We start from the raw sequence: 57,671 nt of genomic DNA on the forward strand, positions 1-57,671 counted from the left end.
CCTGGACGTAGATATCCTGGTTGGCCAATACCGGCGCCAGGATGAACAACAGCACCAATAGACCGAACAGCGCTGAAGCGGTGCCACTGTAGCCATAGCTGCTGCATCTTTGCCTGCAACGGCGTCGCGGGCGAAGACGCGGCGATCCATTCGCGCCAGGTTGAACGCGGACGCGCCGACAGCGGCTTATTCAAGGAATCGGTCATTGAACCTCCCGGCGGGTGCGTGGGTCGAAGAGGTGATAAAGCAGGTTACACACCACATTCAACAGGACAAAAATCGCGCCGGTCAGTAAGGCGCAGCCCACCACGGCGTTCATGTCGCCGGCCAGCAGCGCATTGGTAAGATAACGGCCAAAGCCTGGCCAGGCGAACACGGTTTCGGTCAGCACCGCGCCCTCCAGCAGCCAGGCCCAAGAGAGCGCCACCACCGTCAGCGTCGGTACCGCCACATTGCGCAGGGCATGCACCCAGACGCAGCGCGCCCAGGAGAGTCCTTTAACCCGCGCGGTGATAATATATTCCTGCGCCAGTTGTTCGATCATAAAGCTACGGGTCATGCGGCTGATATAGGCCAACGAACTCAGGCCGAGAATCGAAGCAGGGAGAATGATATGGCTGAAAACATTGCGGAACACCGCCCAGTCGCCCGCCATTGCGCTGTCGATAAGCCAAAAGCCGGTGACCGGGTGCAGATCGAATTCATAAATAAAATCCACACGGCCTTGGACCGCCGATCCAGCCCAGAGAGGCGTAGAACAGCAGCAAACCCATCAATCCGAGCCAAAAATGCGGCGTTGAGTAGCTGATAAGACCCAAAAAACGAATCAGGTGGTCGAACCAGGAGTTACGGTACATCGCCGATAGGACGCCGGAGGGAATACCGAGGCCGGTACCGATAATCGCCGCCACCGTCGCCAGTTCCAGCGTCGCCGGGAAGACCCGGGCAATATCCTGCGCCACCGACACCAGATAGTCGGCAAACTGCTGCCACAGCGGCTGATCCAGGCCCAATTGGTGATACATCTGGTTATAGGCTTCCTGGCTGGCGTTATCGCCAATGACGGCCACCACCGGATCGATAGGCAGCAGCCGGCCAATGAAGAAGGTTAACGCCGCAAGCCCCAGCAGCGTACACAGGATGGACAGCACGCCTTTCAGCGCGGCGGACAGGTAGCGCCAGACGGGAGAGATGTCCCTCGGCTCGGCTGCGGTGGAGAAAGCCTGCGACATGACGCGCCTCCGTTATTTGCGTGCTTTGTTGTACCAAACGCGAAAACCGTTCCAGGTCCAGTTTTTCAAAACCGGATTGATTCCCGCCGTGCTGTACATCTGGAACATGATCGCCATCGGACCTTTTTGCATGACCTCTTGTTGCAAATCGGCATAGGCGCGACCCGTTTCGCGTCATCGGGTTCCATTACCGCCGTCTGGACTTTTTTATTCAGCTCGGAATCAAAATAGGCGGCGCGCCAACTGGGGTACTGGGTCGCGCGGGCGTTTTTGTCGTTATCCGGATTGAACACCAGCCGCGAGGCGTTGCCGTAAGCGTCCGGCACCGAGGTCTGCCAGGCCATCATGGCGCTCTGAAACTCGCGGCCGCGCACTTTGCTGAACAACTGTGCGTTGGCCATCCGCTCTAACGTGAGCTTTACGCCGATTTTGGCGGCGTTTTGCTGCACGCTCTGCGCGATGGGTGCCGAATGGGGTAGCGTGCCGAAGTAAACGGTGGCACTGAAACCCTGGGGGTAGCCCGCCTCCGTCAGCAGCTGCTTGGCTTTGTCCAGGTCCAGTTTGAACGGTTGGCCGGCCCGGTCGTCCAACGCCCCGAAGGCGCCGATTTGCACGAAGCTGGCGCGGGGTACCCCATGGTACAGCATAACGCTTTTCGCCAGGCCGTCATAGTCGATCAGATAGCGCATGGTGAGGCGGACTTTCTCATTTTTGAAGATCGGGTCTTCATTATTGAACGTCCAAAAGAATAACTGCGGTTTGAGCACTTTCGATACTTTGACCTTATTACCTTCATCAAGGGTTTTCAGGTCATCCGCAGACAGGTCGCGGGCGATATCCACATCCCCTTGGGTGACCAGCCGCCGCTGCGTGCCGGTTTCGGCAACATGGCGAATCAACACCCGCTTCAGCGGCGGTTGTCCGCCCCAGTAGCGATCGACGGCCTGCAACATGACGCCTTCCCCCGCGTTCCAGCGGGTTAGCTGGTAGGGGCCGACACAGGCGGTATGGGTTGTCAGATAGGTGTGTCCCATATCGCCGTTGACCGCTTCCTTTTCCACCTTTTTCCGTTCCAACAAGGAAGAGACATTATTGGCCGCAATCGCCTGTAAGATCAGCGTGGTGGGATAGGGCTTATCCAGTTTGAATACCAGCGTGCGATCGTCCGGTGCCGTGATCGTGTTATCGACGTTTTGCTTGTTAAAGCCGTAATCGGTGATTGTGGCGGCGTTGCCATAACCCAGTTTCACCACCCGCTGCAGCGACCAGGCCAGATCCCCCGCCGTGGCGGGAGTACCGTCCGCAAAGGTGAGGTTGTCGCGCAAATGGAACGTGATTTGCCGGCGATCGGGCGAGACATCCCAATTTGACGCCAGCGAAGGCACCACTTTTTTCTCATCACCGGGATCGAAGTCCACCAGCGTGTCGCACGTATTGGAGTAGATTTCGCTGGTTACCACCTCGCCTATCTGAGCGGGGTCCCAGGTACTGATGGCATCGATATTCCAGGCCATCACCAGCGAATCGGGCGGTGTGGCGGCCTCGGCCGTTGCGCTGCAAGCGCCCGCCGCTAACAGCAGGGCGGCAATTCGGGTCAATGTCATGGTGCTCTCCTAAAGCAATCAATCACAACGTCTCGGGGCGCGGCTGAACAGGGGGTTTTACCTCGGCCGGTATCGGGCACTGGTAGGGAGTGGCGCGGGTTTGTTCAAAATGGACTTTTTTGACCTGGGCAAGCAACATTTTGTCGGTGAGCACGTCAATGCCCGTGACGGCCATGATTTTCGCGACATGAGCCAGGCCCTTATGGGCGGCGGGCATTTTCCCCTGAGCGGTCAATTGCCAGGAATGGCCTGGCGTGCCGATGGCCATCGTCGGCACATGCGCTTGTACCATCGGGATAACCCAACTGACATCCGCCACATCGGTCGAACCGATCATTGGCTCACCGTGGGTGTCGAGGGGGATGATATAGTCGCTCAGGGATTTGGGATGAGCGGGTTTCATTCCGGTCCGACGATAATCGTTTTGAACATCTGCGGCGCTAAGCGTGCTTTGAATCTCATCGGCGAAGGCGTAATCGCTTTGATCGAACGCGACCGGACCCAGCAGCGCGAAATTCTGCTGCATGGCTTCTTCCAGCGGACGGTTACCCAGCAAATTGGCGACCGCGCTCATGATACTGACGGTTAATTGCGTATCGGTCATGATGGCGGCGCCTTCGGCCACCCGTTTCACGCGCGCGTTGAGTTCAAACATGCTTTCGACATCGCGGGCGCGGATGGCATAGCGCCCGGCGGCCTTGGCCTGCACCACGTTCGGCGCGATACCGCCGGAATCAAGCATGGCATAGTGGATACGCGAATCCTGCGGGACATGTTCACGCAAATACTGTACTCCCACGTTCATCAGTTCAACCGCATCCAGTGCGCTGCGGCCCAGGTGCGGTGCGGCGGCGGCATGGGAGGCGCGCCCCGTAAAGAAAAAATCCATACGGGTGTTGGCGAGCGACAGCGCTTTCGCCACCTCATGATGGGCGCTGGGATGCCAGGTAATGGCGACATCGACGCCATCAAACGCGCCGGCGCGCGCCATAAAGGATTTTGCGGCGCCCCCCCTTTCAGCGGGACAGCCGTAATAGCGCACCCGGCCGGGCTGACCTGTTTTGGCCAGCCATTCTTTCAACGCGCTCGCCGCCAGCATCGCCGCCGAACCCAGCAGGTTATGGCCGCAGCCGTGGCCCTGACCGTTGCCCGGCAGCGGCGAATAACGGGCGACACCCGCTTCCTGGCTGAGTCCAGGGAGGGCGTCATATTCGCCCAGAAAGGCGATAATCTGGCCCCCGTGGCCGGCTTCGCCCATCACGGCGGTGGGAATGTCGGCCACGTTTTCCGTCACCTGAAAACCCTGTTTTTTCAACATCGCGGTGTGTTCCGCCACCGAGCGATATTAGGTATAATATATTTCTGGCATACCCCAGATGCGATCGCTCAATGCGCAAAAATCCGTTTTGTGCTCGTCCACCAGATCCCTGACTAACGCTTTGTTCGACATGATTATCTCCGGCATTGCAAGCGGAAAATTGAGGCCGGCGCGGGCCCCGCTGGTTTTCAGCATGCGTCAAGGCCGCCGTTGCGCGCCAATGAACAATTCACAACGGCTAGTCCAAATTTGCATAGTTAAGCGGCGCCGGGGGGCCGCGAGGGTAGCGCGCCTCGCAATGAACGGTGGGTAATGCCGGGCGGGTGAGGAACCCGCTATGGCGCCGTTCTTCCGTGCAAGGCGAACGGCAACGTCAGCTTGCCGCGAGCGCCGGTTCGCAAAGACGGGATGCCTGCTGCCAGAAATGCTCCGCATGGGGATGGCGCAGCACCGGCTGGCGGTAGAGACGGATATCAAGCGTCATATCCCAACAGTTCTGGCCGGCGCGCGAGCGCATGGGCAAAGAAGGAATTTTGACCGTAGCTCAGCCAGGGGATTGGATCGGCGCTCTGGCCAATAGGATAAAGCGGTTTGCCTTCGCTGTCGGGGCGGCAGACGGCGATAGCGCGCTCCTGTCCCAGCGACAGCATAGGGTAGGGCGCCAATTGCTGAATGAGCGCGACCGAGTCGTGAGCGTAGGTCAGCAAAAAATCTGTCTCCCCCGAGTGCAACAACGATATGTGCTCGACAAAGGTCGATTTTTGATCGCACAGACGAATAAAACGGGTGTGGTTGGAACGATTGACCTGATTAATCCACTCCGGAAAAAACGTTAGGGAAAGCGTATTCAGCATGGTAAAGCGCAGCACTGACGTGCGTTTTTGGTAACGCTGGTGCAGGTCGTTACGCATATGGGTCAACGCGAATAGGGTTTCGCTGGCGGTGGAGAGAAAGGTCTGTCCTTCGGGCGTAAGCGTTATCGGGTAGGTATTACGGTTAAATAGCGGCACCCCCAGCCACTCCTCCAATTGTCGAATGCGGTGGCTCAAGGCGGATTGCGTGATGTGTCGTTCATCGGCAGCGCGGGTAAAGCTGTAGCAACGTGAGACACTCAGAAAATCTTCAAACCATTTCAGCTCTATAGCGGATCACCTGTCAGGTTGAGAAATGTGTGTTTTCGGTTGAACAACAAACCGTACGCAAGAAACGCGCCAGAGTGGTAAGGGTTGCCATCGTGCCGCGGGCGCGCGTTTAGACGGGGCAACGGGGCTAATGACGGCCGCGATGCCGCTCAAGGGCCCAGATGTGCACTGGCGTGGTGCGCCTGGCGCATGGGGGGGAAAGATAACATCACGCCATGCTAGTCGCGCTCTTTGCGCGCCTTGGCCCCTTTGCAGGGTTGCGATAAGAAAGTGGGGTGTCACATTTTCCCCTGCCTCAAAGGGCAAAATTGCATTCGCCTCCGTTTCGGCGCAAGGGTCAGATCATTATGATGAAGCAGTCACAATGAATAATGACCTCATCCTACTCAGCCAAATTAGATAATAAATTGGCGGCTATTGCCTAGGCGATAGCGACCCTGCGAGAAAGATTGCCAGCAGGACGAAACATCACGCATACTCTCTAGCGCGGGCGAAAGACAAATATCGCGTTGTCGAAAGATTTTACCTGGCGGTGCTATTTTCGTGGCAAAGCACCTCTTCACACCACCGCCGTGCTCAATGCGGGATAAGGGATACTAGCCACCCAAGACGCTTTTCTTAGCGCTTGTCGGAAAATGCCGTCTAGGATGGCAGCGCCGGCGGTTGTCGCTACTGCCCTTAAGCACGTTTCCCGCGACGCCGCAGGTCAGGTTCGGCCTCACCTATTGAATTGCTATGTCCGAGGTTATCCCGAGGTGGGGTATTAGCCAGGCGCTTGGGTCTGCCGGTTATCCCTCGACGCCAATGTATTCACCTCAGTGTATCAACCTCAGGAGCCGTATTCACCATGATGTCACTATCCAACTCCTCCCCGCGCCCAACGCCGCTGCCGGTGATGATTTCCTGTAGCTGGAAGTTCTTCGTGGCGACGCCGCGCTACGGTAGGTAGCGCAGGAAAATCAGCGCACCCTTGCGCGTTATGCGCAAGGGCAGCATTTTCCCAGGCTGGAACGGCAGGTACTGGATATCCTGAATAAGGACACCCGGATCCCCTGGGTCAGCAAGCTCGGGGATGACTATTATAATTTCTGGCAGGACCAGGCCAATCCGCGCGGGCTACTGCGGCGCACGACGCTCCAGGAGTACCGCAAAGCCGAACCGGTATGGAAAACGGTGTTGGATATCGATGCGTTGGGCAAAGAGGAAGGCAGGGAATGCGTGTATCGCGGTTCGCAGCCGTTGGCGCCGGCATACCGATATAGCCTTATCGCGCTGTCGCCGGACGGCGGTGACGCCGTCGAATTCCGCGAATTTAACCTGATCGCCAAGCGCTTCGTGAAAGAGGGTTTTAACGTGCCTTTGGCTAAAAGCGACGTGTCGTGGATCGATAAAGACACCGTGTTCATCGCCACGGATTGGGGGCCCGGCTCAATGACCCAGTCGAGTTATCCGCGCATCGCCAAACGCTGGCGGCGCAGCACGCCGCTGAGCGCGGCCGAAGGATCTGGGGGTCTTTGCCTACCACGATCGCACGCCGGGTTTTGAGCGCGATTATGTCGGCCGCAGCCTGGATTTTTATCGCCGCGACAATTACGTGCTGACTGCACACAACCAGCAAATCAACATTGCCATTCCGTCGGATGCCGAGTTCAGCACCCACCGCGAATGGTTGCTGATAAAGCTGAGCAGAGCGTGGGTGGTGAACGGGAAACGCTATCCCGCCGGCGCGTTATTGGCGGCGAACTTCGACGATTACCTGGCGGGAGACCGGCGATTGCAGGTGTTATTCACACCCCATGGGCAAAGGGCATTAAGCGATTACGAAAGGACACGCGACCATCTTATCCTCAGTATCATGGAAAACGTGGTAAGCCACCTTGAAGTGTTGGCGCCGCGGTGCGATAGCTGGCAGCGACAATCGCTGGGCAATCGGTCAATGCTCAGCACGCTTTCCGCCGAGGGCATTGATGAGGAAAGCAATGATTACTTTATGACCGTCTAAGGCTTCCTTCAGCCCACCTCGCTGTATATGGGCAATCTCGACGGTGACGGTGTGGAACGGTTAAAGCAGGGCCCCTATGACTTTGATCCTGACCGTTATCGGGTCAGCCAGCACTTTGTCCGTTCCAAGGACGGGACCTCAATACCCTACTTTCAAATAGCGGCCAAGGATCTCCAGCTGAACGGCAGCAATCCCACGCTGCTGTACGGTTATGGCGGCTTTGATGTATCGCTGTTGCCGCATTATTTGGGCAGCGACGCGCCCCTAGCTGGCTGGAGTGCTAGTTCCGGTCACATCCGATCACCGATTCCGATTTCACCCGATCACTAATTCTGATTTCATCCGATCACTGATTCCGGTCGCCCGATCAGCGATTCCGATTCTGTCCGATCGCTCATCTTCTGTTCCGCCATACTCTGGAGACTTTTAGCTTCCGGGGGCATGGCATGGCACGTAAAAAGAAGAAAGCGAGAACGGAAATGTGCATCTATATTAATGTCTTACGTATGAAATTCGAGCAGCGTCGCTCGAATCGCACTATCGCAGCAGCGCTCGGCATAGGCTGTACTACCGTGCACGATATCCTCGGCCGATTCACGGTAGCTAACCTGGTCTGGCCATTGCCGGCGGAACTGTCCCCCGTCGACCTCGACCACCTGCTCTATCCCGGCAAATCCGGAAAAGTTATCAATACCTTACCCAGCTGGCTTGATATCGATACCGAGTTAAGCCGCAAGGGCATGACCAAGCAGCTGCTCTGGATGGAATATCAGTCCGCCGTGGGCGGTGATGCCCTAGGTTACTCACAGTTTTGTGCACTGTTTCGTGACTGGAAAAAGAAGCAGCGGCGTTCCATGCGCATGGAGCACAAGGCTGGCGAAAAGCTCTTCATCGACTTCTGTGGCCCCACCGTACCTATCGTCAACCCTGCGACCGGTAGCGTACGCCAGGTCGCTATCTTCGTCGCTGCCATGGGCGTGTCAGGCTATGCGTATATCGAAGCCTGCGAAGGCCAGGACATGGCATCGTGGCTCAACGCCAATAGCCGCTGCCTGCACTTCATGGGTGGGGTTCCGGAGCTGATGATACCTGATAATCTGCGCAGCGCTGTCAGCACCCCTGACCGCTATGAGCCGGTCATAAACCAGAGCTACCAGGCGCTGGCAAATCACTATGAGACAGTGGTGCTACCGGCGCGCCCGAGAAAACCGAAAGACAAGGCGAAGGCAGAATCAACTGTGCAGCTGGTAGAACGCTGGGTTTTGGCCCGGTTGCGTAAACGTAGGTTCTACTCGCTGGCCGAACTCAACCAGGTGATACGAGAACTCAATCATGAGTTGAATTTGCGCCCGATGCGTCATTACGGCGGACAAAGTCGCCTTGAACGCTTCGAGCAGCTGGACAAACCGGCTCTTGGGCCTCTACCGCCCACACAATGGGAATACAGTGAGTATCTCGTTGCCCGAGTGGGACCTGATTACCACATAGACTACGGCAAAAACTGGTACTCGGTGCCGCATCCGCTGGTTGGCGAGCGCGTTGACGTCATCGCCACCCAACGGCTGGTGCAAATCCACCATAAGGGCGTCTGCGTGGCTACGCACCCTCGCAGCGATAACGCCTATAGGCACACGACTCAGGCGGCGCACATGCCGGCTAACCATAAGGGGCAGAGTCAGTGGACGCCGGAAAGGCTGTGCAGTTGGGCGCTGTCGGTGGGTGTGTGCACACTGAAAGTGGTCGAGTCCATCCAAAAGAGCAAAGCCCATCCGGAGCAGGCTTACCGCTCCGTGCTGGGGCTACTCAATCTGCAATCTGCAACGGCGCTATGAGACGACGCGACTGGAGAAGGCCTGCGCGCTGGCGTTGGAGAAAGGGTGCATTAACCGCTCTTTCATAGCTAACGTATTGAAACACGGTCGTGAAAGTGAGGTCACCCAGGACGGAGCCGGCGTATCAATGCTGGTTCACGAAAACCTCCGAGGTCCGGACAGTTATCACTAAGGAGAATAAATATGGATACACTGTTAATGGCTCTGCGAGAGCTGAAGTTGTCGGCAATGGTCCAGGCGTTGGAGACGCAACGCGAACTCCCGGGGAGTTATGGGGAGCTGGGGTTCGAGGAGCGGTTGTCGCTGATGGTAGAAGCGGAAAATTTGCATAGAAAAAACAACCATATATGCCGTCTGCGACGGCAATCGCAAATGCGCTTGCAGGCAAAACCGGAAGATATCCGCTATATCCCTAGCCGAGGAGTGACACCGGAACAGATGCGAGATCTGCTAGGGGGACAATATCTGAAATATCAGAAAAGCATACTCATCACGGGGCCAACAGGTACGGGCAAAACCTGGCTTAATTGTGCGCTTGGTGAGCAGGCATGCCGGCAGCAATATAGCGTGCGTTACTGGCGAGTGGGTCGGTTGCTGGCCCATCTTCACCAGTGTCAGGTAGACGGGACCTATCTAAAACAGCTTAAGCAGTTAGAAAAAATAGAGTTACTGATCTTGGACGACGTGGGCCTAGAATCAATAAGTCCGATGCAGGCAACGATGCTGTTGGAGGTGATGGAAGATCGCTACGACAAAAGCAGCAGCATCCTGATCAGTCAACTGCCGGTGAAAAAATGGTATGGACTGATAGAAAACCCCACGACAGCTGACGCGTTATTCGATCGGTTAGTACACCCCAGCTATAGACTGGAACTTAAAGGCGAATCACTACGCAAAGAGCAAGGAGTAGCCAGCACAGGAAAAATAGACTAAACCCGAGTCAGAAGATGAGCGAACACGTGAACGAATATCACTGGAATGGGTGATCGGAAAATATCGGAATAACTGATCGGATGTCGCCGGAACAGCTGATCGGATACATCGGAATCTGCATGGAGCGTGGCGGGATGTATGTGGTCGCCAATATTCGCGGCGGCGCCGAGTATGGTCCCGCCTGGCATCAAGCGTCGCTCAAGCAAGACCGAGCCTGTTTAGAAATTTGTGTATTTGCCTGATTTTGATATGTTCAATCCAACATCAAAAACAGGTTAATTTATGGACGAAAAACAGTTGCAGGCTCTGGCTAACGAACTGGCCAAAAATCTCAAAACCCCTGAAGATCTCAGTCATTTCGATCGGCTGCTGAAAAAAATCAGCGTCGAAGCAGCTCTCAATGCCGAAATGACCCATCACCTCGGCTACGATAAAAATCAGCCTAAACCGGGGACCAACGCCCGCAACGGCTATTCCACAAAAACCGTTACCACTGGCGATGGCCCGCTGGCGCTGCGTACTCCGCGCGATCGTGACGGTTCCTTTGAACCGCAACTGGTGAAGAAGAACCAGACCCGGATTACCGGGATGGATAACCAGATTTTATCGTTGTACGCCAAAGGGATGACCACCCGCGAGATCGCCGCCGCGTTCAAAGAGCTGTATGACGCCGATGTCTCGCCGGCGCTGGTCTCAAAGGTCACCGATGCGGTCATGGAGCAGGTTGTTGAATGGCAAAACCGGCCTCTGGATGCAGTCTATCCCATTGTTTATCTTGACTGTATCGTTCTAAAAGTCCGGCAGGACAGCCGCATCATTAACAAATCTGTGTTCCTGGCGCTGGGCATCAACATCGAAGGCCAGAAAGAGTTGCTAGGTATGTGGCTGGCCGAAAATGAAGGCGCAAAGTTCTGGCTGAACGTGCTGACAGAGCTGAAAAACCGCGGCCTGAACGATATCCTTATCGCCTGCGTAGACGGGCTGAAAGGTTTCCCTGACGCTATTAACGCGGTGTATCCGGAGGCGCGGCTCCAGCTGTGTATCGTGCATATGGTGCGCAACAGCCTGCGGTTCGTCTCCTGGAAGGACTACAAGGCCGTCACCCGCGACCTGAAAGCTATCTATCAGGCCCCTACGGAAGAAGCCGGCTTGCAGGCGCTGGAAGCGTTCTCCAGTGCCTGGGACATCCGCTACCCGCAAATAAGTCGAAGCTGGCAGGCAAACTGGGCCAATCTGGCCACGTTCTTTGCCTACCCAACGGACATCCGCAAGGTGATCTACACGACCAACGCCATCGAGTCGTTAAACAGCGTGATCCGGCATGCCATCAAAAAGCGCAAGGTGTTCCCGACCGACGACGCAGTGAAAAAGGTGGTGTGGCTGGCGATACAGGCGGCCTCACAGAAATGGACAATGCCTTTGAGGGACTGGCGCATGGCAATGAGCCGCTTTATTATCGAGTTCGGTGACCGCCTGGACGGTCACTTCTGAGAAAAGGCATTTACACAGAATCGTGTACAGGGTCGCAAGACCGCCACCGCTCCTTTGAGGATTTTGCCGCGGTTGTGAAAGATCTCATTGCACGCAAGGTCACGTCATCACCGCATCTCGGCGCGCGCGGCGGCCTGCTGGTGGGTAATATGCTGACGCAGTATCCGCAGCTGTTCGGCTGCATCGTCTGCGAGGTGCCGCTTTTGGATATGCAGCGCTATACGTCGCTTTCCGCTGGCGCATCATGGATTGCCGAATATGGCGATCCGGACGACCCAGCGTAATGGCACTATATCAAAACCTTTTCGCCGTACCATAATATCAAGGCGGAAACCGCTTATCCGCCGGTGCTGTTTTATACCGCTACCAGCGACGAATCGGGTCAACCCGGCGCACGCACGCAAAATGGCGGCGCGTATGCGGCAAATGGGCCACCAGCAGGCGTATTTCTATGAAAACACCGAAGGAGGGCACAGCGCCGCGGCGGACAAGAGACAAGCCGCGTTCCACAGTGCGCTTGTCAGCGAATTTCTCTGGTCCAGCCTAAACCGCGGCACGCCGGAAGCGTAGGCATTACCGGCCTGCTTCAGCCATATTTACTGGCAGCATGCCGGGGAGAAGGTTTGGTGACCGCGTCCTTCCCGGCATTTAAACGTCGTGGCTTGGGTGTCTATTACCCATACGTCATTTTTGCGATGTAACGTGAATACGGTCTTCTCTATGGCGATGGCGTCATCCGCCAAGTCTTTCTCAATTTCAATCGTCGCTGCGGTGGGATTTTCACCCTGCGCCGTCTGCGTGATGCGTAGATTCCCCGGTTCGGAAAAATAGCCTGCATCCATGGCATTGATGGCTAATTTAATGAGCGGTAATGCATGTTCCTCATTAGTTGCCCATGCCGCAAAGTGGCAGGATAATAATATATTAAGAGCAAAAAATGCTGGCTTCATTGCGCTGCCCCCTCCTGTATTCTTTACTCGAAAAGCCTGTGTCGTAACGCATTATTGATGTGCATTTAGCGTCAGCATAGCATTCATGGCCTGTTCGTCATCTTAGAAACTCTCTTTTATTCTCTCAAATCTAAAATTTTCTTATCAATCCACGGTTCGGTTTAGGCAGGTTTGACCTATTTTTTGGATCAAGGACAATCCGGGTTGACAAGGTCAGACGCCTAATCGCCGTTTGACAGGAAACGCTTAAAATAGGTCTGTCCGCCGGGGGGCAAAGAAGAATGTAGTCGCCTAAGCGATCAGCGGAGCCTGTCTCAGGGCATCCGCGGTTGACGGGGGGTTAATCATTATTCGTCGCGAGAGGCCCGGGAGCGAAACCCGACATTGGCTCAATAATACCGCACCGACAGGCTTCCTCCACAGGGATAGGCTATAACTATGGTTATATTAATAATGATCCAGAAAATTATGGCGCCAATCATTATCCTGATGTGATCCCGTGTGTGCTAACGCGCGGCGACAAAGGCGAGCCGCAGCTAGCGCCTGCCGACCTGCGCAGAATTGACGTCAAAGGAGCGTGATAATGCAACACACCGATTGTGATGTCGTGATCGTGGGGGCGGGCCCGACGGGGTTGATGGCCGCCTACCTGCTTCAGCGCTGTGGCGTCCCCTTCCGCATTATCGACAAAGCCCTGGCCCCCAGCCGAAAATCCCGCGCCGCCGTGATGTCGGCCCGTTCGCTGGAGCTTTTTGCTTTGCTCGGCCTCAGTGAGACGTTATTAACCAAAGGCATCATGACGCAACAAATCGATTTCCATCTCTCGGGCCGTCACAAGGGTGGACTGAATTACGATTTGTGCGAGATAAACGACACCCCTTTTCCCTTTATTTTGATGATCCCGCAGTCTGCAACGGAACAGACGTTGTTGGACCTCCTTGCCGTGGCCGTCAGCGGCATATAGCGCTCCTTTGCGGTGTTGCCAAGTAGAAGCGCCATACTGTTATGCCGGCGATATAACCTTAGCTAATCGGCGCAAGGAGAGTGAATCAATCACGCAATTAATTCATCTGTTCAGCTATATTTTCAGCAATCGTTGATTGGCTGTTTAATTTAAAATAAACCTTATGCATCCTAAAGCAATACACTTACGTAATGACCCTGCGGGAGTGTATTTTAAACGACATTCTCTTTTTGCTTAGCATGCCGTGTAACTAAATGAGGAGCGCATAAATGGACATTAAACAGAAAATCGGCGCAATGACCTTGGAGGAAAAAATCGGTCAGAAAATCATGCTAGATTTCCGTTATTGGGATTCCAACGGCAACGGTAAGCGGGACATGATTGCTCCCGACGAAGCCATTGCAAAGATAATTCGCGATAACGGTATCGGCGGGGTAATCCTCTTTGCCAACAATTTAAAAAATAAAGCACAAATACAGACGCTGACGGACTGGTATGCGGGAATTCATACCGATGGCGATATTCATTTATTTATCGGTACGGATAATGAAGGTGGAAACGTATTTCGTCTCCCCCGCAGTGAATACGTTGCCTTTCCCAATAATATGACCTTGGCGGCAGCCTGGCTGGGCGGCACCGATAAGGAACTTGCCCGCGAACAGGCACAACATATGGCAAGCGATCTGCGGGCGTTATCGATCAATGTCAATTTTGCGCCGATCGTTGATGTCAATACTAATCCGTTTAACCCTGTCATTAATGTCCGTAGTTTCAGCGATGACGTTGCAACCGTTATCACGCTGGCGGAAAGCATTCGCGCGGGCATGCACCAGCAGCAAATGATTACCGTTTATAAGCATTTTCCGGGCCATGGCGCTACGTCGACCGATTCGCATACCGCCCTGCCGCGGGTTGACCGTGACTGCCAGGAGGCGTTCGCAATCGATATTGCACCTTATCAGCACGCCATCGCCAGTGATACGCCGCCGGAGATGATCATGACGGCGCATATCCAATACCCTGAATTGGACGACACCCGGGTGCGTAACCGTAACGGCGTGGATATTACCGTACCCGTCACGATGTCACGTTGCATCCAGACCGACATTCTGCGTAACCAATTGGGTTTCACCGGCGTGACATTGTCGGATGCGCTGGATATGGGCGCCATAACCGATCATTTTAACCCGGATGACGCCCTTGAGCGGGTGTTTACCGCCGGTGTCGATATCGCCCTCATGCCGGTAAGCGTCGCTTCGCCTGCCGAGGCTCAGCGCCTGTCGCAACTGATCGCGCTGATGGCGCAAAAGGTAAAACAAGGGGTTATCAAAGAGGGAGACATTGATGCCTCCGTTGCGAGGATCTTAACGCTAAAGCGGCGCTATCACCTGCTGGAAAAGGGAAAGGAAAGGGCGCCGCAGCCTGCCGCCGATGGACAGGCGCTGGAAAAGCGCATCAGCGCTCGGGCGATTACCGTCGTCATCAATCAGCAATCGACGCTGCCTCTAAAGGACAAAACCCAACGCTATTTTGTGCTGACGCCGTGGGCTGAGCAGGCCCGGGGCATTGCGGCGGTAATGTCACAAGAAGGGTATCTTACGGTGGAGGCGGCAAAGGAGACAAACCTGACGGATGCGGAGATCAAAGCGCGCATCGCGCGCTGCGACGTTTTTATGCTCGGTACGCTCTCTACCGCCTTTTCGCCGGTGGAGAGGGCGGCGTCGCCGTATAAGCCCCAACCCGATGAGACCAGCGATCGCTACCTTGCCTGGCTGCGCTTCGCGGCGGCGCAGGGGAAAAAACGCCTCCATTTATCCCTGCGGGCGCCTTACGACATTGTGAACTTCGCCGCGGAGGTGGACGCAGCCGTTGCTTCTTACTCCTATTATGGCTATGACAACGGCGTTTGGGGCAGCCATGCCATGATCTCGCTGGCTGAAGTGCTTATCGGTCAGCGTTCGCCGCAAGGGAAACTGCCGGTCAATACTTGGCACCATTATGATGTAAAGACCAATAGCGGTACCCTGGCTTATCCCCGCGGGTTTGGGCTTAGCTGGTAACAATAACGGAATGGCTGCCGGCGCGTTTACCGCGGCCAATCTCATGATGAATGACATTCATACCTTGAATCAGGGAGACAATAGTGCGGAGTGACAAAGGAATGGTACGTTGGCTAATAATCCTCGTATGGCTGGGGTTACTGGTCGGCTGTAGCAATAAACGTGCGGCGGAGCGCCTGCCGCCGTTAACCAGCAAACCCCAGGCGTCCGAAATGCGCGGCGTCTGGTGGACGACCCTGTACGGACTTGATTGGCCCGGGCCCTCGACGCTTGATGCGCCCAATGACGCAGAGCGGATTCGACAGCAGCAAAACGCGCTGACGGCCAAGTTGGACAATCTGGTCAAGATCGGGGTTAACACGGTTTTTTTTCAGGTCAAGCCTGATGGTAACGCGCTTTATCGTTCCGAACTATTACCCTGGTCGGAAGTCCTCACGGGAACGGTTGGCCGGGATCCGGGCTATGATCCGCTGGCGTTTATGCTTGCACAAGCGCATAAAAGAGGTCTGAAAGTGCACGCCTGGCTCAATCCTTACCGGGTTACCCTGAATACCCGGCCAGAAACCGCCGCCGCGCTGAATGCCACGCTAAGAACATCACCCGCCAGCGTTTATGCGCTCCATCCTGACTGGATACGTATCGCCAGCGGCCGCTACGTTCTAGACCCCGGCCTGCCCGAGGTGCGCAATTGGGTCGTCAGCGTTGTCACCGAATTGGTCAAAAATCACCCGGTGGATGGGGTGCAGTTCGACGATTATTTTTACTACGAAACCCCCGATTCCCGGCTGGATGATGATGCCATTTACCGGCTGTATGGACAGGATTTTATCGATAAAGCCGATTGGCGGCGCCACAATACCTTGCTGATGATTCAGCAGGTCTCCCAGGCAGTAAAATCCCTTAACGCGCACGTTGCCTTTGGCATCAGCCCCGCCGGCGTCTGGCGCAATGCGGCGGATGATCCCCGCGGTTCGGCTACCCAAGCCGGGGGGCCTGCCTATGATACCGCTTACGCGGATACCCGGCAGTGGGTACGGCTGGGCCTGCTGGACTACATCGCTCCACAGTTGTATTGGCCGGGGGCGCGGCAGATAGTCCGGTATGATGTGTTGGCAAACTGGTGGTCGGAGGTCGTACGCCCTACCCACACCAAGCTCTATATAGGCGTCGCGCTTTACAAAATAGGCAGTCCCACGAAAGTCGAACCGGATTGGGGCGTGGAGGGCGGGGTTGCGGAGTTGAAAAAACAGCTGGATATTAACGACGCCTTACCTGAGGTCAACGGAACTATTCTGTTCAGCGAAGCCTATCTTAGCCGGCCGCAGACCGCCGCCGCGGTGGATTATCTGAAAAGCCGGTGGCAGCCCTGATAGGAAGCAACTGAAATCCACATCGCCCTGCCGTTACCAGCAGGGTCATTGCAACGCATATCGCCCCGCCGTTTTCGGCAAGGCCGTGTCCGGTAGGGGGTTAGGCCGCATAGCGGATACGGTAACTCTGAACCCCCTTGATAAGGAAGACCACGGCAAACATCAGGGTGAAGAACAATACGATGGTCGCCCCCGGCGAGCTATCCAGGAAGAAAGAAACGTACACTCCTAAAAAGCCGCCGGCGACGGCGATGGCCACGGAAGCCAGCATCATTGACCAGAATTTCTTGGTGATAAGGAAAGCTATGGCCCCTGGAGCAATCAATAACGAGACGGACAAAATGATCCCGACCGCTTTAAGCGCCGCTACGATCGTCAGGGCAAGGAAGCAGAGCAGGCCGTAGTGCAATAGGCGCACATTAAGGCTGGAGGCTTTGGCTTGCACCCCGTCAAAGGTTTGCAGCAGCAGATCTTTCCATTTTACGGCGATGAACAGCACCGTAGCGGCGGAAATGACCGCCGCCTCGATGAGATCATCCGCGCCAATTCCCAGCATGTCGCCAAACAAAATATGCTGCAAATGGAGCGTGGACTGCACTTTGACATACATCACCAGCCCGACGCCAAACATATCAGAAAACACGATCCCCATCAGCGTGTCGTGCTTAATGCGACTATTGTTTTTCAAAAAGCCGGTCGTCATGGCGCAAACCAGACCGGCCACGAAAACGCCAACCGCCAGTGGAAACCCGACCATATAGGCGATGATTACGCCCGGAAATACCGCATGGCTCATGGCGTCGCCCATCAGCGCCCACCCTTTTAATACCATCAGGCACGATAGCAGCGAGGCGGGAACGGCGATAAGAAGCACAATCAAGAACGCATTATTCATGAAAGCAAAATGAAAGGGCATCAGCAAAGTGTCTGTCAGGCTCATCCTTTTTTCCGCTTTGTTGAATAAATCCGAAATTTGTGACGACTTCCTCCCTATCAGGGCGATTGTTACATGATGCGGACGCTGTTTGGCATTCCTAACAACGTGATCCGGTTAAGCGCTTTGACCATTGCCATAGCCTCACCTACCTGCGCGTCATAGTCATGCAGACTCAGATGACCACCCAGAAGTATTTTAAACCGGAACATGGCCGTTTCAGCCAGTGAACGCCGGTGATAACCTACTTTCTTTTTCCAGGTATCGTTATTGCCGCTCAGATGCTGATTTGCCACCGCATGGTTACGCTCATGGTATCGAGCTGGCCAATATTGCGCACCACTTCGCGGTGGGATAAGCGGCTTTATTTTTTTCCTCAGCAGAGCATCATGACAGTAACGCGTATCGTAAGCACTGTCAGCCGACGCTTCCCTGATTTTCCGGTGGGTTTGGTTAATCAGCCCGGGCAGCGCCTGCGCATCTGTTGTACCGCTTAGCGATAAATCGGCACAGATAATTTCATGTGTCGCGCTATCTACTGCCAGATGAAGCTTGCGCCATACTCTGCGCCTCTCAGCCCCATGCTGCCTGACTTTCCATTCGCCTTCGCCGAAGATTTTCAGGCCGGTGCCATCGATGACCAGGTGTGAGATTTCGCCGCGGGTTGGCGTTTTTATGCTGATGTCGACGGTTTTTGCTCGCCGGCTGACCAGAGAGTAATCTGGGCAGCGCAGCGACAGCCCCATCAGTTTAAAAATCGAGTCAACGAAACCCTGTAACGCCCGGAGCGAAAGGTTAAACACGCGCTTTATCATCAGAACCGTGGTAATGGCCATATCGGTGTAGTGAAGCGGCCGGCCACGATGTTCAGGTGGTGTACTCTCAGTCCATGCAGCAATGGCTGACTCATCAAGCCATACTGTCAGGTCCCCCCGTTGCCTGAGCGCATTGTTATATGCGGGCCAGTTGGTGATTTTAAACTTTTGCTTTGCCATGGGGACCTGATGTTGAAACGAATGTAGTGATCAGAGCCGCCAGTCACCTAAAAGTTCGATTTATTCAACAAAGCCCCTTTTTTCCTTAACTCGGTGCGAGCGCGTTTACGGGAGGCCAATAAGCCGTGCCGCGGCGCCAAAACGAATGCCAGCAAAAAGAGGAGGGTTTGCAGCGAAACGATCAACCCGCCGGTGGCGCCGTCAAGAAAGTAACTGCTGTACGCGCCCACGAAACTGGTTAGCGCGCCCATAGGCACCGACACCATCTGCAAACGAGGGAAACGATCGGTCAGCAGCCAGACGGTGGCGCCGGGCGTCACTATCATGCAAATTACCAGGAGGGCGCCGACTGTCTGAAGCGCGGCGACCGTCGAGGCGGCCAGCAGAGTGAAGAACAAACACTTCAGCCCCACCGGATTAATCCCAACGGAACGCGCATGATTTTCATAAAGAATACCACCATCAGATCTTTCCACTTCACCAGCAAAATGGCCAGCGAGATACAGCCGATGAGCGCCAATTGCACAATATCGGACGGCGCAATCACCAACAAATTGCCCAGCATGATCGTCTTGATATTCATCGCGGCGAGCCGCTGCGACAGCATAAATAGCCCGAAGGCGAAGAAAGATGAGAACGTCAACCCGCGGCGAAATCTCACACCTGGTCATCGATGGCACCGGCCTGAAAGTCTTCGGCGAAGGCGAATGGAAAGTCAGGCAGCATGGGGCTGAGAGGCGCAGAGTATGGCGCAAGCTTCATCTGGCAGTAGATAGCGTGACACATGAAATTATCTGTGCCGATTTATCGCTAAGCGGTACGACAGATGCGCAGGCGCTGCCCGGGCTGATTAACCAAACCCACCGGAAAATCAGGGAAGCGTCGGCTGACAGTGCTTACGATACGCGTTACTGTCATGATGCTCTGCTGAGGAAAAAAATAAAGCCGCTTATCCCACCGCGAAGTGGTGCGCAATATTGGCCAGCTCGATACTATGAGCGTAACCATGCGGTGGCAAATCAGCATCTGAGCGGCAATAACGATACCTGGAAAAAGAAAGTAGGTTATCACCGGCGTTCACTGGCTGAAACGGCCATGTTCCGGTTTAAAACACTTCTGGGTGGTCATCTGAGTCTGCATGACTATGACGCGCAGGTAGGTGAGGCAATGGCAATGGTTAAAGCACTTAACCGGATCACACTGTTAGGAATGCCAAACAGCGTCCGCATCATGTAACAATCGCCCTGATAGGGAGGAAGTCGTCACAAATTTCGGATTTATTCAACAAAGCGTTATGTAGCTCGCTGAGCAGTTGATCTACAACTAATGTTGTTTTTAATATCTGTTTCCCCTGTATATCAAACGCGATAAGATCCCCCCGGCCGGCCTTTTTTGCGTAAGTAATAATGTTGTTTTGGCCTACTAATTTGTAATCGACAATGTCTGGCGACGAAATAAAGATTGTATCAACCGTCTGTGGCACTTGAATGACGCGAGTATCCCCGGCGCGAGGTAAGTTTCAGCTGCACCGGCGTAAGAAATCGAGCTAATGAAAACCCATACGCCCATGGCAATGAGACAACCTAAAGGGGGACGCGATGTTTGGTTTTTACAGATAGGCATCGCCATTATCCTCTCAATTCCTTTACGTTGCTGAATTGAGGTAAAACTTTTTTGATACTGACTCTGGATGAGACGAGTTGTTTCTCATCGTTGGGTAAAAGTAATATCTCGCCCATACTTTCTAGAACTTTTATCTCGGCTAACTGCGCAGTGGTGAGCTTTAATGCCACGGTTCCCAGAGGCTCATCATTCGTGATTTTAGCTTTCCCCTCGGAGGATCGTCGTTCGATGTTGATAATCGGAATATTCTCGTAGAGACGGTAAAGGACATGGTCTTTATTTTCATTCACGCCATAACTCTCACTTTCACCGCTATTAAGTGTAATTTGGTTCGCGCTGCGCACTTCAGTAAGTCTGATATAAAGCGAGAGGGTATCTCCGTTACTTACAGAGGTCAGTAGATACTCGTCTTTTTTACTGATGGGGAAATGGTAAATCACCCCAGAAGGAAGTTGATGATGACCGGTAACGATGCGGCTTACCGGTTGTTCGAGGACCGCCATGGTGAAATGTGCTCCTTTCGCTACGTGTTCTCTAAGTCGATAGCCTGCAATAACACCATTATTTATTTTGCTGATATCGCGTTTGTCATTATTAGCGTCATGGGTCTTGATATATTTTAAGGTATAGTCTTGTTCCGTTAAAAGGTCATTTGGTTTCAGGTCTTTTGAAGCCTCGGCCGTCAGGATGACGCTTCCAACGTCCTAAGTGGCTTCATTGGACTGTTGCAGTTACATAAATATTCCGACAAAGCCTACCGCCGTCACCGCAATAGATAATATAAATAACCATCTGTAATTCATGAAAAAATCTCGGTCTTAAAAATAATCGCATGACAGGTGTCAGACAACAGAAATGCGGCGGCTATTGCAACGCCATAGGGCACGCCATGGCGTAATGTTGCTTGACGAAAAAATAGGATGCCTGCCAGTGCAATGAATCCGCCTATCAGTGCGGTGAGGAAGAGAAATGACATGTAGGCACGCCAGTCAAAAGCTAATGACATAACCGCTAATAGCTTAACATCGCCTCCCCCCATTAAATTTCCCATAAAAAGCAGCAGCCCTATGCCGAGCACGACTAGCGCGAGAACCATGTTTGGCATCTTGCCCGTGATGAGATTTATCGTGCACAGTACGGCAAACAATAAGGCAATATCGCAATTAGTGATAATCCGCGCGCGAATGTCTGTCACTGCGATGCGCACCAGTAAGCAAATGACCCTGTACACGATTCTGTGTAAATGCCTTTTCTCAGAAGTGACCGTCCAGGCGGTCACCGAACTCGATAATAAAGCGGCTCATTGCCATGCGCCAGTCCCTCAAAAGCATTGTCCATTTCTGTGAGGCCGCCTGTATCGCCAGCCACACCACCTTTTTCACTGCGTCGTCGGTCGGGAACACCTTGCGCTTTTTGATGGCATGCCGGATCACGCTGTTTAACGACTCGATGGCGTTGGTCGTGTAGATCACCTTGCGGATGTCCGTTGGGTAGGCAAAAAACGTGGCCAGATTGGCCCAGTTTGCCTGCCAGCTTCGACTTATTTGCGGGTAGCGGATGTCCCAGGCACTGGAGAACGCTTCCAGCGCCTGCAAGCCGGCTTCTTCCGTAGGGGCCTGATAGATAGCTTTCAGGTCGCGGGTGACGGCCTTGAAGTCCTTCCAGGAGACGAACCGCAGGCTGTTGCGCACCATATGTACGATACACAGCTGGAGCCGCGCCTCCGGATACACCGCGTTAATAGCGTCAGGGAAACCTTTCAGCCCGTCTACGCAGGCGATAAGGATATCGTTCAGGCCGCGGTTTTTCAGCTCTGTCAGCACGTTCAGCCAGAACTTTGCGCCTTCATTTTCGGCCAGCCACATACCTAGCAACTCTTTCTGGCCTTCGATGTTGATGCCCAGCGCCAGGAGCACAGATTTGTTGATGATGCGGCTGTCCTGCCGGACTTTTAGAACGATACAATCAAGATAAACAATGGGATAGACTGCATCCAGAGGCCGGTTTTGCCATTCGACAACCTGCTCCATGACCGTATCGGTGACCTTTGAGACCAGCGCCGGCGAGACATCGGCGTCATACAGCTCTTTGAACGCGGCGGCGATCTCGCGGGTGGTCATCCCTTTGGCGTACAACGATAAAATCTGGTTATCCATCCCGGTAATCCGGGTCTGGTTCTTCTTCACCAGTTGCGGTTCAAAGGAACCGTCACGATCGCGCGGAGTACGCAGCGCCAGCGGGCCATCGCCAGTGGTAACGGTTTTTGTGGAATAGCCGTTGCGGGCGTTGGTCCCCGGTTTAGGCTGATTTTTATCGTAGCCGAGGTGATGGGTCATTTCGGCATTGAGAGCTGCTTCGACGCTGATTTTTTTCAGCAGCCGATCGAAGTGACTGAGATCTTCAGGGGTTTTGAGATTTTTGGCCAGTTCGTTAGCCAGAGCCTGCAACTGTTTTTCGTCCATAAATTAACCTGTTTTTGATGTTGGATTGAACATATCAAAATCAGGCAAATACACAAATTTCTAAACAGGCTCGCAAGAAAGAACGATAAATGTGAGGCTCCCGCCAGACTTAATACGTTGAGCACACTTTCTCCTGATATCAAACTTGATGGCAAACAGCCTCTCTATCAAGTCACTCTTTGCTATCAAATCGGTATTGGTAACACCTTTAACCCGCTTGGCGGCATAACCGCTTACGCTATTACAGTTGCGCGATAACCTGCGCAAATAAATGACGTGGAATGACAGGAATAATCATGTGTAGAATAAAAGTGAAACAGCGTCTTCGTCTGTTATGCTATAACGAATGCGGCTCGTATGCTGTGTGTTGCGCATTATTGTCAACGCTCATGGTCACGCTAACCGCATTTGGCCTAGACAGTGCCCACTTCTTGAACCAAAAAGCCCGGCTTTCGAATGCGCTAGAGCAAGCGGCGCTGGCGCTCACCGCCGAAGATAGCCCTGAAAAACGCGGCAATGTTGAGCGACATCGCCAGCTTGCCACGGAATATGTTCGGGCGTATATGCCGCAGCTAAAGGAAATGCCGAGCATTGAAGTTAGCATTAGGCCCTCCGGCAGCGATCAGGCCAATGCAGACTATGTTGAGTATCATGTCCAGGCGCAAATCGTTCACCACGCTTGGATTGCATCCGATTTGTATCAAACTTTTCCCGCCTCCGTGGACGTTGGTGACAATGCCGTGGCACAAAAGAAATTCACCTCTAACAATGCTTTGTTGAATAAATCCGAAATTTGTGACGACTTCCTCCCTATCAGGGCGATTGTTACATGATGCGGACGCTGTTTGGCATTCCTAACAGCGTGATCCGGTTAAGCGTTTTGACCATTGCCATAGCCTCACCTACCTGCGCGTCATAGTCATGCAGACTCAGATGACCACCCAGAAGTGTTTTAAACCGGAACATGGCCGTTTCAGCCAGTGAACGCCGGTGATAACCTACTTTCTTTTTCCAGGTGTCGTTATTGCCGCTCAGATGCTGATTTGCCACCGCATGGTTACGCTCATGGTATCGAGCTGGCCAATATTGCGCACCACTTCGCGGTGGGATAAGCGGCTTTATTTTTTTCCTCAGCAGAGCATCATGACAGTAACGCGTATCGTAAGCACTGTCAGCCGACGCTTCCCTGATTTTCCGGTGGGTTTGGTTAATCAGCCCGGGCAGCGCCTGCGCATCTGTCGTACCGCTTAGCGAATAAATCGGCACAGATAATTTCATGTGTCGCGCTATCTACTGCCAGATGAAGCTTGCGCCATACTCTGCGCCTCTCAGCCCCATGCTGCCTGACTTTCCATTCGCCTTCGCCGAAGACTTTCAGGCCGATGTCATCGATGACCAGGTGTGAGATTTCGCCGCGGGTTGGCGTTTTTATGCTGATGTCGACGGTTTTTGCTCGCCGGCTGACCAGAGAGTAATCTGGGCAGCGCAGCGACAGCCCCATCAGTTTAAAAATCGAGTCAACGAAACCCTGTAACGCCCGGAGCGAAAGGTTAAACACGCGCTTTATCATCAGAACCGTGGTAATGGCCATATCGGTGTAGTGAAGCGGCCGGACACGATGTTCAGGTGGTGTACTCTCAGTCCATGCAGCAATGGCTGACTCATCAAGCCATACTGTCAGGTCCCCCCGCTGCCTGAGCGCATTGTTGTATGCGGGCCAATTGGTGATTTTAAACTTTTGCTTTGCCATGGGGACCTGATGTTGAAACGAATGTAGTGATCAGAGCCGCCAGTCACCTAAAAGTTCGATTTATTCAACAAAGCCCTTTAGACTTTGAAAAAGATGGCATGAGTGAAGATGTCATAGAGCAAAACACCGGTTGTATAAAAAAAATTAACCGATTGAAGCGTGATGCTATGAGGGAATTCCATAACATTCATCGTTTCGATAAAAACAGCCGCATCGCCATTGTGCCTTTTGATACAGGGGTACTTTATAAAGAAAAGTGTTATATGCCGTTAATGGGCTTTGTTGAATAAATCGAACTTTTAGGTGACTGGCGGCTCTGATCACTACGTTCGTTTCAACATCAGGTCCCCATGGCAAAGCAAAAGTTTAAAATCACCAACTGGCCCGCATATAACAATGCGCTCAGGCAGCGGGGGGACCTGACAGTATGGCTTGATGAGTCAGCCATTGCTGCATGGACTGAGAGTACACCACCTGAACATCGTGGCCGGCCGCTTCACTACACCGATATGGCCATTACCACGGTTCTGATGATAAAGCGCGTGTTTAACCTTTCGCTCCGGGCGTTACAGGGTTTCGTTGACTCGATTTTTAAACTGATGGGGCTGTCGCTGCGCTGCCCAGATTACTCTCTGGTCAGCCGGCGAGCAAAAGCCGTCGACATCAGCATAAAAACGCCAACGCAGCGGCGAAGTCTCACACCTGGTCATCTATGGCACCGGCCTGAAAATCTTCGGCGAAGGCGAATGGAAAGTCAGGCAGCATGGGGCTGAGAGGCGCAGAGTATGGCGCAAGCTTCATCTGGCAGTAGATAGCGCGACACATGAAATTATCTGTGCCGATTTATCGCTAAGCGGTACGACAGATGCGCAGGCGCTGCCCGGGCTGATTAACCAAACCCACCGGAAAATCAGGGAAGCGTCGGCTGACAGTGCTTACGATACGCGTTACTGTCATGATGCTCTGCTGAGGAAAAAAATAAAGCCGCTTATCCCACCGCGAAGTGGTGCGCAATATTGGCCAGCTCGATACCATGAGCGTAACCATGCGGTGGCAAATCAGCATCTGAGCGGCAATAACGATACCTGGAAAAAGAAAGTAGGTTATCACCGGCGTTCACTGGATGAAACGGCCATGTTCCGGTTTAAAATACTTCTGGGTGGTCATCTGAGTCTGCATGACTATGACGCGCAGGTAGGTGAGGCTATGGCAATGGTCAAAGCGCTTAACCGGATCACGTTGTTAGGAATGCCAAACAGCGTCCGCATCATGTAACAATCGCCCTGATAGGGAGGAAGTCGTCACAAATTTCGGATTTATTCAACAAAGCGCCGTTAATGATGAATACAGGTTATCATCCTATACAAATGTTTTATCTTTCCAACAAGGCTCGAAATCTGCAAAATATTCCTGAAAGTCTAATCAATAAGTATCAATTGTCAACGTATGCAGATGTTCATCGCACTTTTTCATTGTACGAACTTGTGAATATCAAGAATTCAATAAAATATAGAGATAAGCTTCTATTCACAAAATCTGGTATAAATTCTGATGGTCAACTTCTTTTTTATAATGAGGAGGCCGAAAGGATGATGCATGCTGCTGGTGTTGAACATTATAATCACATACTCCATCTATTGCTTATGGGCTTTCATCGACCGTTTAAAGATAAACACGGTGATATATTTAAGGATACGCTAGTTAACGATCATTACTTGCCAAAGCTTTTTAGAAATCTCTGTTTAGGCGGCTCCCCCAATAATGAGGCCTTACTGCTTACCAATAACATCACCCAGTTGGAACATAAAATCAAGGGTATCGGCGGAGGCGGCAATACCGTGGTGTTGTCCGGGATCCTTTTTGCCTCACGGCTTTTGAGTGAAGAAGACGATAAGCACACCGTCAAAAAAATAATTTTCATCAGTGACACTGAAGATAACCATATTGATTTCACTAATGACTTTATCCGTCAAGGTCTCTGTCGGGATGTTAAATGGCAACTTAGCGTGATACCGATATCTCACACGCCTAAAATAAAATGGAATACGTGCTTACTGTCTCCAGAGACCCGAACTACGACCGTAGAAGGCGTGGATACACCCATACCAGCAGTGACAAAGCCTTCAGAATTTGCGACTTCCTTAAAAGAAGCTGTACATGGTAGCGAAAAAATAGGACACAACATCGTAAAGGATTAATAGTGAGAATGTTCTTTTAGCCTGGCGTTGCCATGAAGCCCTATTGGCGGCGCCGTCGAATACATGGTATACCGTCATTGCGCGCGCCTAAGCGGCGTTAGCTGCCGTTAGGTGTTTCCTTCAGACGGCCATCTTCGATAGCCGCTGGAGAGGGTGCCCTTAACGCTTCGCGCCGCGCCTTGCCCCTGGCGGGCGTGATCGTTGCCGCAGACGGATGACCAAACTGCGCGCTGACAAAATTGCTCAGTGCCACGACCTGTTCATCCTCAAGCCATTCGGTAAACGCAGGCATCATCACCGTAGTGTTTTGGCCGCGACACGACACGCCGGTGAGGATCACCGCGACGACGTTGCGGCTGTCGTAAGCCCCTGTCGTGGTATGGTGAAACAGCGAAGGAAAACCCTCGCCGTCGCCGTTACCCTCCCCTTCGCCGCCGTGACAGGACGCGCAGTGGCTATTATACAGTCCAGCGCCGGTTACGCTGGATAGCCGTCCGGCGCGCAGGGCGTAGACGGTGGATGAGGCCGTTCCCCAGCGATCCCGCGGCCGCGTTTGCCTATTATCTCCCACCGCCGCCAGGGAGCCGATGTATTCCGCTATGGCCAAACGGTCCGTTTCCGTCAGGTATTGTAGGCTTTGTTCAATTGCCTCGGCCATGCCGCCGCCGGCGGACGCTTTATCCTTAATACAGCCGCTTTTCAAATAGCTTGCCAATTCCGTTCGGTTCCAGGTGCCGATGCCGGCGTTACGTTCCGGCGTAATATTGAAGGCCACCCAAGATCCCAAATCCCCTCCCCCGAAGGCTTTGGCATTGTCCATGCCATAGGTGAAGGTACGAGGGGTATGGCAAGTGCCGCAGTGTGCCAGCTCCTCGACCAGATATCGGCCGCGGTTCCAGGCCGGCGTTTGTGCGCGGTCATCTTTTAATTCGCCGCGCGCCAAATGAAGCCAGCGCCAAAACGCCAATCCCCAGCGTTGATTAAAGGGAAAGGAAAGTTCCGTTGACGGTACGGAGGATGCCGCCAGCGGCAGCGACATGAGATAGGCTTTTATCGCCAGGACATCCTCGCGTTTCAGCTTGGCGTAGGCGTCATAAGGCATGGCGGGATACAACAGATGGCCATCTTGGCTGACCCCTTCGCGAACCGCGCGGACAAAAGCCTCGTCGCTCCAGCCGCCGATCCCGCGGATCTTATCGGAGGAAATATTTGTGCTGTAAATGACGCCAACAGGCGTGGCCAACGGATAACCGCCGCCGAAATCGAGCGCGGCGCCCGGCGCGGTGTGGCAGGCGCCACAATCGCCGGCGAGCGTGAGGTAACGGCCGCGGGCGATGAGATCCGCCGCGGGAGGCTGCGGCGCCTGGGCTTGCGCCCCGCTGACCGCCAGGAGCACGGGGAGCAGGGCGAGCAAGCGTGTTCTTAAGCCATCATTGCCCATCGTGTCCTCACGTCGCCAACGGCCAACGATTGTTCACGCCAAATGGTCCAGCACCTCATCGGCCATGCGCAGCGCCAGGGCGGTGCCGGTCAGCGTTGAATTTACCGTGACGGCGGAAGGCATGATGCCGGTGCCGGCAATAAACAAATTCGGATGATCGTGGGCGCGGCAGTCGCCATCTACAACCGAATCCGCCGGATCCCGACCCATGATCATCGTGCCAGTAATATGCTGGTTGTTGTCATAAACACCCCGCTCGCTGTATTCCGCCTCTGTACCGCCCAGTTGTCCGACAATATTTTGAAAATCCCTTAAAGATTGGTCATAACCACGATGCACATAGTCGGGAAAACGGTAATGGACTTCCAGGCGGGGGAGCCCCCAGGCATCCCGAGCGGTCTTGCTTAATACCACGCGATTGTCAGGATCGGGCAACATCTCCAGTAAAGATTTAAGCTGCACGTAATGCGCCGACTGATATAGCAACCGTTCGTTCAACTACTTGCCATAATAACCCTGGCGAATAAGCCGCTCGGTCAAAAAACGAACCGGTGAGGTATTGGCGACATCAATGCGCACGGGGCTTTGTTGAATAAATCGAACTTTTAGGTGACTGGCGGCTATGATCACTACATTCGTTTCAACATCAGGTCCCCATGGCAAAGCAAAAGTTTAAAATTACCAACTGGCCCGCATATAACAATGCGCTCAGGCAGCGGGGGGACCTGACAGTATGGCTTGATGAGTCAGCCATTGCTGCATGGACTGAGAGTACACCACCTGAACATCGTGGCCGGCCGCTTCACTACACCGATATGGCCATTACCACGGTTCTGATGATAAAGCGCGTGTTTAACCTTTCGCTCCGGGCGTTACAGGGTTTCGTTGACTCGATTTTTAAACTGATGGGGCTGTCGCTGCGCTGCCCAGATTACTCTCTGGTCAGCCGGCGAGCAAAAACCGTCGACATCAGCATAAAAACGCCAACCCGCGGCGAAATCTCACACCTGGTCATCGATGGCACCGGCCTGAAAGTCTTCGGCGAAGGCGAATGGAAAGTCAGGCAGCATAGGGCTGAGAGGCGCAGAGTATGGCGCAAGCTTCATCTGGCAGTAGATAGCGTGACACATGAAATTATCTGTGCCGATTTATCGCTAAGCGGTACGACAGATGCGCAGGCGCTGCCCGGGCTGATTAACCAAACCCACCGGAAAATCAGGGAAGCGTCGGCTGACAGTGCTTACGATACGCGTTACTGCCATGATGCTCTGCTGAGGAAAAAAATAAAGCCGCTTATCCCACCGCGAAGTGGTGCGCAATATTGGCCAGCTCGATACCATGAGCGTAACCATGCGGTGGCAAATCAGCATCTGAGCGGCAATAACGATACCTGGAAAAAGAAAGTAGGTTATCACCGGCGTTCACTGGCTGAAACGGCCATGTTCCGGTTTAAAACACTTCTGGGTGGTCATCTGAGTCTGCATGACTATGACGCGCAGGTAGGTGAGACAATGGCAATGGTTAAAGCACTTAACCGGATCACACTGTTAGGAATGCCAAACAGCGTCCGCATCATGTAACAATCGCCCTGATAGGAAGGAAGTCGTCACAAATTTCGGATTTATTCAACAAAGCGTGCGCACGGCAGAACGTTCCCGACGAAAGGGCCCATCGCGGGTATTATTAATGCTGCCTGGGCGCATCGGCCCGCGGCCGAAATAGACCGGTTCGTCGGCGAAAAAGATGACCGAGGCGCCGGGATGATCCATCAAATTACGGCCAACCATACCCGAGCGGTTGGCAATACCGGCAGGAAAGCGCTTGCTCTGCGACATAAGCAATAATTTTGGGCTTTCGATGCCGTTGGCGGTGAGAACAAAGCATCGCCCCCAGATTTTATGGCTTTGTTTATGAGCCTGTACACGATTCTGTGTAAACATCCACCGTTCGCGGCAGATAATAAATATCTGTACTTCCATCAGTTATTATGATAACTAGATATGTGATGTTATCATCTGGCCAGTATATACAGAGTTTTTTTGTTATTAAAGACATATTATAACCTCGTATCTACAGACCAATCTTTTGAGTCGGGTTCAGCGCTTGCCTCCTACAGAAGAATCTAAATACCTATTAATGTGCGTCTTTATTCCTCTGTAAGACTATGAGTATGCGCGGTGCCAGCATCCGTTCACCGTGAATTACCCCTTCACTATACTGTCAAATGGGATCCCCAGGATTAGGCAATACTGTATTAATTTTCGCCTGGTTAAATTTTTGGTCAATGCTTGAACAGTTATGTCTTGCAAATGCGGCATACGGAATAGCAAGAGTCCATTACCATTACACACCAATGATGTCATTACCCCTCCCCTCCTCCTTCCTTATAAGCTTGCAAGGTCCTAACGAGTGGAGTGCAGTTTTGAAAAATCCCTCCCTTTGGCACGCAAAAATTTGCAGAATTCACGTAGCGCAACTTCCGTATTTGGCACATGTTCCACTACACTTATTCTGATTGTAAGCTATTGTCGCCCATCGATAGGCATCAAGCTACCTTCTTGCGTTTGCAACGGCTATATGATGTGTTATGATCCATCTGTGACAACCACCTTTCTTTATTATCCTATGCAATGCTTCATTATTGAACAATGAGCGGATCCAACATAACCGACCAACGGACTGTGGCCAGCGCGCGCTCGAACCATTCGTGAACGATAAAATTTTGTTGTTAGACCGAGCTACGGACGCCGGCATAATTGAATGTACTCTCGTTGAAGAAGTGTCTCAGACATGGGCGAGCTATAAGCAGGTCGCACGCAAGTATCTATCGAGATACAGCTTGCATCAAATATGTCGTAGGTCTGAAATTATCTTGGGTGCCACGATTTTGTCTACGCATAGTGGTGTGGAAGATTTGTTTCTACTACTAAACACCATGGATAGTTGATTGACGTTATTTATTTGTGCGCAAGTAATATGTTTTGGGTATTGTCATGCCTAATATTTATGAAGTATGATAAAAAATCAAGATTTTTAACCAACATTAATAATGCATATTACCTGAGATTGGTCATAATCTGCCCAATCAGCTTGTTGGTTCCAAGCCCTCAGCCACCACTGAGGTACCTTGTTTCTTAGGGAGACAATGATGTGCTGGTTTGGCTGCATCTGCAGTACATGAGTGCAGATCATGAATAAGTAGCACCTCATACCCAATACATACTAGGTATGAGGGGTTTTATTTATTCATACGCATTACTTATGAATTTTTTCATAGAGTAGGTGATTTGGGACTCGATAGCTGAAATGAAGCATATCACCCTGTCGCAATGCTCCCATTCGACGAGTAGGTCTGACTTAACTCATTAGGTAAAAAACGGTCTTCGCTAAGACTACTTATCCCCTTTACCAGGTCACTGCGGTTTCTAGACATAGGGTATGCTTATGGCTTAATAATACCTATGACTTGTGACTTAATTGTTGTTACTTCATTAGTATTACTTATCTGTTATGAGTCATGATTTCATACATCATAACTTAACCTCGCCAAGATATCTTTAGCACTTAGCACTTAGCACTTATGAAAACATTGTCTTGGCTTCTACTCAACAAATAAATTACGCACAACCTGAAAAATCAAGACATAGGCAATTGATTAGACAGGTAAATGTGGTTGAGAAATAGTCATAAACGTTGGAATTGGTCATCTACATCTAGCAGTGCGATAAATTTGAAACTAATCAAAGGTGTGATGTGTGAAATACTACTAATTCGGTCATACGAATGCATAGCAGTGTATAAAATAGAAGAAAGCTTTAAGAACATATAAAAGCAACCTATAAAATTACAGTTATATGAAGTATTACATACTATATACTGAGTATTACTTGATAAGATATCGTAGCACTTCATAGTAAGACATATTCAATGGAAGAACAGAGTGTACAAGGCCGGAATTACTTATCACGTTGAGCCAATACGAAAGAGTGTATGTACTAGTTGTGTACTACCACGAAGAAGTGAAGAGGGGCTGTTGTAGATTGGTGTAACCTATCCACTGTATAGAGCAGGCGAAACCTGAATTTGACTTAGACCCTGCATTGCATGATTAACTTGAAAAGGCATTGAGACTCATCATTGTGCTTCTAATCGTGCGGGTGTCTCAGGTCTAGATGAATATGACAAGGAGCCCGTACCGGATTCTGTGTAAATGCCTTTTCTCAGAAGTGACCGTCCAGGCGGTCACCGAACTCGATAATAAAGCGACTCATTGCCATGCGCCAGTCCCTCAAAGGCATTGTCCATTTCTGTAAGGCCGCCTGTATCGCCAGCCACACCACCTTTTTCACTGCGTCGTCGGTCGGGAACACCTTGCGCTTTTTGATGGCATGCCAGATCACGCTGTTTAACGACTCGATGGCGTTGGTCGTGTAGATCACCTTGCGGATGTCCGTTGGGTAGGCAAAGAACGTGGCCAGATTGGCCCAGTTTGCCTGCCAGCTTCGACTTATTTGCGGGTAGCGGATGTCCCAGGCGCTGGAAGCGTTCTCCAGCGCCTGCAAGCCGGCTTCTTCCGTAGGGGCCTGATAGATAGTTTTCAGGTCGCGGTTTTTCAGCTCTGTCAGCACGTTCAGCCAGAACTTTGCGCCTTCATTTTCGGCCAGCCACATACCTAGCAACTCTTTCTGGTCTTCGATGTTGATGCCCAGCGCCAGGAACACAGATTTGTTGATGATGCGGCTGTCCTGCCGGACTTTTAGAACGCTACAGTCAAGGTAAACAATGGGATAGGCTGCATCCAGAGGCCGGTTTTGCCATTCGACAACCTGCTCCATGACCGCATCGGTGACCTTTGAGACCAGCGCCGGCGAGACATCGGCGTCATACAGCTCTTTGAACGCGGCGGCGATCTCGCGGGTGGTCATCCCTTTGGCGTACAATGATAAAATCTGGTTATCCATCCCGGTAATCCGGGTCTGGGTCTGGTTCTTCTTCACCAGTTGCGGTTCAAAGGAACCGTCACGATCGCGCGGAGTACGCAGCGCCAGCGTGCCATCGCCAGTGGTAACGGTTTTTGTGGAATAGCCGTTGCGGGCGTTGGTCCCCGGTTTAGGCTGATTTTTATCGTAGCCAAGGTGATGGGTCATTTCGGCATTGAGAGCTGCTTCGACGCTGATTTTTTTCAGCAGCCGATCGAAGTGACTGAGATCTTCAGGGGTTTTGAGATTTTTGGCCAGTTCGTTAGCCAGAGCCTGCAACTGTTTTTCGTCCATAAATTAACCTGTTTTTGATGTTGGATTGAACATATCAAAATCAGGCAAATACACAAATTTCTAAACAGGCTCATGAAAACCGCTAATGCACAATGCCCAAACTGCTAAATACTCCTCCTTTTCTGTACTTTACCGTAAGTCGGCTTTGTTGAATAAATCGAACTTTTAGGTGACTGGCGGCTATGATCACTACATTCGTTTCAACATCAGGTCCCCATGGCAAAGCAAAAGTTTAAAATTACCAACTGGCCCGCATATAACAATGCGCTCAGGCAGCGGGGGGACCTGACAGTATGGCTTGATGAGTCAGCCATTGCTGCATGGACTGAGAGTACACCACCTGAACATCGTGGCCGGCCGCTTCACTACACCGATATGGCCATTACCACGGTTCTGATGATAAAGCGCGTGTTTAACCTTTCGCTCCGGGCGTTACAGGGTTTCGTTGACTCGATTTTTAAACTGATGGGGCTATCGCTGCGCTGCCCAGATTACTCTCTGGTCAGCCGGCGAGCAAAAACCGTCGACATCAGCATAAAAACGCCAACCCGCGGCGAAATCTCACACCTGGTCATCGATGGCACCGGCCTGAAAGTCTTCGGCGAAGGCGAATGGAAAGTCAGGCAGCATAGGGCTGAGAGGCGCAGAGTATGGCGCAAGCTTCATCTGGCAGTAGATAGCGTGACACATGAAATTATCTGTGCCGATTTATCGCTAAGCGGTACGACAGATGCGCAGGCGCTGCCCGGGCTGATTAACCAAACCCACCGGAAAATCAGGGAAGCGTCGGCTGACAGTGCTTACGATACGCGTTACTGTCATGATGCTCTGCTGAGGAAAAAAATAAAGCCGCTTATCCCACCGCGAAGTGGTGCGCAATATTGGCCAGCTCGATACCATGAGCGTAACCATGCGGTGGCAAATCAGCATCTGAGCGGCAATAACGATACCTGGAAAAAGAAAGTAGGTTATCACCGGCGTTCACTGGCTGAAACGGCCATGTTCCGGTTTAAAACACTTCTGGGTGGTCATCTGAGTCTGCATGACTATGACGCGCAGGTAGGTGAGACAATGGCAATGGTTAAAGCACTTAACCGGATCACACTGTTAGGAATGCCAAACAGCGTCCGCATCATGTAACAATCGCCCTGATAGGAAGGAAGTCGTCACAAATTTCGGATTTATTCAACAAAGCGCCGTAAGTCTCATGAGTCTGCTTGTTATGAAGTAGTGAGTTATCATAGTCTGTCCCGACCATTACGGCTTATCGACAAGTGCTGCTAGGCTCCCAAGGGTAAGGTATATCGATACTATGTTTCGCTCATCACTCTGGTTCTTATGTAAGGGAACTTTCCTTATGGCTTCAAACCGGATACGCCTGACCACTGTTGATTAGCATACATTGCTTAATTTAAGCCAGGTCGCTGACGTTATCATGCTGGTTGAGTCGAGAAGTCGTGTAGCTACGCGAAGTCTGTTTGATACAAAGCCGATTATGGACTCAGAGCGCGTGTATAAGAGCCGAAGAGGTGATATTGAGGTCTGTAGGTGAAAAAATCCTGCATGCCGTCCAAAGCCGTTTGAGTACGCTGGTTTACGATGATGAGCGCTAATGAAGAAATCATTTGACAAAAGTGGCCGGGAAATGTGGCGTTTTTGACCCTGCGAGAGGTGTTTTATTCCCGTTTTCCACAGGTCAGATCCTATAAATAGATCATGATAAGATCAAAAAGAGATCCTATAAGATCCCCGTAGCCCGCAAAGCCTTGCTGTGACTGGCTTAGGAGGGGGTCAATAACCACTGAAATGAGTAAAACAACCGCTAGAGAGAGCACAATAACCGTTATGGTGAGAAGATCAACCTCGCTGGAGAGGGATGCTTAAGAGCCTGTTTAGAAATTTGTGTATTTGCCTGATTTTGATATGTTCAATCCAACATCAAAAACAGGTTAATTTATGGACGAAAAACAGTTGCAGGCTCTGGCTAACGAACTGGCCAAAAATCTCAAAACCCCTGAAGATCTCAGTCACTTCGATCGGCTGCTGAAAAAAATCGGCGTCGAAGCAGCTCTCAATGCCGAAATGACCCATCACCTCGGCTACGATAAAAATCAGCCTAAACCGGGGACCAACGCCCGCAACGGCTATTCCACAAAAACCGTTACCACTGGCGATGGCCCGCTGGCGCTGCGTACTCCGCGCGATCGTGACGGTTCCTTTGAACCGCAACTGGTGAAGAAGAACCAGACCCGGATTACCGGGATGGATAACCAGATTTTATCGTTGTACGCCAAAGGGATGACCACCCGCGAGATCGCCGCCGCGTTCAAAGAGCTGTATGACGCCGATGTCTCGCCGGCGCTGGTCTCAAAGGTCACCGATGCGGTCATGGAGCAGGTTGTTGAATGGCAAAACCGGCCTCTGGATGCAGTCTATCCCATTGTTTATCTTGACTATATCGTTCTAAAAGTCCGGCAGGACAGCTGCATCATCAACAAATCTGTGTTCCTGGCGCTGGGCATCAACATCGAAGGCCAGAAAGAGTTGCTAGGTATGTGGCTGGCCGAAAATGAAGGCGCAAAGTTCTGGCTGAACGTGCTGACAGAGCTGAAAAACCGCGGCCTGAACGATATCCTTATCGCCTGCGTAGACGGGCTGAAAGGTTTCCCTGACGCTATTAACGCGGTGTATCCGGAGGCGCGGCTCCAGCTGTGTATCGTGCATATGGTGCGCAACAGCTTGCGGTTCGTCTCCTGGAAGGACTACAAGGCCGTCACCCGCGACCTGAAAGCTATTTATCAGGCCCCTACGGAAGAAGCCGGCTTGCAGGCGCTGGAAGCGTTCTCCAGTGCCTGGGACATCCGCTACCCGCAAATAAGTCGAAGCTGGTAGGCAAACTGGGCCAATTTGGCCACGTTCTTTGCCTACCCAACGGATATCCGCAAGGTGATCTACACGACCAACGCCATCGAGTCGTTAAACAGCGTGATCCGGCATGCCATCAAAAAGCGCAAGGTGTTCCCGATCGACGACGCAGTGAAAAAGGTGGTGTGGCTGGCGATACAGGCGGCCTCACAGAAATGGACAATGCCTTTGAGGGACTGGCGCATGGCAATGAGCCGCTTTATTATCGAGTTCGGTGACACCGCCTGGACGGTCACTTCTGAGAAAAGGCATTTACACAGAATCGTGTACAGGGTCAAAAGTGGCATTTTTCGTAGGCTTTTAACGTCCTACAGCCTTAAGTATAGAGCGCAGACCCCGCTTTTCCACCGCCGAGGCGCCATTGCGCGCATATTCTGTCATCAAAGTTTAACTCTGTGATAACAGACACACTTCAGTTGCTTAACCTTTGCACTTTGGCGATTTCTTCCCAACCTTCACCGTTAGGGTACGGCTTTGTCCACGCACAACTGCTGGGCACGCTCGACAAAAGGCGCGATACTCATTTTCTGCCCTGGCCGGTCGGGATCATCCAGCAAAATAGTGTCAATGGGCTGTGCGTGGACATGGCCTTCTTTTCGTTGCTGTTCGGCTTGCTCGTTCAACGGGTATTGCATCAACGTACTCATATTCAGGGCGCACAGCGCGTGATTCGGGCGGCACATGAGCTGCACTTCTTCTTTGGTGAACGCCCACTGCTTACCGTATTGGAATTTGCTTAGGGTGATAATCTCCATAGCGCTGGCGTACTGCGAGGCCAGCAATACGAGGACGACAACAACCGATCGTTTTTTCATGATAAACCTGCTTATAACCTAACGGCCCGTAGCCGTGACTTATTGGGGTTCGAGCATCGCAAATACGCTGACCAACAACAATGCCAGCGCGCCCAAGGCGATTTCCATTAGCGTCAACAGGGTCAACCGTTTAATGGCGCGGGGTTCGTCAGTGCGCATGGTCGGGACAACCCGGTAGCGGTTGGTTAACGCCAGCATTACCATGGCAGCGACGGCGGCGGTCTTGATGAGCAGCATACGCGAATAGGGCTGTCCCAGCTCGAGGGGCCAATGCCCCAGAACCAAGAAAGTATTCAGTACTCCGGTGAGGATTACCAGCGCCACCCACACATGACCGCTGCGGGAATAGGCCATCAATGCCGTCAAGGCGCCGGCGCGTAAACGCGCGCGCCTAAGCCAGCGCAGCGTTAGCAACCGTGGCCACAGTCCCCCCAACCATCCCGCCACCGCCAAGAGATGCAGCATCTGGTTGCAGCGCTGCGCCACACCGCGTAAGCCGTCATACATCGCCGCATGACCGGTGAACGCCAGACTGAGCAGCGCCGCCATCGACAACATCAATAACAGCGGGTAACGCCAGGGAGAGGCCGGCGCGCCGAGCGTCGCGCCGCAGGTCGCCAGCGCCAGCATCAGGTGCCAGAACCATACCTGACCAAAGGAGGTATGCAGCACCGCGCGCCACACCTCCAATCGTAGAGTATCCGGCCACCCCTGCCCCATCAGTCCCGCCTGGAGCGCCAGTAGCGCGATGGCCGTCAGCAGGCCCACGAGCGCCAAACCGCTTTGGCTGCGCCGGAATGCGCGCCGCAGCAGAGGCTGCAGCGCGGGCGGCGCCAGACGTTCACTGAACAGCAACACGCCGGCGAGCTGTATCAGCGCGGCAAAATGAATGAAACGGCAGGCCGCGAACCAGGCCAACAACGAGGCCATTTATTTGACGCTGAAGGAGTAGCTGCCCTGGGTTTTATGCCCATCTACCGAAACCACATGCCACGCTACCACGTATTCGCCGGCGGTCAGCGGCTGCTTAAACGGAACGATGATTTGGGTAGCATTGGCCGAATCGGTCTTGATAGGCCCGGTCGGCACGGGCTGGTTATCCTTGCGGGTTAACGTTAAGCCGCTAAAAGCGGGTTCAATCGCTTCGGTAAAGGTCAGGGTAAGCGCCTGCGGCGCATCCGTCATGGTGGCATTGGCAGCGGGATATTGCGTCTTGAGATGCGCATGGGCTTCTGCCCGCGGCGCGCACAATATCGCTCCGGCAAATAACGCCAGCGCGTACACCGGCGCGGCAATACGTTGCATTGACATTAGTGGCTTTCCTTAAGTAGATAAATGTCGGAATAAACGCCATGGCGACGGGAAACAAGACGGCAGGATCCACTGCATAGCCATTACCGCCAGCGGCGAAAAAGGCCTGTAGGTTCGGGCAAGGCTGGCTATCCCGCTGACATGAGCGCGAGCAAATAATAGCGGCTGAGGCAGGTGAAGTCGAGGATAACGCACCCGTCCGCCCCGGCGGTAATGCAGGGGCGGACGGGAGAAATCATCAGCAGAGACAGGCGCTTACATCGTGGTGTCGACGCTGTTATCGCCATTCATTTTCTTGAAATCCTGATCGATAAAGAACAGGCCGCTGGCGTCGGTGTTCACCAGCGCCAGCTTGTCGAGGATTGACTTGAACATCTTTTTTCCTCGTGCTGCTCGGCGACATACCACTGCAGGAAGTGGAACGTGGAATAATCCTGCAGCGTCATGGCGACATGGGCCAGCTCGTTAATCTTCTGCGTAATCATTTGCTCATGCTGATAAGCGAGTTTGATCAGCTCGGCCAGGGAAGGAAACCCAACCGACGGCGCTTCGATAGCCCCCAGTACCGGCATGGTGCCGGTGTCATTGAGATAATCAAACAGGCGGCGCATGCGATCCATCTCTTCGCTGGACTGGGTTTTGAAAAACTGGCTAGCGCCCTCTAATCCTTTGTCATTACACCATGCGCTCATTTGCAAATAGAGATTGGCGGAAAAGAATTCGAGATTTAATTGTTCATTTAGCTTGCTGGCCATTTTTTTAACATTGTCTGGCGTCTTTATGGGATGTGCAGGTGATTTATTCTCGCTATTATGCCAACATCACCGGGAAAAACAAACCGGCTTATTCCGAAATAGACGGATAATTTAAAATCATTCAAATTCAATGACCTGCGATAATTTCACTCTTCCGCACCAGGGAGTGATAATTATTCCTCGCTTGGAATTGATAGGGATTATTATTTGCATTCTTAATTAACCATTATTTCCCCCGCCACTCTGTATCGCCACGGCAAAGATGCCAAAGACGTAATAGAAACGATTATTATTCACCCCTTCCCTCCGGTGGCTTGCAAACCGTCGCCGGCTGCTTTATTTTGAACGCCGAACCGCAATGAACCGGGAGGAGTCACGATGACGTACAATTTAGCCACCCTTGATGAGCCAACGCGCGATAAAATCAACGTCGACCTGGCGGCGTCTGCCGTGGCGTTCAAAGAGCGCTATAACATGTCGGTGGTGGCGGAACAGGTGGAGCGGGACCAACCCGCGCAGTTACGCGACTATTTCCGTACCCGCGTGACCTTCTACCGGCAGGCTTCACTCAACTTCTCCCGCCTCCCCTACGAGGCGCGCAAGTAATCCTCCCCAAGCAGAGGGCTGCGCGCCCTGTGCCACAATGTGGTGTCTCATCGCCGTCTATTCCTGGGGGTAAACCCCCTCGCCTATGCGCCCGAATTGCTAATGGCGACGTGAAGGTTATGCCGCGTTTTCCGTTTTGCCGCATGTGCGTTCAATTGCCGGACGCGCGCGGCCTACTATCACGCGGCGGCATGCGTCGCGCGATAACTGGCGCACCCTGCGCCGCGTTTCGCTGACGGTCCCGGCACCGCAAGGCCCGTCATTCTGTTTCGGCACGAAATAGCACAATTTGTGTTGCCAACGACCGACAATCAGCAGTTAATAAATCCAGCATTTCCTGTCTGCCACTGAGAGGTCATTATGAGTAAGGGAATGGATCGTAAAAAAGATACCAAGAAGAAACCGTTGAAAACCCCGGAAGAAAAGCGTACCGAAAAGCGCAGCAAAAAGGCGCCTGCCGACATTGTGTGATGCCTCGCCGCTTCCTTTCCTATCAACCCGCCCTCGCAGCGGGTTTTTTATTGCCGCTTAAGGCGTCATAATAAGGCAACTTTGCCAGCACAGGACCTATTATGACCTTTCGCGTGATCGATACTGAGACCTGCGGCCTTGACGCAGGCGTCGTGGAAATCGCCTCGCTGGACCTTAGCGATACGGGCATCAGCAATGTTATGAGCGATCTGGTGAATCCGGGACGCTCCATTGGACTGGACGCGATGGTTATTCACCATATCACCGAAGAGATGGTGGCGGATAAACCGCGCATCGCGCGCGTTATTGGCCGTTGCCAGGGCAGCGCCTATTATGTCGCGCATAATGCCGCCTTCGACAGGCGGATGTTGCCGGAGATGAACGGTGCGTGGATCTGCACCCTGAAACTGGCGCGCAAATTGTACCCCGGTATCAAGTACGGCAATCAATATCTGCGTTATGCGCTTAAGTTGCAGGTTGCGCCGCCGGCGGAGCTCTACCCCCACCGGGCGTTGTACGATTGCTACGTCACCGCCGCCTTGTTGATGAAGATACGGCAGGGTTCCGGCTGGAGCCCCGAGGAGATGGTGGCAAGATGGTGGCAATAAGTAATGCAGCCACGTTACTCTCCAGCCTGAAATTCGGTAAGTACCGCGGCCAGCCGCTGGCGCAGATCGCCCGTGATGACCCCGGTTATCTCCACTGGCTGCTGGCCAATTTGCGCGATTTATCCGCCGACCTGCGTTATAGCCTCAACTACCATCTCTCCGGGGCGGCCAGCGAAGCACACCGCCATGCCGAGGGACATACCGGGGAATAAAGCTGCACGACGCCGCTTTCTCACGGGTTAAGCGGGCCCCGTCGGCGGGCTGCCGGCGGCTTTGGCCAGCGCCAGAATAAAAGGTATATTCCATCGATACCCCTTCATAGCCTTTGAAGCGACCGGATTTGCCGCCGTGGCCGGAGTCCATATCGGTGCACAGCAATAGCAGATGATCGTCGGTTTTCATTTCACGCAGTTTAGCGACCCACTTCGCCGGCTCCCAATACTGCACCTGCGAATCATGCAGGCCGGTGGTGACCAGCAAATGAGGATAAGCCTGCGCACGTACCTGGTCATAGGGACTGTATTGCAGAATATAATGATAGAAGGCTTCTTCCTGTGAATTTCCCCACTCCTCATATTTGCCGGTCGTCAGCGGAATGGATTCATCCAGCATAGTGGTCACCACATCCACGAAGGGTACCTGGGCTACCACACCTTTGAACAGCTCCGGCGCCAAATTGATGACCGCCCCCATCAACAGCCCACCGGCGCTGCCGCCCATGGCAAAGGCCTGCTCGGCATCGCCATACCTTTGACGCAACAGTTCGTGGCTGATGTCAATAAAATCGTTGAAGGTATTCATCTTGTTGAATAATTTGCCGTCCTCGTACCACTCTTGGCCGAGTTCGCCGCCGCCGCGTATGTGCGTCAAGGCAAAGACGAAGCCGCGATCCAGCAAGCTCAGCCGGCTGGCGCTGAAGTCCGGGTCCATACTGCTGCCGTAGGAGCCGTAGCCGTAAACCAGCAGGGGATTGCAGCCCGACTTAAACAAATCCTTGCGGTAAACCAGCGACACCGGCACCTCGACACCGTCGCGGGCGGTGATCCAGAGCCGTTCGCTACGATAATGGTCCGCCTGAAAGTTTTTCACCTGCGTCTGCTTGAGTAGCTTGCGTTCGCCGGTATCCAGATTCATCTCGAATAGCGTCATCGGCGTCGTCATGGAGGAGTAACCGTAACGCATCTGCGCGCTTTCCGGGTCGGGGTTGTACGCCAGCCAGGTCACGTAGGTGGGATCATCAAACGCGATGCCCTTTTCTTCACCGGTCGACCAACGGATTTGGCGCAGGCTAGTGAGCCCCATATGGCGCTCCTCCAGCACCAGCCAATCGCGAAACAGCGTAAAGCTTTCCAGTACCACGTCCTTGCGCGCCGGGATCAACTCCTGCCAGAGTTTTTCCTCACCGGTTTCGCCGCGATACAGCGCGAAATTTTTACCGTCGCGATTGGAGCGGATGTAGAAGTGGCCCTGATAATGATCCAATGAATATTCGTGATCGTGCCGCCGCGGAAAAAACCTGTGCGGTTTCGCCTTTGGATCGTCGGCGTCGAGCAGCAGAATTTCACCGGAGGTGGTGCTGCCGAGGGCGATAAAAATATAGCGCTCCGACGTGGTCTTATGCACGCTGACATAAAAGGTGTCGTCTTGCTCTTCATAAATAAGCTCGTCCTGCGTGGTCGGCGTGCCCACCACATGGCGCCATACTTGATATGGCAGCAGCGTCTTTTTATGCTTGTGGACGTAATACAGCACCCGCGAGTCGTTGGCCCATTCAAAACTGGACGACGCATGTTCAATGACTTCCGGAAATCATGAATCACGGGCCAAATCCTTAAAACGCAGCCCATAGAGGCGGCGGGATAAAAATCTTCCGCGACGGCCATAATGCGATTATCGGGGCTGATTTCCAGCGCACCCATGGTATAAAATTCGCTCTGGGCGGCGCGTTGATTGCCGTCAAGCAACACCTCCCACTCGCCTTGCGGATTGGCCGATGCCGGCTGACGCGTGTAGATGGCGTATTCATTGCCCTCTTCGTAGCGACTTTGATAGCGATAATCCCGACGGACGTAGGACACAGAACGATCCTGATGGGGTATGCGCTCCACCATTTCAGTGAACAGTTGATGCCGCAACGCTTCATGCTCGGCCATCATCATTTCGCCGTAGGTATTTTCCCGCTTGAGATAATCCAGCACCGCCGGATCTTCACGCTTATCATCGCGTAACCAGTAATAGTCGCCCACACGGGTATCGCCGTGTAGCGTTAACGTAAAGGGTCGTTTTTCAGCATTGGGTGGCAATGTCATACGGCAATTCCTTATTCTCTATAAAAATAGAGTGGCACGAATATGGTGCTATGCCAAGCGCAGCGGGAACCAGCGCGGCAGCGTGGGGCGCCGGGGAAAATCATTTAGTTAACCGGTAGGTGATTTCACCTTTGGTGCAGTCCAGCGTAACGGCATAGTTCAGGTCCTGCTCGTTACCGCGCACCTTAAGCGGCGCCTGCCAGACATCACCCACGCCGGTAACGTCTTCCGGGTTTACCCAAGCGTTGATATTTCTGCCGCCGGCCGCCTGCTGGTCCTGTTCGGAGCGCTGAAACCGGTTTTGGGTGTAATCCTGATCGATAAGCTCCGCGACCTGGGCAGCGTTGAGATCGTGACAAAGGGCGACTTTGGCGATTTCAGGCGTGGCGTCGGCGGGTCCGGGTTTGGTGCTTTTCGCTTTGGCCGCTTTATCCGCCGCTGCTTTTTTGGCTGCCGTACGCTTGTCTGCCGCAGCAGCCTCTTTGGCGCCGCTCTTGGGCGCACCCGCTGCGGCCGACTCTTCGCCGTTTTGGCCAGCGGCAGCTTTGTCGCCGTTGCCGGCGGGCGCAGCGCTGCTGGCATTGCTTTGCGGGGCGGCGTGGTCACCGTCGCCGTTTGACGCGGGCGGAGTGTCTGACGCATTGGCGTTGCCGCTGGGTGCGGCGCTCGTCGCATTGGCACTGCCGCCCGGTGTGGGCGAGGCGCCTGTGCCATCGCCGCTGCCGTTTGAGGCGGCATTGTTCTCACCCTGAGGTTGCGGGGCGTTGGCGTCGGGGGGCGTGATGGGTTGTTGGCTATCGCCGGCCGCCTGCTGCGTTGACTGCCCGGTAGTATCCTGCGCAGGGACGGGGGTCGGCGTTTCATCATCTGCCCGCGCCGATATTGACGATACTAATAGTCCCGCCACCAGCATCCCCACCACCCTGTTTCCCGTTTTACGCATAGTTCCTCCACGTGATCAGTTAATCTTTTTCACCTCATTAGATGATAATAGCCGGTTAAAATTAGATGATAATAGCCGGTTAAAAATTCCGTGCGAAACTGTTTTATTTCAAAAGCTTTAAATATTTGCTTATTCATGGTTCCTCGCGAAAGCTTGCCGCGTCTTAGGGAGGCCGGATGGAACGCCCCGCGTCAATTGCGCGCGGCACGTCCCTAGCCGGCAAGGGAAATAACCCCGCGCTAAGGGGTAAGCCGCGACGCTATCGCCAACGGGGAAAAATCGCCACGCTACGGGTAAGCCGTGCTGCCTGCGGTCGCGCGGCATGAGAGTTAACGGTTCCAGCGCGGCGAGAGTAAGCGACGCGCAAGCTCCCTGGGTGCCGACGGATGCATAGGCAAACGTTTTCGTTTATACTGCGCGCAATTTTTATGACCTCGGGTAAACCAAATGATCACCATCGGAACGGCACGTCGTCCGGGAGCAACGCGTGTCATGTTGCTCGGCTCGGGCGAATTGGGTAAAGAAGTCGCCATCGAATGCCAGCGTTTGGGGGTGGAGGTGATCGCCGTCGATCGCTATGCCAATGCGCCGGCGGCGGCAAGGTTATCGTTGAAGGGCTGGTGGCGTTTGATTTTGAAATCACCCTGTTGAACCATCAGCGCCGTGGACGGCATCCATTTCTGCGCGCCCATCGGCCATCGCCAGGAAGACGGCGACTACCGGGAGTCGTGGCAACCACAACAAATGAGCGCGCTGGCGCTGGCGCGCGCAGGCGATTGCCGCTAAAGTGGTGAGTGCGCTCGGAGGCCACGGTCTGTTCGGCGTGGAGCTGTTTATTTGCGGCGACGAGATGATTTTCAGCGAGGTGTCCCCCCGCCCTCATGACACCGGCATGGTCACCTTGATTTCGCAGGACTTATCGGAATTCGCCCTGCATGTTCGCGCCTTTCTTGGACTACCGATAGGCACCATTCGCCAATATGGCCCGGCGGCGTCGGCGGTGATCCTGCCCGAACTGGACAGTGACAACGTCCGCTTCAGCGGCCTGGAAAACGCGCTGAGCGCGGGGCAGCAGATCCGCCTGTTTGCCAAGCCCAGCCTCAACGGCAAACGCCGGCTGGGCGTGGCGCTCGCCGTGGCGCCCACGGTGGAAGAGGCCGTCACGGTAGCAAAAGAGGCCGCCGCCGCGGTGAACGTATCGGCTAATGGTAGTCAGGAGCCACGGCGAACGTAACGGCTAATGGCGGTCTGGGGCCGCCGATGCCGGTCATGGGTCGGCGGCCTCAGCGCCCAGGCTCACGGTCACGGGCCGGTGCGGTTTCGGCGAACGCCGATTTGCCGGTCGGCGCCGCACAGGAAGCCCAGCAGGCCCATTATACCGGCGCACAGGCTACAAATGAGCAGCGGCCAATACCAACTACCCGCGAGGTCATGCAGTGCGCCCATCAGCATCGGTCCCACCGCCGCCAGCAGATACCCCACACATTGCGCCATTCCCGACAGCGCCGCCGCCTGGTGAGATTCCGCTGCGCGCAAACTAATAAACGCCAGTCCGAGAATCATCGCCGCGCCGGTACCGACACCCAACAATACGGTCCAAACCACGACCCCGGCGGGCCATAGCGCCAGCCCCGCCAGCGACACCAGCGTGATCAGGCCGGTCGCGCAGGCAAGCAAGCGCTGGTCTTTCATCCGGGCGATGACCGGCGCCAACAACAGCCCCGGCACGGCGGTCGCGAGCTGCATAAGGCCATGCAAGGAGCCCGCATAAGCGGCACCGTAACCCGTCTCGGTTATCATGGCCGGCAACCAGCCGACCGCGATATAGTAAATAAACGAATTCATGCCGAGAAACAGGGTGACCTGCCACGCCAGCGGCGACCTCCAAATACTGCCGCGATGTAGGATACCGGCCGCACCCGGACCGCCCGCATGCCGATGCGTCGTGATCTGCGGCAGCCAGCACAACATTGCCAGCAGCGGCAAGGTCGACAGCAACACCAGCGACAGCCGCCAATTGCCTTGTAGCGCCTCGGTCAGCGGCACAATAAAGGCCGATCCCAGCGCGGCGATCATCCCCATGACCACGACGTAGGCCGCGGTCATCGCGGCGATACGCCCTGGGAAATCCCGTTTCAGCAAACTCGGCAGCAGCACATTGCCCACCGCAATGCCGGCGCCGAGCACAAACGTGCCCAGATACACACAAGCAATCTGGTCTATGGCGCGCAGCAGCGCGCCGGCAATCATCACCGCCAGCGCGGCGAACAGAGCTTTCTCGATACCCTGCCGGCGGGCCAGCTGCGCCGCTATGGGGGATACCAGCGCGAAGGCGAGCAGCGGTAGCGTCGTCAACGCGCCCGCCGCCGCGGTGCTGAGGGCAAAACTCTCGCGGATTTGCGTCACGATCGGCGCCACGCTGGTCACCGGGGTACGCAGGCAGGCCGCTATCAGCAAAATGCCGCCGATAAGGATAAGACGACCGGTAGCGCGGGGAGGAAAAGGGGTCGGTGTGTTAGCCAAAAAACGTACTCCTGATGTCATGATTGCCCGGCTACTCTACCGTCTTGCGCCGCCAATTAATTGAGATAAAATGACTAAAAATTGTGAGAAACGGCCAATTTATTATGCTGCCGGCACCCTTGACCCATTATGACCCCGACCGCGATCGCAATCTGGCGACCGCAATGCGTCTCGATGCCGTGCAGAGCGCGATGGAAACCCCTTTTCATCAACATCGTAAAGGGCTGTTGATCATGGCGCTGCGGGGCGGTATTACCTGCGAACTCACCGATGCGCTTTTGATGGTACCGCCCCATTGCGCGGTGTGGATCCCGGGAGATACTCCGCACAGTAACCGCGCCACCGTTAATGCCCGCTTCTGTTTCGTGTTCGTGGAGCCCACCTTTCCGGGATTGCCGGCGCGCAGCTGTACGTTATTCATTTCACCGTTGCTGCAACAGCTTATTTTGCATTTGGCCGGGCTGCCGGGCGACTATGCGCTGGATTCGCCAACGGGGCGCCTCGCTATCGTCATGTTGGAACAGTTGGGCAATATGCCGGTGGAGAATCTTTCACTGCCGTTCTCTTCGCATCCGCACATTCGCCGCATTACCGATACGCTAAACCAGTCCCCCGGCGAGCGTCGAACGCTGCCCGAGTGGGCCTCTCAGGTCGGCATGAGCGAACGTTCGTTGGCCAGGCTGTTTATTAAAGAAACCGGCATGACGTTCGGCCGCTGGCGGCAACGATTGCAGCTGATTATCGCCATCCGTGAACTGGCGTCGGGTACCCGCGTTCAGCGGGTGGCGGAAAATCTGGGCTACGACTCGCCTTCAGCCTTTATCACCATGTTTAAAAAGGCGCTGGGCAAACCGCCCGGACAGTATTTCACCGACGGTTGGCAGGGGGCTGAGGGACTCCCCGGCGGCGAGCCCTGGACGCCATCCGACTAACAAGCACGTACACCGGCTAATGCGGCAGACAAAGGGCAGCGGGCGTCGGGAAAGGCATTCGCCGCAACGGGCGTGCGTTTAAGGATAGCGCCTTCGCCGTGGCGTGAGAGCGGGTTAAGGATAGATGAGTCACCGTGGCGATGGCGCGACTGTAGCGATGCAATCAATTCTGGACTAATTTGCAAACAGGAAATCAGGCGAAATTACGAATGACCAGAGCCTGTTTAGAAATTTGTGTATTTGCCTGATTTTGATATGTTCAATCCAACATCAAAAACAGGTTAATTTATGGACGAAAAACAATTGCAGGCTCTGGCTAACGAACTGGCCAAAAATCTCAAAACCCCTGAAGATCTCAGTCACTTCGATCGGCTGCTGAAAACAATCAGCGTCGAAGCAGCTCTCAATGCCGAAATGACCCATCACCTCGGCTACGATAAAAATCAGCCTAAACCGGGGACCAACGCCCGCAACGGCTATTCCACAAAAACCGTTACCACTGGCGATGGCCCGCTGGCGCTGCGTACTCCGCGCGATCGTGACGGTTCCTTTGAACCGCAACTGGTGAAGAAGAACCAGACCCGGATTACCGGGATGGATAACCAGATTTTATCGTTGTACGCCAAAGGGATGACCACCCGCGAGATCGCCGCTGCGTTCAAAGAGCTGTATGACGCCGATGTCTCGCCGGCGCTGGTCTCAAAGGTCACCGATGCGGTCATGGAGCAGGTTGTCGAATGGCAAAACCGGCCTCTGGATGCAGTCTATCCCATTGTTTATCTTGACTGTATCGTTCTAAAAGTCCGGCAGGACAGCCGCATCATCAACAAATCTGTGTTCCTGGCGCTGGGCATCAACATCGAAGGCCAGAAAGAGTTGCTAGGTATGTGGCTGGCCGAAAATGAAGGCGCAAAGTTCTGGCTGAACGTGCTGACAGAGCTGAAAAACCGCGGCCTGAACGATATCCTTATCGCCTGCGTAGACGGGCTGAAAGGTTTCCCTGACGCTATTAACGCGGTGTATCCGGAGGCGCGGCTCCAGCTGTGTATCGTGCATATGGTGCGTAACAGCCTGCGGTTCGTCTTTTTCACTGCGTCGTCGGTCGGGAACACCTTGCGCTTTTTGATGGCATGCCGGATCACGCTGTTTAACGACTCGATGGCGTTGGTCGTGTAGATCACCTTGCGGATGTCCGTTGGGTAGGCAAAGAACGTGGCCAGATTGGCCCAGTTTGCTTGCCAGCTTCGACTTATTTGCGGGTAGCGGATGTCCCCGGCACTGGAGAACGCTTCCAGCGCCTGCAAGCCGGCTTCTTCCGTAGGGGCCTGATAGATAGCTTTCTGGTCGCGGGTGACGGCCTTGTAGTCCTTCCAGGAGACGAACCGTAGGCTGTTACGCACCATATGCACGATACACAGCTGGAGCCGCGCCTCCGGATACACCGCGTTAATAGCGTCAGGGAAACCTTTCAGCCCGTCTACGCAGGCGATAAGGATATCGTTCAGGCCGCGGTTTTTCAGCTCTGTCAGCACGTTCAGCCAGAACTTTGCGCCTTCATTTTCGGCCAGCCACATACCTAGCAACTCTTTCTGGCCTTCGATGTTGATGCCCAGCGCCAGGAACACAGATTTGTTGATGATGCGGCTGTCCTGCCGGACTTTTAGAACGATACAGTCAAGATAAACAATGGGATAGACTGTATCCAAAGGCCGGTTTTGCCATTCGACAACCTGCTCCATGACCGCATCGGTGACCTTTGAGACCAGTGCCGGCGAGACATCGGCGTCATACAGCTCTTTGAACGCAGCGGCGATCTCGCGGGTGGTCATCCCTTTGGCGTACAACGATAAAATCTGGTTATCCATCCCGGTAATCCGGGTCTGGTTCTTCTTCACCAGTTGCGGTTCAAAGGAACTGTCACGATCGCGCGGAGTACGCAGCGCCAGCGGGCCATCGCCAGTGGTAACGGTTTTTGTGGAATAGCCGTTGCGGGCGTTGGTCCCCGGTTTAGGCTGATTTTTATCGTAGCCGAGGTGATGGGTCATTTCGGCATTGAGAGCTGCTTCGACGCTGATTTTTTTCAGCAGCCGATCGAAGTGACTGAGATCTCCAGGGGTTTTGAGATTTTTGGCCAGTTCGTTAGCCAGAGCCTGCAATTGTTTTTCGTCCATAAATTAACCTGTTTTTGATGTTGGATTGAACATATCAAAATCAGGCAAATACACAAATTTCTAAACAGGCTCGTTTCGGATCGGCATAGGCCTCCGACTTCATCAGGTCACGGATGACTTGCTGTGCCGCCGGGTTAGCGTCCGCCCCCGCCGGCGTATCCTCCTGCATCTCCGCCCCCACTTTCGCCAGCAGGCGGATAACCAGCGGATTATTGCCGATATCATCCAGGCGATCTTTGTAGCCTTCATCGGCCAGCGCATGAAACGCACGGTAGGCCAGACCGATGTTTTTGTTAAATTCAGCGTCAGATTGCCACACCGCGCGTAACTGTGTCCCCGCGGCGTCCGCATCCAGCTCGGCCGCACCGTTCACTAACGCCGGTGCACGCTGCAGGTACTCGCCCAGAATAAAGCCCATTTGGTCATTCGTGATGCCCTTGGCGTGGGCGGCGTTGAGAAAGCTCTGCATCTCAGGATCGGCTTTGAATTCATCCCATTGAAATCCCTCAGCGTCTATCTTCGGTGCGTAGTCATCAATGGACTTGGGCGGGGCGTCACCGTGACCTAAACGCTTCTCAAGATGCATATAAGACTCTGCCAGCTTACGCGCAGAGCTTTCCACGTTAAGCTTGCCGTCATCGTCCATAACACGGAATTTTTCCGGTACCCAATCCGCCTCGTCCATTGGTGCCAAGCAAAGAATGACCTGCATCAAAATTAACAGATTCGTCGCCACCGTTGCCCCCCGCGTCCTCGCCAGCATCGGCGCTCAGGAATAAGTGTTTAAATTTCCACATGGTTTAAAACCCTCAGCTTGAAGCGATAATTTTTGCGATACGTAAACTCGCCAGAATGGCGTTAACCGTGGTGACAATTGTTGCAGCGTCAGCACCTGCAGCAAGATCAGCAATCGCTGCACCGGTAACTATTTCCAGCGTGGTGCGGGCATTCGCAGCGCTGCCCGCTGTCAGCAGTGCTTTACCTGTCGTGGAAGCGTCAGTTATCTGGTTTGTGCTGATATTTACTGTAACTGGCTTCTCAGTAACCTTGTCACCCTTGTCGGTATGTTCAATGTCAATCGCCATCGTCGTATATTCCGTCAGCCTGGTTAATTCTCATGAGAATGAAATCGAGCACGGCACGCTGCCCGGCTCTGTAGCACGTTGCGCGGTCTCCCTCATGACCGCCCTCCACGTAGACGGCCCGCCCGAATCGCCGGGCTAATTCCGCCAGTACTTCAGGGCCGCCCGCCATCTCTTCAAACAGGCGTTTGTAATCGCCCGGTAGCGCGGGTTTTCTCATTGTCCCTCCGCCAATCTTTGGCCCATTGCGCTCCCCGCGGCCTGCCCGGCGGCGCTGGCGGCCTCCTGCCCAGCCTGCATCATCAGCTGCTGTTGCGCTTGCTGCTGCTGCGCCTTGGCGCGCTGGTCGCGCAGGCTGGTGACATCCACCGCCAAGCGAATCACCTTCGCCGGTACACCTAGCGCATCGGCCACCACGCGCGTCGCCTCATCGGTGTCCACCAGGTCTACGACATCCGGACTAACCTGGGACAGCTGCGCCACGTTCGCGCCAAGACGTTCAATCGCAGTCACGTCCTCCAGCTTCTGTGCGCGGACCAGCGGCGAGATATAGCGCACATTAAAATGCGCGGCTTGCATGCTGTCGGGGGGAGGCGGAAAGACGCCTGCGCGGAAGGCAATACCGAAACAGCGCTCAACCAGCGGTTGCAGGTATTCCGCCTGAAACCGTCCGTAGACCGGCCCCAGCAGTTGGCGGATCAGGGCCACGCGGACATGGACTTCGGTCGCGGTCATCGCCGGACCATCCTGTGGCTGCAGCTGGTCGGCCATCATGATTTTGCGAATGCTGGCCTGCAGACGGTCTTCTGCGGTAAACGCAACCTGAAAATCAGCCCCCGTGAGTAAGGGCTTCATGCTGTTCACGCTGCTCGCCACAATAATGCGGCGCGGGCCGACCTTGACGGAGTACGGATTCATGACACCGTCATCCTCGGCAATCCACATACCCGAAATGGCCAAATCCTGCGCGGACTTCTCCATGCGTTTGGTTTCGTTCAGCTCCTTGCAGTCTGGCAACGCATCATATACCGGGCCAATGCCATACGCGCCGCCAGGGATTTTCATCCAGCGCGGTACACAAACCGGGAATTTGTGGTAACCCGATTCTCGCACTATGCGCTTTCCCTGCCTCTCCACGTGAAAAGAGGCAAAGCGTAAATGCTTATCCAAACGGGCGTTTACCACATAATTCGTACGCGGGAATATCGCGTGCAGGAAATCAAACTTGTCATCCGGCTTATCCTTGGCCGCACGGCGTATTTTCTCGCTGGCGCCCTGCTCTCCGAACGCAGCGATGGCCTGCTCGGCGGTTATCTGGTAGCAGCGATAAATCGTATCGACAATCCCGTCTTTGCGGGTTGACGTAACGTAGCATTGCGATAGCGGCCACTGCTGGAACATATAGCCGCCCTCCTCCCGGTTCTCATCGATGTACAGCACGAACCAGCCCGCGCACACGACGTCAAGATTCGCCTCATAGCCTTCCGCGTCAAAATTGGCTGCGTGGATGTTCTCCCATACCAATGTGGCACAGGTGGAGAGCCAGGCCTTGTCCTCGTCTGCCAGCGGTTCACTGTCGAGATTGAGCCACTGCGCATTGGCCGGCGTCATGCCGGACATAAGCGCCGACGCCAGCATGCGGGCGCTATCGGTGGCGGTGCCGTCCAGCAGTTTCGCCACCTTCGACTTAGCGCTCTATGCATCCAGCACGTCAGCTGAAAAACCGGCGCCACGCAACGGATAGGTGTAGTCGTAGCACTCGCGCCAGACGCTTTCATGCCGCTGGCGATGGGATTTTAGCGCATCAGCACGCTTCATCAGCTTGACGGCGAGTTCATCCATTGGTTACGCCCCCAATGCCTTTTTCTGCGCAGGCTGCGCGTCCGAAGACAACAAAGAGCTGCCTGAGTCCGCGGCCCCTTCTGCACCACTGGCCAGCAAAGACGAGCTTTTCTTGCGTTTCTTACGCGCGGCGGCATCTGCGTTCGCCGCCTTTGCCGCTGCGTCAGCCGCCGCATTGGCTTCAGCCTGCGGATCCGTTCGTACGACCTGGGGTGCACTCCCTCCACACATCACGTTCTCCTTAGCCCGGTACGTGCCAGCCGTGTTCCGTTAAAATCGGCTTACCCGGTACGGGTTGACATTTGCCTTCTTCGTTCGTCACAACGCCAAGCGGCGCGACGGGTGCTGCCGTAGTGGCCTTCTTAACGAGTTCGAGGAAATAGAGATTGTCGGTCAGCTTCTGGTCAGCCATATAGGTAAAGCCCAGGGCTTCAAAGCGGGTGATGATTGCTGCGGCCTGCTCGTCAAGCGTGGACAGGATAGCGTTACGCTCAGCCTGCGCAGTGCTGTCTGGCAGAGCGGAAACCCTCTGCTGCACGGTCTGCTCATCGGCAGTGGCGACAACCTCAGGTAATGTCTGATTGCCCTCCAGTTCGTCTGTAGCAACGTCTGCGGCGGTTGTGGATTCCTGCCCTGGGACTTCGACGGCTTTTCTTTTTCGTGCCATTGTCGTGGTTCCTGTAGATAGATAATAGAGCCGCCAGTGTGAAAGGGATGCCCGGTCAGGATCCCGACCAAATCCCACTGCTCGCCGAAGAGAGGCTAGCGTTTGTTGCGCCAGGCGTACACAAAGCGCCGCGATGATACCTGCACAGGCAGCTCTGTGCGCTGGCGATGCATCACGTAGCACCAGAAGTCAGTCAGCGCCTCGCCGGTGTGATGGTTAGGTGCCGCGCCCTGCTTCCAGCCAATAATCGCAGACTTGGACACGTCCAGCTCTCTGGCGATTTCCTGTAGCGGGATCCCGGCGCGGGTAATGTCGTTTATCACCCGGAACCAGTCGGTTTTGACCGTTGCAACTACTGGCACGGTTTACCCCCAAAACGCGCGTGCGCGCGACCCTGAGAGCATGTTTTTGTCGGTTGCAACAAACCACCGGCCTCGGCTGTCGCCGTGGTCAGTGTGATAGGTCTCGTTTTTCGATATGCCGCCTGCGCCATCTTAACCTCTAGGTTGGACGGCACAGCAGTTGAGTTAGGAGGTGCCAGTTGTTCAGGCTGGCGTGGTGATTATAGCAAATTACCTGCAAAGTTGCCTTGTCATGCCGCTCACAGCTATACTGTCTGCATCACTAAGAGTGATACGCATATGGGACAGGTCGCATTTGATACACAAGAGTTTGTCGAAACGCTGGAAAGCGCCGGGTTGCCGAAAGATCAGGCCAAGGCGATTTCTATTGCCGTCCGCAAGTCTCATGAAGTAACTGATGTGGCGACCAAGCGCGATCTTGAGGACGTACGCAAGGACCTGACGATTCAGATAGCTGACGTTCGTAAAGATATGGATGCTCGCTTCGAGAAAACCGAGGCGCAGATATCCTTAGTCCGCAAAGATTTGCAGCTTGAGATGGCAGGTATTCGCTCTGAGCAAAAGTTAATACGCTGGATGCTAGGTTTTGGGGTTATTGGTATTTTGTCGTTGGTCGTAAAAGCTTTCGTTATGCCCGCGCTGTAATTATTGACCTTGGGTCGGTAGCTCAGTGCGGAAGAGCGTACGTGTTACTAAAACCGTAAGGACGCGGGTTCAAATCCTGCTCGACCCTCCAGAGCCTGTTTAGAAATTTGTGTATTTGCCTAATTTTGATATGTTCAATCCAACATCAAAAACAGGTTAATTTATGGACGAAAAACAGTTGCAGGCTCTGGCTAACGAACTGGCCAAAAATCTCAAAACCCCTGAAGATCTCAGTCACTTCGATCGGCTGCTGAAAAAAATCAGCGTCGAAGCAGCTTTCAATGCCGAAATGACCCATCACCTCGGCTACGATAAAAATCAGCCTAAACCGGGGACCAACGCCCGCAACGGCTATTCCACAAAAACCGTTACCACTGGCGATGGCCCGCTGGCGCTGCGTACTCCGCGCGATCGTGACGGTTCCTTTGAACCGCAACTGGTGAAGAAGAACCAGACCCGGATTACCGGGATGGATAACCAGATTTTATCGTTGTACGCTAAAGGGATGACTACCCGCGAGATCGCCGCCGCGTTCAAAGAGCTGTATGACGCCGATGTCTCGCCGGCGCTGGTCTCAAAGGTCACCGATGCGGTCATGGAGCAGGTTGTCGAATGGCAAAACCGGCCTCTGGATGCAGTCTATCCCATTGTTTATCTTGACTGTATCGTTCTAAAAGTCCGGCAGGACAGCCGCATCATCAACAAATCTGTGTTCCTGGCGCTGGGCATCAACTTCGAAGGCCAGAAAGAGTTGCTAGGTATGTGGCTGGCCGAAAATGAAGGCGCAAAGTTCTGGCTGAACGTGCTGACAGAGCTGAAAAACCGCGGCCTGAACGATATCTTTATCGCCTGCGTAGACGGGCTGAAAGGTTTCCCTGACGCTATTAACGCGGTGTATCCGGAGGCGCGGCTCCAGCTGTGTATCGTGCATATGGTGCGCAACAGCCTGCGGTTCGTCTTTTTCACTGCGTCGTCGGTCGGGAACACCTTGCGCTTTTTGATAGCATGCCGGATCACGCTGTTTAACGACTCGATGGCGTTGGTCGTGTAGATCACCTTGCGGATGTCCGTTGGGTAGGCAAGGAGCGTGGCCAGATTGGCCCAGTTTGCCTGCCAGCTTCGACTTATTTGCGGGTAGCGGATGTTCCCAGGCACTGGAGAACGCTTCCAACGCCTGCAAGCCGGCTTCTTCCGTAGGGGCCTGATAGATAGCTTTCAGGTCGCGGGTGACGGCCTTGTAGTCCTTCCAGGAGACGAACCGCAGGCTGTTGCGCACCATATGCACGATACACAGCTGGAGCCGCGCCTCCGGATACACCGCGTTAATAGCGTCAGGGAAACCTTTCAGCCCGTCTACGCAGGCGATAAAGATATCGTTCAGGCCGCGGTTTTTCAGCTCTGTCAGCACGTTCAGCCAGAACTTTGCGCCTTCATTTTCGGCCAGCCACATACCTAGCAACTCTTTCTGGCCTTCGAAGTTGATGCCCAGCGCCAGGAACACAGATTTGTTGATGATGCGGCTGTCCTGCCGGACTTTTAGAACGATACAGTCAAGATAAACAATGGGATAGACTGCATCCAGAGGCCGGTTTTGCCATTCGACAACCTGCTCCATGACCGCATCGGTGACCTTTGAGACCAGCGCCGGCGAGACATCGGCGTCATACAGCTCTTTGAACGCGGCGGCGATCTCGCGGGTAGTCATCCCTTTAGCGTACAACGATAAAATCTGGTTATCCATCCCGGTAATCCGGGTCTGGTTCTTCTTCACCAGTTGCGGTTCAAAGGAACCGTCACGATCGCGCGGAGTACGCAGCGCCAGCGGGCCATCGCCAGTGGTAACGGTTTTTGTGGAATAGCCGTTGCGGGCGTTGGTCCCCGGTTTAGGCTGATTTTTATCGTAGCCGAGGTGATGGGTCATTTCGGCATTGAGAGCTGCTTCGACGCTGATTTTTTTCAGCAGCCGATCGAAGTGACTGAGATCTTTAAGGGTTTTGAGATTTTTGGCCAGTTCGTTAGTCAGAGTCTGCAACTGTTTTTCGTCCATAAATTAACCTGTTTTTGATGTTGGATTGAACATATCAAAATCAGGCAAATACACAAATTTCTAAACAGGTTCTTGGCGGTGATCTTGACGTCAGCCACACAGATATTACCCGCCTACCGGAAAACTTGAGCGTCGGTGACAGTATTGACCTCCGCTACACGGGTATTTCCAGTTTGCCGGATAACATTGAAGTTTATAGGTCAATATATTTACATGCTAATAGAATAACCAACATTGTCTATCGTGAATTATGGAAACATGACCATTACACGGTTTTTGCTGCATGGCTAAATGGCAAGTGCTGCGTTGTTGTTAACGAAAAGATTTACACGTTGGGAAAATTCTTCGGGGGAGCGCCAGCGGCAGATGTCGAACAGGCGGCGCGGGAGTGCGTGGCTGAATTAGAGCAACGCAGGCAAACTGGGGGTGCAGCATGAACGACATCCTGACGTACACCTGCCTGCATCTGAATACACCCTGCGCGGTAACTGGAAATCTCGGCGCGCCGTTTTTCAATTCGGCGATGAAGGAATTGCTAAATTTACCTGACCGTATCGACGCTGACGAAATCCCCTTGTCGCTTCAGCTCTTTCTGGCGCAGAAACGCTTTGTTGAATAAATCCGAAATTTGTGACGACTTCCTCCCTATCAGGGCGATTGTTACATGATGCGAACGCTGTTTGGCATTCCTAACAACGTGATCCGATTAAGCGCTTTGACCATTGCCATAGCCTCACCTACCTGCGCGTCATAGTCATGCAGACTCAGATGACCACCCAGAAGTGTTTTAAACCGGAACATGGCCGTTTCAGCCAGTGAACGTCGGTGATAACCTACTTTCTTTTTCCAGGTATCGTTATTGCCGCTCAGATGCTGATTTGCCACCGCATGGTTACGCTCATGGTATCGAGCTGGCCAATATTGCGCACCACTTCGCGGTGGGATAAGCGGCTTTATTTTTTTCCTCAGCAGAGCATCATGACAGTAACGCGTATCGTAAGCACTGTCAGCCGACGCTTCCCTGATTTTCCGGTGGGTTTGGTTAATCAGCCCGGGCAGCGCCTGCGCATCTGTCGTACCGCT

At 53.7% G+C, this 57,671-nt stretch carries 39 protein-coding genes, 1 tRNA gene and 23 pseudogenes (2 of these 63 running past the window's edge); 28 read left to right on the forward strand and 35 right to left on the reverse strand.

Going from position 1 to position 57,671, the window contains the following annotated elements; translation table 11 throughout:
• The 5 genes and pseudogenes from SOPEG_RS09400 to SOPEG_RS09420 all read right to left on the reverse strand — a co-directional run.
• Nucleotides 1-70, reverse strand: partial view of an ABC transporter permease gene (locus SOPEG_RS09400; protein ID WP_335334091.1) — the start only. 701 nt of this gene lie to the left of the window's left edge; only the first 70 of its 771 coding nucleotides appear in the window; it begins with the start codon at nt 68-70; its stop codon lies beyond the left edge, outside the window.
• Nucleotides 71-202: 132 nt separating this feature from the next.
• Nucleotides 203-1,232 (reverse strand): annotated as a pseudogene (locus SOPEG_RS09405) (ABC transporter permease).
• A gap of 65 nt (nt 1,233-1,297) precedes the next feature.
• On the reverse strand, nt 1,298-2,836 hold the full coding sequence (locus SOPEG_RS09410) for an ABC transporter substrate-binding protein (RefSeq protein WP_236851733.1): 1,539 nt from the start codon (nt 2,834-2,836) through the stop codon (nt 1,298-1,300).
• Nucleotides 2,837-2,858: 22 nt separating this feature from the next.
• Nucleotides 2,859-4,286: pseudogene (locus tag SOPEG_RS09415) on the reverse strand (M20 family metallopeptidase).
• A gap of 341 nt (nt 4,287-4,627) precedes the next feature.
• Nucleotides 4,628-5,296: a LysR family transcriptional regulator gene (locus SOPEG_RS09420; protein ID WP_335334092.1), complete on the reverse strand. Its 669-nt coding sequence runs from the start codon at nt 5,294-5,296 to the stop codon at nt 4,628-4,630.
• An 847-nt stretch (nt 5,297-6,143) separates the two neighbouring features.
• Between SOPEG_RS09420 and SOPEG_RS09425 the strand changes: the two are divergent.
• The 6 genes and pseudogenes from SOPEG_RS09425 to SOPEG_RS26225 all read left to right on the forward strand — a co-directional run.
• Nucleotides 6,144-7,576, forward strand: a pseudogene (locus tag SOPEG_RS09425) (prolyl oligopeptidase family protein); the annotation flags it as partial.
• A 168-nt stretch (nt 7,577-7,744) separates the two neighbouring features.
• Nucleotides 7,745-9,302: pseudogene (gene istA, locus SOPEG_RS09430) on the forward strand (IS21-like element ISSoEn3 family transposase).
• Nucleotides 9,303-9,313: 11 nt separating this feature from the next.
• Nucleotides 9,314-10,063 carry an IS21-like element ISSoEn3 family helper ATPase IstB gene (gene istB, locus SOPEG_RS09435; protein ID WP_025245158.1) on the forward strand — a complete coding sequence of 250 codons (750 nt, stop codon included), beginning with the start codon at nt 9,314-9,316 and terminating at the stop codon, nt 10,061-10,063.
• A gap of 119 nt (nt 10,064-10,182) precedes the next feature.
• Nucleotides 10,183-10,275, forward strand: a pseudogene (locus SOPEG_RS30840) (prolyl oligopeptidase family serine peptidase); the annotation flags it as partial.
• 70 nt (nt 10,276-10,345) lie between these two features.
• Nucleotides 10,346-11,554, forward strand: a complete 1,209-nt coding sequence (locus SOPEG_RS09440; protein WP_025244030.1) for an IS256-like element ISSoEn2 family transposase — start codon at nt 10,346-10,348, stop codon at nt 11,552-11,554.
• A gap of 35 nt (nt 11,555-11,589) precedes the next feature.
• Nucleotides 11,590-12,124: pseudogene (locus tag SOPEG_RS26225) on the forward strand (prolyl oligopeptidase family serine peptidase); the annotation flags it as partial.
• 26 nt (nt 12,125-12,150) lie between these two features.
• Here SOPEG_RS26225 and SOPEG_RS09450 read toward each other — a convergent pair.
• Nucleotides 12,151-12,504 (reverse strand): hypothetical protein, encoded by a 354-nt coding sequence (locus SOPEG_RS09450; protein ID WP_025245160.1) that lies wholly within the window; start codon nt 12,502-12,504, stop codon nt 12,151-12,153.
• Between the two features lie 583 nt (nt 12,505-13,087).
• Between SOPEG_RS09450 and SOPEG_RS09455 the strand changes: the two genes are divergently transcribed.
• The 3 genes from SOPEG_RS09455 to SOPEG_RS09465 all read left to right on the forward strand — a co-directional run bounded on the left by SOPEG_RS09455 (nt 13,088) and on the right by SOPEG_RS09465 (nt 16,898).
• Nucleotides 13,088-13,468: an FAD-dependent oxidoreductase gene (locus SOPEG_RS09455; RefSeq protein ID WP_025245161.1), complete on the forward strand. Its 381-nt coding sequence runs from the start codon at nt 13,088-13,090 to the stop codon at nt 13,466-13,468.
• A gap of 269 nt (nt 13,469-13,737) precedes the next feature.
• Complete coding sequence (locus SOPEG_RS09460; RefSeq protein WP_025245162.1) at nt 13,738-15,528, forward strand: glycoside hydrolase family 3 protein; 1,791 nt, start codon at nt 13,738-13,740, stop codon at nt 15,526-15,528.
• A gap of 101 nt (nt 15,529-15,629) precedes the next feature.
• Entirely contained in the window at nt 15,630-16,898 is a 1,269-nt protein-coding gene (locus SOPEG_RS09465; RefSeq protein WP_148297040.1) for a glycoside hydrolase family 10-like protein, read from the forward strand.
• A gap of 100 nt (nt 16,899-16,998) precedes the next feature.
• Here SOPEG_RS09465 and SOPEG_RS09470 read toward each other — a convergent pair whose 3' ends face one another.
• The 3 genes and pseudogenes from SOPEG_RS09470 to SOPEG_RS28750 all read right to left on the reverse strand — a co-directional run.
• Complete coding sequence (locus tag SOPEG_RS09470) at nt 16,999-17,838, reverse strand: metal ABC transporter permease (RefSeq protein ID WP_025245164.1); 840 nt, start codon at nt 17,836-17,838, stop codon at nt 16,999-17,001.
• Nucleotides 17,839-17,903: 65 nt separating this feature from the next.
• The gene (locus tag SOPEG_RS09475) at nt 17,904-18,827 is read right to left on the reverse strand and encodes an IS5-like element ISSoEn1 family transposase (protein WP_025243834.1); all 924 of its coding nucleotides are present in this window, start codon (nt 18,825-18,827) and stop codon (nt 17,904-17,906) included.
• A gap of 47 nt (nt 18,828-18,874) precedes the next feature.
• Nucleotides 18,875-19,473: pseudogene (locus tag SOPEG_RS28750) on the reverse strand (metal ABC transporter permease); the annotation flags it as partial.
• Between SOPEG_RS28750 and SOPEG_RS09485 the strand changes: the two are divergent.
• Nucleotides 19,458-20,063: pseudogene (locus tag SOPEG_RS09485) on the forward strand (IS5 family transposase); the annotation flags it as partial. The pseudogenes SOPEG_RS28750 and SOPEG_RS09485 overlap by 16 nt on opposite strands.
• Here the strand turns inward: SOPEG_RS09485 and SOPEG_RS30845 are convergent.
• The 4 genes and pseudogenes from SOPEG_RS30845 to SOPEG_RS09505 form a co-directional block, all read right to left on the reverse strand.
• Nucleotides 20,056-20,322 (reverse strand): annotated as a pseudogene (locus SOPEG_RS30845) (pilus assembly protein N-terminal domain-containing protein); the annotation flags it as partial. The pseudogenes SOPEG_RS09485 and SOPEG_RS30845 overlap by 8 nt on opposite strands.
• Nucleotides 20,323-20,455: 133 nt before the next feature.
• The gene (locus tag SOPEG_RS09495; protein WP_148297041.1) at nt 20,456-20,953 is read right to left on the reverse strand and encodes a hypothetical protein; all 498 of its coding nucleotides are present in this window, start codon (nt 20,951-20,953) and stop codon (nt 20,456-20,458) included.
• 296 nt (nt 20,954-21,249) lie between these two features.
• Entirely contained in the window at nt 21,250-21,657 is a 408-nt protein-coding gene (locus SOPEG_RS09500; RefSeq protein ID WP_158382368.1) for an A24 family peptidase, read from the reverse strand.
• Between the two features lie 46 nt (nt 21,658-21,703).
• On the reverse strand, nt 21,704-22,912 hold the full coding sequence (locus tag SOPEG_RS09505; RefSeq protein WP_025245168.1) for an IS256-like element ISSoEn2 family transposase: 1,209 nt from the start codon (nt 22,910-22,912) through the stop codon (nt 21,704-21,706).
• A gap of 48 nt (nt 22,913-22,960) precedes the next feature.
• Here SOPEG_RS09505 and tadF point away from each other — a divergent pair, with 48 nt between their 5' ends.
• Nucleotides 22,961-23,170 carry a tight adherence pilus pseudopilin TadF gene (tadF, locus tag SOPEG_RS30850; protein WP_417903449.1) on the forward strand — a complete coding sequence of 70 codons (210 nt, stop codon included), beginning with the start codon at nt 22,961-22,963 and terminating at the stop codon, nt 23,168-23,170.
• Between the two features lie 173 nt (nt 23,171-23,343).
• Nucleotides 23,344-23,745, forward strand: a complete 402-nt coding sequence (locus SOPEG_RS09510) for a hypothetical protein (RefSeq protein WP_148297042.1) — start codon at nt 23,344-23,346, stop codon at nt 23,743-23,745.
• On the opposite strand, the pseudogene SOPEG_RS24455 reads toward SOPEG_RS09510, so the two are convergent.
• Nucleotides 23,738-24,662 (reverse strand): annotated as a pseudogene (locus SOPEG_RS24455) (IS5 family transposase). The gene SOPEG_RS09510 and the pseudogene SOPEG_RS24455 overlap by 8 nt on opposite strands.
• A gap of 26 nt (nt 24,663-24,688) precedes the next feature.
• Here SOPEG_RS24455 and SOPEG_RS09525 point away from each other — a divergent pair.
• The 3 genes and pseudogenes from SOPEG_RS09525 (at nt 24,689) to SOPEG_RS09540 (ending at nt 26,860) form a co-directional block, all read left to right on the forward strand.
• A complete protein-coding gene (locus SOPEG_RS09525) occupies nt 24,689-24,952 on the forward strand; it encodes a hypothetical protein (RefSeq protein ID WP_158382370.1) in 264 nt (87 codons plus the stop codon).
• 60 nt (nt 24,953-25,012) lie between these two features.
• Nucleotides 25,013-25,937: pseudogene (locus SOPEG_RS24460) on the forward strand (IS5 family transposase).
• Nucleotides 25,938-26,002: 65 nt separating this feature from the next.
• A complete protein-coding gene (locus tag SOPEG_RS09540; RefSeq protein ID WP_148297043.1) occupies nt 26,003-26,860 on the forward strand; it encodes a hypothetical protein in 858 nt (285 codons plus the stop codon).
• A 97-nt stretch (nt 26,861-26,957) separates the two neighbouring features.
• On the opposite strand, the gene SOPEG_RS09545 is transcribed toward SOPEG_RS09540, so the two are convergent.
• Both SOPEG_RS09545 and SOPEG_RS09550 read right to left on the reverse strand, forming a co-directional pair.
• Nucleotides 26,958-28,301, reverse strand: a complete 1,344-nt coding sequence (locus tag SOPEG_RS09545) for a cytochrome c (RefSeq protein WP_038468521.1) — start codon at nt 28,299-28,301, stop codon at nt 26,958-26,960.
• Nucleotides 28,302-28,334: 33 nt separating this feature from the next.
• Nucleotides 28,335-28,889: pseudogene (locus tag SOPEG_RS09550) on the reverse strand (GMC oxidoreductase); the annotation flags it as partial.
• A gap of 68 nt (nt 28,890-28,957) precedes the next feature.
• Here SOPEG_RS09550 and SOPEG_RS09555 point away from each other — a divergent pair.
• Nucleotides 28,958-29,881, forward strand: a complete 924-nt coding sequence (locus tag SOPEG_RS09555; RefSeq protein ID WP_025244160.1) for an IS5 family transposase — start codon at nt 28,958-28,960, stop codon at nt 29,879-29,881.
• 57 nt (nt 29,882-29,938) lie between these two features.
• On the opposite strand, the pseudogene SOPEG_RS09560 reads toward SOPEG_RS09555, so the two are convergent.
• Nucleotides 29,939-30,214 (reverse strand): annotated as a pseudogene (locus tag SOPEG_RS09560) (choline dehydrogenase); the annotation flags it as partial.
• A 2,307-nt stretch (nt 30,215-32,521) separates the two neighbouring features.
• Nucleotides 32,522-33,574 carry an IS256 family transposase gene (locus SOPEG_RS09570; protein ID WP_025245177.1) on the reverse strand — a complete coding sequence of 351 codons (1,053 nt, stop codon included), beginning with the start codon at nt 33,572-33,574 and terminating at the stop codon, nt 32,522-32,524.
• Between the two features lie 216 nt (nt 33,575-33,790).
• On the opposite strand from SOPEG_RS09570, the gene SOPEG_RS09575 reads away from it, so the two are divergent.
• Both SOPEG_RS09575 and SOPEG_RS09580 read left to right on the forward strand, forming a co-directional pair.
• Entirely contained in the window at nt 33,791-34,714 is a 924-nt protein-coding gene (locus tag SOPEG_RS09575) for an IS5 family transposase (RefSeq protein WP_025244160.1), read from the forward strand.
• Nucleotides 34,715-35,530: 816 nt separating this feature from the next.
• Nucleotides 35,531-36,741: pseudogene (locus SOPEG_RS09580) on the forward strand (IS256-like element ISSoEn2 family transposase).
• A 219-nt stretch (nt 36,742-36,960) separates the two neighbouring features.
• On the opposite strand, the gene SOPEG_RS09590 reads toward SOPEG_RS09580, so the two are convergent.
• From SOPEG_RS09590 to ftnA, 4 genes and pseudogenes are all read right to left on the reverse strand, one after another.
• Nucleotides 36,961-37,314: a YebY family protein gene (locus SOPEG_RS09590; protein WP_025245178.1), complete on the reverse strand. Its 354-nt coding sequence runs from the start codon at nt 37,312-37,314 to the stop codon at nt 36,961-36,963.
• Nucleotides 37,315-37,353: 39 nt separating this feature from the next.
• Nucleotides 37,354-38,244, reverse strand: coding sequence for a copper homeostasis membrane protein CopD (copD, locus tag SOPEG_RS09595; protein WP_038468531.1), 891 nt, complete (start codon nt 38,242-38,244; stop codon nt 37,354-37,356).
• A complete protein-coding gene (gene yobA, locus SOPEG_RS09600) occupies nt 38,245-38,619 on the reverse strand; it encodes a CopC domain-containing protein YobA (RefSeq protein ID WP_417903438.1) in 375 nt (124 codons plus the stop codon). It lies immediately after the preceding gene.
• A gap of 261 nt (nt 38,620-38,880) precedes the next feature.
• A pseudogene (ftnA, locus tag SOPEG_RS09605) lies at nt 38,881-39,380 on the reverse strand (non-heme ferritin).
• 378 nt (nt 39,381-39,758) lie between these two features.
• Here ftnA and SOPEG_RS09610 point away from each other — a divergent pair.
• Both SOPEG_RS09610 and exoX read left to right on the forward strand, forming a co-directional pair.
• The gene (locus tag SOPEG_RS09610; RefSeq protein ID WP_025245181.1) at nt 39,759-39,986 is read left to right on the forward strand and encodes a DNA polymerase III subunit theta; all 228 of its coding nucleotides are present in this window, start codon (nt 39,759-39,761) and stop codon (nt 39,984-39,986) included.
• Between the two features lie 572 nt (nt 39,987-40,558).
• A pseudogene (gene exoX / locus SOPEG_RS09615) lies at nt 40,559-41,277 on the forward strand (exodeoxyribonuclease X).
• Nucleotides 41,278-41,356: 79 nt separating this feature from the next.
• Here exoX and SOPEG_RS09620 read toward each other — a convergent pair.
• Both SOPEG_RS09620 and SOPEG_RS26230 read right to left on the reverse strand, forming a co-directional pair.
• Nucleotides 41,357-43,374, reverse strand: a pseudogene (locus tag SOPEG_RS09620) (S9 family peptidase); the annotation flags it as partial.
• 100 nt (nt 43,375-43,474) lie between these two features.
• Nucleotides 43,475-44,287, reverse strand: coding sequence for a YebF family protein (locus SOPEG_RS26230; RefSeq protein ID WP_025245182.1), 813 nt, complete (start codon nt 44,285-44,287; stop codon nt 43,475-43,477).
• A gap of 477 nt (nt 44,288-44,764) precedes the next feature.
• Between SOPEG_RS26230 and SOPEG_RS09630 the strand changes: the two are divergent.
• Nucleotides 44,765-45,551, forward strand: a pseudogene (locus SOPEG_RS09630) (ATP-grasp domain-containing protein).
• A gap of 68 nt (nt 45,552-45,619) precedes the next feature.
• Here the strand turns inward: SOPEG_RS09630 and SOPEG_RS09635 are convergent.
• Complete coding sequence (locus SOPEG_RS09635; RefSeq protein WP_025245183.1) at nt 45,620-46,840, reverse strand: CynX/NimT family MFS transporter; 1,221 nt, start codon at nt 46,838-46,840, stop codon at nt 45,620-45,622.
• 104 nt (nt 46,841-46,944) lie between these two features.
• On the opposite strand from SOPEG_RS09635, the gene SOPEG_RS09640 reads away from it, so the two are divergent.
• Together SOPEG_RS09640 and SOPEG_RS24470 are read left to right on the forward strand one after the other, a co-directional pair.
• A complete protein-coding gene (locus tag SOPEG_RS09640) occupies nt 46,945-47,772 on the forward strand; it encodes a helix-turn-helix domain-containing protein (RefSeq protein ID WP_051419588.1) in 828 nt (275 codons plus the stop codon).
• Nucleotides 47,773-48,060: 288 nt separating this feature from the next.
• Nucleotides 48,061-48,855, forward strand: a pseudogene (locus SOPEG_RS24470) (IS256-like element ISSoEn2 family transposase); the annotation flags it as partial.
• Here the strand turns inward: SOPEG_RS24470 and SOPEG_RS09650 are convergent.
• The 8 genes and pseudogenes from SOPEG_RS09650 to SOPEG_RS09685 form a co-directional block, all read right to left on the reverse strand.
• Nucleotides 48,855-49,943 (reverse strand): annotated as a pseudogene (locus SOPEG_RS09650) (IS256 family transposase); the annotation flags it as partial. The pseudogenes SOPEG_RS24470 and SOPEG_RS09650 sit on opposite strands and share 1 nt — an antisense overlap.
• A 40-nt stretch (nt 49,944-49,983) precedes the next feature.
• Nucleotides 49,984-50,679 (reverse strand): hypothetical protein, encoded by a 696-nt coding sequence (locus SOPEG_RS09655; protein WP_236851736.1) that lies wholly within the window; start codon nt 50,677-50,679, stop codon nt 49,984-49,986.
• A 73-nt stretch (nt 50,680-50,752) separates the two neighbouring features.
• Complete coding sequence (locus tag SOPEG_RS09660) at nt 50,753-51,028, reverse strand: hypothetical protein (protein ID WP_025245186.1); 276 nt, start codon at nt 51,026-51,028, stop codon at nt 50,753-50,755.
• Nucleotides 51,018-51,245, reverse strand: a complete 228-nt coding sequence (locus SOPEG_RS09665; protein WP_025245187.1) for a Bbp19 family protein — start codon at nt 51,243-51,245, stop codon at nt 51,018-51,020. The genes SOPEG_RS09660 and SOPEG_RS09665 overlap by 11 nt, the downstream gene beginning before the upstream one ends.
• Nucleotides 51,242-52,867: pseudogene (locus SOPEG_RS09670) on the reverse strand (portal protein). Before SOPEG_RS09670 ends, SOPEG_RS09665 begins: the two are co-directional and overlap by 4 nt.
• 3 nt (nt 52,868-52,870) lie before the next feature.
• The gene (locus SOPEG_RS30580; RefSeq protein ID WP_025245188.1) at nt 52,871-53,098 is read right to left on the reverse strand and encodes a hypothetical protein; all 228 of its coding nucleotides are present in this window, start codon (nt 53,096-53,098) and stop codon (nt 52,871-52,873) included.
• Between the two features lie 10 nt (nt 53,099-53,108).
• On the reverse strand, nt 53,109-53,534 hold the full coding sequence (locus tag SOPEG_RS09680) for a hypothetical protein (RefSeq protein ID WP_025245189.1): 426 nt from the start codon (nt 53,532-53,534) through the stop codon (nt 53,109-53,111).
• A 95-nt stretch (nt 53,535-53,629) separates the two neighbouring features.
• A complete protein-coding gene (locus SOPEG_RS09685) occupies nt 53,630-53,896 on the reverse strand; it encodes a hypothetical protein (RefSeq protein ID WP_025245190.1) in 267 nt (88 codons plus the stop codon).
• Nucleotides 53,897-54,175: 279 nt separating this feature from the next.
• Between SOPEG_RS09685 and SOPEG_RS09690 the strand changes: the two genes are divergently transcribed.
• From SOPEG_RS09690 to SOPEG_RS24475, 3 genes and pseudogenes are all read left to right on the forward strand, one after another.
• The gene (locus SOPEG_RS09690) at nt 54,176-54,541 is read left to right on the forward strand and encodes a CCDC90 family protein (RefSeq protein WP_025245191.1); all 366 of its coding nucleotides are present in this window, start codon (nt 54,176-54,178) and stop codon (nt 54,539-54,541) included.
• A gap of 11 nt (nt 54,542-54,552) precedes the next feature.
• Nucleotides 54,553-54,632 (forward strand) — tRNA-OTHER (locus tag SOPEG_RS09695).
• Between the two features lie 72 nt (nt 54,633-54,704).
• Nucleotides 54,705-55,499 (forward strand): annotated as a pseudogene (locus SOPEG_RS24475) (IS256-like element ISSoEn2 family transposase); the annotation flags it as partial.
• Here SOPEG_RS24475 and SOPEG_RS09705 read toward each other — a convergent pair.
• Nucleotides 55,499-56,588 (reverse strand): annotated as a pseudogene (locus tag SOPEG_RS09705) (IS256 family transposase); the annotation flags it as partial. The pseudogenes SOPEG_RS24475 and SOPEG_RS09705 sit on opposite strands and share 1 nt — an antisense overlap.
• A 125-nt stretch (nt 56,589-56,713) precedes the next feature.
• On the opposite strand from SOPEG_RS09705, the gene SOPEG_RS27335 reads away from it, so the two are divergent.
• Nucleotides 56,714-57,025 (forward strand): hypothetical protein, encoded by a 312-nt coding sequence (locus SOPEG_RS27335; protein ID WP_025245192.1) that lies wholly within the window; start codon nt 56,714-56,716, stop codon nt 57,023-57,025.
• Nucleotides 57,022-57,207, forward strand: a complete 186-nt coding sequence (locus SOPEG_RS09710) for a hypothetical protein (RefSeq protein ID WP_025245193.1) — start codon at nt 57,022-57,024, stop codon at nt 57,205-57,207. The genes SOPEG_RS27335 and SOPEG_RS09710 overlap by 4 nt, the downstream gene beginning before the upstream one ends.
• Nucleotides 57,208-57,248: 41 nt before the next feature.
• Here the strand turns inward: SOPEG_RS09710 and SOPEG_RS09715 are convergent, their stop codons facing one another.
• Nucleotides 57,249-57,671 carry the end of an IS5-like element ISSoEn1 family transposase gene (locus tag SOPEG_RS09715; protein ID WP_025243926.1) on the reverse strand. The gene runs 501 nt beyond the window's last position, so only the last 423 of its 924 coding nucleotides appear in the window; the start codon falls outside the window, past its right edge; it ends in the stop codon at nt 57,249-57,251.

The sequence above is a fragment of the Candidatus Sodalis pierantonius str. SOPE genome, from assembly GCF_000517405.1.
GTDB classification, from domain to species: Bacteria; Pseudomonadota; Gammaproteobacteria; order Enterobacterales; family Enterobacteriaceae; genus Sodalis_C; species Sodalis_C pierantonii.

Bases quoted from the DNA above. Each gene is read 5' to 3' on its own strand.
- SOPEG_RS09410 (WP_236851733.1), bottom strand. From the start codon at position 2,836: ATGACATTGACCCGAATTGCCGCCCTGCTGTTAGCGGCGGGCGCTTGC.
- istB (WP_025245158.1), top strand. From the start codon at position 9,314: ATGGATACACTGTTAATGGCTCTGCGAGAGCTGAAGTTGTCGGCAATG.
- SOPEG_RS09440 (WP_025244030.1), top strand. From the start codon at position 10,346: ATGGACGAAAAACAGTTGCAGGCTCTGGCTAACGAACTGGCCAAAAAT.
- SOPEG_RS09450 (WP_025245160.1), bottom strand. From the start codon at position 12,504: ATGAAGCCAGCATTTTTTGCTCTTAATATATTATTATCCTGCCACTTT.
- SOPEG_RS09455 (WP_025245161.1), top strand. From the start codon at position 13,088: ATGCAACACACCGATTGTGATGTCGTGATCGTGGGGGCGGGCCCGACG.
- SOPEG_RS09460 (WP_025245162.1), top strand. From the start codon at position 13,738: ATGGACATTAAACAGAAAATCGGCGCAATGACCTTGGAGGAAAAAATC.
- SOPEG_RS09465 (WP_148297040.1), top strand. From the start codon at position 15,630: ATGGTACGTTGGCTAATAATCCTCGTATGGCTGGGGTTACTGGTCGGC.
- SOPEG_RS09470 (WP_025245164.1), bottom strand. From the start codon at position 17,838: ATGAGCCTGACAGACACTTTGCTGATGCCCTTTCATTTTGCTTTCATG.
- SOPEG_RS09475 (WP_025243834.1), bottom strand. From the start codon at position 18,827: ATGGCAAAGCAAAAGTTTAAAATCACCAACTGGCCCGCATATAACAAT.
- SOPEG_RS09495 (WP_148297041.1), bottom strand. From the start codon at position 20,953: ATGGCGGTCCTCGAACAACCGGTAAGCCGCATCGTTACCGGTCATCAT.
- SOPEG_RS09505 (WP_025245168.1), bottom strand. From the start codon at position 22,912: ATGGACGAAAAACAGTTGCAGGCTCTGGCTAACGAACTGGCCAAAAAT.
- SOPEG_RS09540 (WP_148297043.1), top strand. From the start codon at position 26,003: ATGAATACAGGTTATCATCCTATACAAATGTTTTATCTTTCCAACAAG.
- SOPEG_RS09545 (WP_038468521.1), bottom strand. From the start codon at position 28,301: ATGGGCAATGATGGCTTAAGAACACGCTTGCTCGCCCTGCTCCCCGTG.
- SOPEG_RS09555 (WP_025244160.1), top strand. From the start codon at position 28,958: ATGGCAAAGCAAAAGTTTAAAATTACCAACTGGCCCGCATATAACAAT.
- SOPEG_RS09570 (WP_025245177.1), bottom strand. From the start codon at position 33,574: ATGGACGAAAAACAGTTGCAGGCTCTGGCTAACGAACTGGCCAAAAAT.
- SOPEG_RS09575 (WP_025244160.1), top strand. From the start codon at position 33,791: ATGGCAAAGCAAAAGTTTAAAATTACCAACTGGCCCGCATATAACAAT.
- SOPEG_RS09590 (WP_025245178.1), bottom strand. From the start codon at position 37,314: ATGAAAAAACGATCGGTTGTTGTCGTCCTCGTATTGCTGGCCTCGCAG.
- copD (WP_038468531.1), bottom strand. From the start codon at position 38,244: ATGGCCTCGTTGTTGGCCTGGTTCGCGGCCTGCCGTTTCATTCATTTT.
- yobA (WP_417903438.1), bottom strand. From the start codon at position 38,619: ATGCAACGTATTGCCGCGCCGGTGTACGCGCTGGCGTTATTTGCCGGA.
- SOPEG_RS09610 (WP_025245181.1), top strand. From the start codon at position 39,759: ATGACGTACAATTTAGCCACCCTTGATGAGCCAACGCGCGATAAAATC.
- SOPEG_RS26230 (WP_025245182.1), bottom strand. From the start codon at position 44,287: ATGCTGGTGGCGGGACTATTAGTATCGTCAATATCGGCGCGGGCAGAT.
- SOPEG_RS09640 (WP_051419588.1), top strand. From the start codon at position 46,945: ATGCTGCCGGCACCCTTGACCCATTATGACCCCGACCGCGATCGCAAT.
- SOPEG_RS09660 (WP_025245186.1), bottom strand. From the start codon at position 51,028: ATGGCGATTGACATTGAACATACCGACAAGGGTGACAAGGTTACTGAG.
- SOPEG_RS09665 (WP_025245187.1), bottom strand. From the start codon at position 51,245: ATGAGAAAACCCGCGCTACCGGGCGATTACAAACGCCTGTTTGAAGAG.
- SOPEG_RS30580 (WP_025245188.1), bottom strand. From the start codon at position 53,098: ATGTGTGGAGGGAGTGCACCCCAGGTCGTACGAACGGATCCGCAGGCT.
- SOPEG_RS09680 (WP_025245189.1), bottom strand. From the start codon at position 53,534: ATGGCACGAAAAAGAAAAGCCGTCGAAGTCCCAGGGCAGGAATCCACA.
- SOPEG_RS09690 (WP_025245191.1), top strand. From the start codon at position 54,176: ATGGGACAGGTCGCATTTGATACACAAGAGTTTGTCGAAACGCTGGAA.
- SOPEG_RS09710 (WP_025245193.1), top strand. From the start codon at position 57,022: ATGAACGACATCCTGACGTACACCTGCCTGCATCTGAATACACCCTGC.